At 71.9% G+C, this 57,671-nt stretch carries 44 protein-coding genes, 1 tRNA gene and 1 pseudogene (2 of these 46 cut by a window edge); 22 read left to right on the top strand and 24 right to left on the bottom strand.

Going from position 1 to position 57,671, the window contains the following annotated elements; genetic code table 11:
• The 4 genes from GR130_RS41670 to GR130_RS28075 form a co-directional block, all read left to right on the top strand.
• A protein-coding gene (locus GR130_RS41670) for a glyoxalase superfamily protein (protein ID WP_328707570.1) crosses the window boundary here: on the top strand, positions 1 to 22 show its 3' portion. Its footprint begins 941 nt before the window's first position; only the last 22 of its 963 coding nucleotides appear in the window; its start codon lies off the left edge, out of view; its stop codon occupies positions 20 to 22.
• Between the two features lie 120 nt (positions 23 to 142).
• Positions 143 to 1,048, top strand: a complete 906-nt coding sequence (locus GR130_RS28085) for an arginase family protein (protein ID WP_159507293.1) — start codon at positions 143 to 145, stop codon at positions 1,046 to 1,048.
• Positions 1,049 to 1,156: 108 nt separating this feature from the next.
• Positions 1,157 to 3,193, top strand: a complete 2,037-nt coding sequence (locus tag GR130_RS28080; RefSeq protein WP_159507292.1) for a DUF5107 domain-containing protein — start codon at positions 1,157 to 1,159, stop codon at positions 3,191 to 3,193.
• A gap of 89 nt (positions 3,194 to 3,282) precedes the next feature.
• Entirely contained in the window at positions 3,283 to 4,203 is a 921-nt protein-coding gene (locus GR130_RS28075; protein WP_159507291.1) for an NADP-dependent oxidoreductase, read from the top strand.
• 93 nt (positions 4,204 to 4,296) lie between these two features.
• Here the strand turns inward: GR130_RS28075 and GR130_RS28070 are convergent, their stop codons facing one another.
• On the bottom strand, positions 4,297 to 4,650 hold the full coding sequence (locus tag GR130_RS28070; RefSeq protein ID WP_159507290.1) for a VOC family protein: 354 nt from the start codon (positions 4,648 to 4,650) through the stop codon (positions 4,297 to 4,299).
• A gap of 112 nt (positions 4,651 to 4,762) precedes the next feature.
• Positions 4,763 to 5,578 (bottom strand): methyltransferase domain-containing protein, encoded by an 816-nt coding sequence (locus GR130_RS28065; RefSeq protein WP_159507289.1) that lies wholly within the window; start codon positions 5,576 to 5,578, stop codon positions 4,763 to 4,765.
• A 195-nt stretch (positions 5,579 to 5,773) separates the two neighbouring features.
• On the opposite strand from GR130_RS28065, the gene GR130_RS28060 reads away from it, so the two are divergent.
• The 5 genes from GR130_RS28060 to GR130_RS28040 all read left to right on the top strand — a co-directional run bounded on the left by GR130_RS28060 (position 5,774) and on the right by GR130_RS28040 (position 11,672).
• Complete coding sequence (locus GR130_RS28060) at positions 5,774 to 6,289, top strand: GNAT family N-acetyltransferase (protein ID WP_159507288.1); 516 nt, start codon at positions 5,774 to 5,776, stop codon at positions 6,287 to 6,289.
• A gap of 187 nt (positions 6,290 to 6,476) precedes the next feature.
• A complete protein-coding gene (locus tag GR130_RS28055) occupies positions 6,477 to 7,775 on the top strand; it encodes an aminotransferase class I/II-fold pyridoxal phosphate-dependent enzyme (RefSeq protein ID WP_159507287.1) in 1,299 nt (432 codons plus the stop codon).
• A 276-nt stretch (positions 7,776 to 8,051) separates the two neighbouring features.
• A complete protein-coding gene (locus GR130_RS28050) occupies positions 8,052 to 9,257 on the top strand; it encodes an MBL fold metallo-hydrolase (RefSeq protein ID WP_236573585.1) in 1,206 nt (401 codons plus the stop codon).
• A gap of 482 nt (positions 9,258 to 9,739) precedes the next feature.
• Positions 9,740 to 11,098: an amino acid permease gene (locus GR130_RS28045; protein WP_159510268.1), complete on the top strand. Its 1,359-nt coding sequence runs from the start codon at positions 9,740 to 9,742 to the stop codon at positions 11,096 to 11,098.
• A gap of 160 nt (positions 11,099 to 11,258) precedes the next feature.
• Positions 11,259 to 11,672 carry a nuclear transport factor 2 family protein gene (locus tag GR130_RS28040; protein WP_159507286.1) on the top strand — a complete coding sequence of 138 codons (414 nt, stop codon included), beginning with the start codon at positions 11,259 to 11,261 and terminating at the stop codon, positions 11,670 to 11,672.
• Between the two features lie 54 nt (positions 11,673 to 11,726).
• On the opposite strand, the gene GR130_RS28035 is transcribed toward GR130_RS28040, so the two are convergent.
• Positions 11,727 to 12,536: a helix-turn-helix domain-containing protein gene (locus GR130_RS28035; protein ID WP_159507285.1), complete on the bottom strand. Its 810-nt coding sequence runs from the start codon at positions 12,534 to 12,536 to the stop codon at positions 11,727 to 11,729.
• A 126-nt stretch (positions 12,537 to 12,662) separates the two neighbouring features.
• On the opposite strand from GR130_RS28035, the gene GR130_RS28030 reads away from it, so the two are divergent.
• Positions 12,663 to 12,974, top strand: coding sequence for a 4a-hydroxytetrahydrobiopterin dehydratase (locus tag GR130_RS28030; protein ID WP_159507284.1), 312 nt, complete (start codon positions 12,663 to 12,665; stop codon positions 12,972 to 12,974).
• Positions 12,975 to 12,986: 12 nt separating this feature from the next.
• Here GR130_RS28030 and GR130_RS28025 read toward each other — a convergent pair whose 3' ends face one another.
• Both GR130_RS28025 and GR130_RS28020 read right to left on the bottom strand, forming a co-directional pair.
• On the bottom strand, positions 12,987 to 13,973 hold the full coding sequence (locus GR130_RS28025) for a YihY/virulence factor BrkB family protein (protein WP_426799060.1): 987 nt from the start codon (positions 13,971 to 13,973) through the stop codon (positions 12,987 to 12,989).
• Between the two features lie 89 nt (positions 13,974 to 14,062).
• Positions 14,063 to 15,106 carry a DUF1266 domain-containing protein gene (locus GR130_RS28020; protein ID WP_159507283.1) on the bottom strand — a complete coding sequence of 348 codons (1,044 nt, stop codon included), beginning with the start codon at positions 15,104 to 15,106 and terminating at the stop codon, positions 14,063 to 14,065.
• Positions 15,107 to 15,236: 130 nt separating this feature from the next.
• On the opposite strand from GR130_RS28020, the gene GR130_RS28015 reads away from it, so the two are divergent.
• Positions 15,237 to 16,154 (top strand): class I SAM-dependent methyltransferase, encoded by a 918-nt coding sequence (locus GR130_RS28015; RefSeq protein WP_159507282.1) that lies wholly within the window; start codon positions 15,237 to 15,239, stop codon positions 16,152 to 16,154.
• 143 nt (positions 16,155 to 16,297) lie between these two features.
• On the opposite strand, the gene GR130_RS28010 is transcribed toward GR130_RS28015, so the two are convergent.
• The 4 genes from GR130_RS28010 to GR130_RS27995 all read right to left on the bottom strand — a co-directional run bounded on the left by GR130_RS28010 (position 16,298) and on the right by GR130_RS27995 (position 21,258).
• Complete coding sequence (locus GR130_RS28010) at positions 16,298 to 17,089, bottom strand: VOC family protein (protein WP_159507281.1); 792 nt, start codon at positions 17,087 to 17,089, stop codon at positions 16,298 to 16,300.
• Positions 17,090 to 17,245: 156 nt separating this feature from the next.
• Complete coding sequence (locus GR130_RS28005) at positions 17,246 to 18,079, bottom strand: aldo/keto reductase (protein WP_159507280.1); 834 nt, start codon at positions 18,077 to 18,079, stop codon at positions 17,246 to 17,248.
• A 155-nt stretch (positions 18,080 to 18,234) separates the two neighbouring features.
• Positions 18,235 to 20,061 (bottom strand): AMP-dependent synthetase/ligase, encoded by a 1,827-nt coding sequence (locus GR130_RS28000; RefSeq protein ID WP_201305021.1) that lies wholly within the window; start codon positions 20,059 to 20,061, stop codon positions 18,235 to 18,237.
• A gap of 321 nt (positions 20,062 to 20,382) precedes the next feature.
• Positions 20,383 to 21,258, bottom strand: coding sequence for a LysR family transcriptional regulator (locus GR130_RS27995; protein ID WP_159507279.1), 876 nt, complete (start codon positions 21,256 to 21,258; stop codon positions 20,383 to 20,385).
• 160 nt (positions 21,259 to 21,418) lie between these two features.
• Between GR130_RS27995 and GR130_RS40995 the strand changes: the two genes are divergently transcribed.
• Positions 21,419 to 22,576 carry a bile acid:sodium symporter family protein gene (locus GR130_RS40995; RefSeq protein WP_159507278.1) on the top strand — a complete coding sequence of 386 codons (1,158 nt, stop codon included), beginning with the start codon at positions 21,419 to 21,421 and terminating at the stop codon, positions 22,574 to 22,576.
• Here the strand turns inward: GR130_RS40995 and GR130_RS27985 are convergent.
• A pseudogene (locus tag GR130_RS27985) lies at positions 22,468 to 24,408 on the bottom strand (exo-alpha-sialidase); the annotation flags it as partial. The gene GR130_RS40995 and the pseudogene GR130_RS27985 overlap by 109 nt on opposite strands.
• Positions 24,409 to 24,624: 216 nt before the next feature.
• Entirely contained in the window at positions 24,625 to 25,566 is a 942-nt protein-coding gene (locus GR130_RS27980; protein ID WP_159507276.1) for a quinone oxidoreductase family protein, read from the bottom strand.
• Positions 25,567 to 25,714: 148 nt separating this feature from the next.
• Here GR130_RS27980 and GR130_RS27975 point away from each other — a divergent pair, with 148 nt between their 5' ends.
• Complete coding sequence (locus tag GR130_RS27975; protein WP_159507275.1) at positions 25,715 to 26,158, top strand: MarR family winged helix-turn-helix transcriptional regulator; 444 nt, start codon at positions 25,715 to 25,717, stop codon at positions 26,156 to 26,158.
• A gap of 14 nt (positions 26,159 to 26,172) precedes the next feature.
• Here the strand turns inward: GR130_RS27975 and fdhD are convergent, their stop codons facing one another.
• Positions 26,173 to 27,027, bottom strand: coding sequence for a formate dehydrogenase accessory sulfurtransferase FdhD (gene fdhD / locus GR130_RS27970; protein WP_159510265.1), 855 nt, complete (start codon positions 27,025 to 27,027; stop codon positions 26,173 to 26,175).
• A gap of 278 nt (positions 27,028 to 27,305) precedes the next feature.
• On the opposite strand from fdhD, the gene GR130_RS27965 reads away from it, so the two are divergent.
• Complete coding sequence (locus GR130_RS27965; protein WP_159507274.1) at positions 27,306 to 27,989, top strand: GntR family transcriptional regulator; 684 nt, start codon at positions 27,306 to 27,308, stop codon at positions 27,987 to 27,989.
• A 145-nt stretch (positions 27,990 to 28,134) separates the two neighbouring features.
• On the top strand, positions 28,135 to 28,503 hold the full coding sequence (locus tag GR130_RS27960) for a chorismate mutase (protein WP_159507273.1): 369 nt from the start codon (positions 28,135 to 28,137) through the stop codon (positions 28,501 to 28,503).
• Positions 28,504 to 28,613: 110 nt separating this feature from the next.
• On the opposite strand, the gene GR130_RS27955 is transcribed toward GR130_RS27960, so the two are convergent.
• The 3 genes from GR130_RS27955 to GR130_RS27945 all read right to left on the bottom strand — a co-directional run bounded on the left by GR130_RS27955 (position 28,614) and on the right by GR130_RS27945 (position 33,012).
• A complete protein-coding gene (locus tag GR130_RS27955; RefSeq protein WP_159507272.1) occupies positions 28,614 to 30,017 on the bottom strand; it encodes an OFA family MFS transporter in 1,404 nt (467 codons plus the stop codon).
• 69 nt (positions 30,018 to 30,086) lie between these two features.
• On the bottom strand, positions 30,087 to 31,316 hold the full coding sequence (gene frc, locus GR130_RS27950) for a formyl-CoA transferase (RefSeq protein WP_159507271.1): 1,230 nt from the start codon (positions 31,314 to 31,316) through the stop codon (positions 30,087 to 30,089).
• Between the two features lie 13 nt (positions 31,317 to 31,329).
• A complete protein-coding gene (locus GR130_RS27945; protein ID WP_159510264.1) occupies positions 31,330 to 33,012 on the bottom strand; it encodes a thiamine pyrophosphate-binding protein in 1,683 nt (560 codons plus the stop codon).
• A 515-nt stretch (positions 33,013 to 33,527) separates the two neighbouring features.
• Between GR130_RS27945 and GR130_RS27940 the strand changes: the two genes are divergently transcribed.
• Positions 33,528 to 35,087 carry an aldehyde dehydrogenase family protein gene (locus GR130_RS27940; RefSeq protein ID WP_159507270.1) on the top strand — a complete coding sequence of 520 codons (1,560 nt, stop codon included), beginning with the start codon at positions 33,528 to 33,530 and terminating at the stop codon, positions 35,085 to 35,087.
• Positions 35,088 to 35,123: 36 nt separating this feature from the next.
• Here the strand turns inward: GR130_RS27940 and GR130_RS27935 are convergent, their stop codons facing one another.
• Positions 35,124 to 36,440: a DUF2254 domain-containing protein gene (locus GR130_RS27935; protein ID WP_159507269.1), complete on the bottom strand. Its 1,317-nt coding sequence runs from the start codon at positions 36,438 to 36,440 to the stop codon at positions 35,124 to 35,126.
• A gap of 104 nt (positions 36,441 to 36,544) precedes the next feature.
• On the opposite strand from GR130_RS27935, the gene GR130_RS27930 reads away from it, so the two are divergent.
• A tRNA-Leu gene (locus GR130_RS27930) sits at positions 36,545 to 36,629 on the top strand.
• Here the strand turns inward: GR130_RS27930 and GR130_RS27925 are convergent.
• The 4 genes from GR130_RS27925 to GR130_RS27910 all read right to left on the bottom strand — a co-directional run bounded on the left by GR130_RS27925 (position 36,594) and on the right by GR130_RS27910 (position 40,911).
• Complete coding sequence (locus tag GR130_RS27925; RefSeq protein ID WP_159507268.1) at positions 36,594 to 38,273, bottom strand: recombinase family protein; 1,680 nt, start codon at positions 38,271 to 38,273, stop codon at positions 36,594 to 36,596. The two genes, GR130_RS27930 and GR130_RS27925, sit on opposite strands and share 36 nt — an antisense overlap.
• A 367-nt stretch (positions 38,274 to 38,640) precedes the next feature.
• On the bottom strand, positions 38,641 to 39,582 hold the full coding sequence (locus GR130_RS27920; protein WP_159507267.1) for a TRM11 family SAM-dependent methyltransferase: 942 nt from the start codon (positions 39,580 to 39,582) through the stop codon (positions 38,641 to 38,643).
• 17 nt (positions 39,583 to 39,599) lie between these two features.
• A complete protein-coding gene (locus tag GR130_RS27915) occupies positions 39,600 to 40,196 on the bottom strand; it encodes a hypothetical protein (protein ID WP_236573575.1) in 597 nt (198 codons plus the stop codon).
• 514 nt (positions 40,197 to 40,710) lie between these two features.
• Entirely contained in the window at positions 40,711 to 40,911 is a 201-nt protein-coding gene (locus GR130_RS27910; RefSeq protein ID WP_159507265.1) for a hypothetical protein, read from the bottom strand.
• Positions 40,912 to 41,030: 119 nt separating this feature from the next.
• On the opposite strand from GR130_RS27910, the gene GR130_RS27905 reads away from it, so the two are divergent.
• A complete protein-coding gene (locus GR130_RS27905; protein WP_159507264.1) occupies positions 41,031 to 41,240 on the top strand; it encodes a hypothetical protein in 210 nt (69 codons plus the stop codon).
• On the opposite strand, the gene GR130_RS27900 is transcribed toward GR130_RS27905, so the two are convergent.
• Positions 41,227 to 42,129: an IS5 family transposase gene (locus GR130_RS27900; protein WP_268977942.1), complete on the bottom strand. Its 903-nt coding sequence runs from the start codon at positions 42,127 to 42,129 to the stop codon at positions 41,227 to 41,229. The genes GR130_RS27905 and GR130_RS27900 overlap by 14 nt on opposite strands.
• Before the next feature lie 871 nt (positions 42,130 to 43,000).
• On the opposite strand from GR130_RS27900, the gene GR130_RS27895 reads away from it, so the two are divergent.
• The 4 genes from GR130_RS27895 (at position 43,001) to GR130_RS27880 (ending at position 50,129) form a co-directional block, all read left to right on the top strand.
• Positions 43,001 to 45,442 carry a toll/interleukin-1 receptor domain-containing protein gene (locus tag GR130_RS27895; RefSeq protein WP_159507262.1) on the top strand — a complete coding sequence of 814 codons (2,442 nt, stop codon included), beginning with the start codon at positions 43,001 to 43,003 and terminating at the stop codon, positions 45,440 to 45,442.
• Between the two features lie 53 nt (positions 45,443 to 45,495).
• Positions 45,496 to 45,882, top strand: coding sequence for a hypothetical protein (locus tag GR130_RS27890; RefSeq protein WP_159507261.1), 387 nt, complete (start codon positions 45,496 to 45,498; stop codon positions 45,880 to 45,882).
• A gap of 242 nt (positions 45,883 to 46,124) precedes the next feature.
• A complete protein-coding gene (locus tag GR130_RS27885; RefSeq protein WP_159507260.1) occupies positions 46,125 to 47,777 on the top strand; it encodes a hypothetical protein in 1,653 nt (550 codons plus the stop codon).
• 210 nt (positions 47,778 to 47,987) lie between these two features.
• Positions 47,988 to 50,129 (top strand): ATP-binding protein, encoded by a 2,142-nt coding sequence (locus GR130_RS27880; protein WP_328707569.1) that lies wholly within the window; start codon positions 47,988 to 47,990, stop codon positions 50,127 to 50,129.
• A gap of 1,128 nt (positions 50,130 to 51,257) precedes the next feature.
• On the opposite strand, the gene GR130_RS27875 is transcribed toward GR130_RS27880, so the two are convergent.
• The 3 genes in view from GR130_RS27875 to GR130_RS27865 are tightly spaced (each overlapping or abutting the next) and all read right to left on the bottom strand, a layout consistent with a single transcriptional unit that may run on beyond the window.
• Positions 51,258 to 53,213, bottom strand: coding sequence for a hypothetical protein (locus GR130_RS27875; RefSeq protein ID WP_159507258.1), 1,956 nt, complete (start codon positions 53,211 to 53,213; stop codon positions 51,258 to 51,260).
• On the bottom strand, positions 53,210 to 55,321 hold the full coding sequence (locus GR130_RS27870; protein ID WP_236573574.1) for a hypothetical protein: 2,112 nt from the start codon (positions 55,319 to 55,321) through the stop codon (positions 53,210 to 53,212). The genes GR130_RS27875 and GR130_RS27870 overlap by 4 nt, the downstream gene beginning before the upstream one ends.
• Positions 55,318 to 57,671: the 3' portion of a hypothetical protein gene (locus GR130_RS27865; protein WP_159507257.1), read on the bottom strand. 250 nt of this gene lie beyond the right edge of the window; 2,354 of the gene's 2,604 nt are visible here — the last part of the coding sequence; its start codon lies beyond the right edge, outside the window — the gene reads right to left on this strand; it ends in the stop codon at positions 55,318 to 55,320. Before GR130_RS27865 ends, GR130_RS27870 begins: the two co-directional genes overlap by 4 nt.

Raw genomic sequence — 57,671 nt, 5'->3', positions numbered from 1 at the left:
CGGGAGCGCCGAGACGGGCTGAGCGGGTCCGGCGGGGGCGGGGGCCGTCCGTCGGTCCGGGGCCGGGGCCGCGGCCCGCGGGACTCCCGTGCAACCCCCTGCAACCAACGGCCGTCCCCATGGCGGCGGTTACGATCCCCTTATGCGCCGGAACGTACTGATCGACGCCCCGTCCAATCTGGGGCTGCGGCCCCCCGCGCCCGGCGCCGTGCCCGGCTGCTCCAAGCTGGCCGGGGCGCTGCGGGAGCAGGGGCTGCTGCGTCGGCTCGGGGCGCTGGAGGGCGGGGTCGTGGTGCCGCCCCGCTACGCCCTGGGGGAGTGGCGGGAGGGGGACGGGGTCTTCCACGCCGAGGCCATCGCCGGGTACAGCGTGCGGCTGGCGCGGCGGGTGGCGGGACACGTACGGAGCGGCGACTTCCCGGTCGTCCTCGGTGGCGACTGCAGCATCCTCCTGGGCGCCGTGCTCGCGCTGCGGCGGCTGGGCCGGTACGGCGTGGCCTATCTGGACGGGCACGGCGACTTCCGGCACCCGGGGAACACGGACGTGTCGGGGCCGGTCGGTGCCGCCGCGGGGGAGGGCGTCGCGCAGATCACCGGACGCGGGCAGTCCGACCTGACGGACATCGACGGCCTGCGGCCGTACGTCCGCGACGAGGACGTGCGGCTCCTGGGGGTACGTGACGCGGACGAGGACCAGCCGGAGCTGAGCCGGCTCGGCATCAGCTGCACCAACGTCGGCGAGATCCGGCGACGCGGCCCGGAGGCGGTGGCGCGGGCCGCGCTCGGGCACCTCCAGAACTCCCCGCTGGACGGGTTCTGGATCCATCTGGACGCCGATGTGCTGGACCCGGCCGTGATGCCGGCGGTGGACAGCCCCGACCCCGGCGGGCTGTCCGCGGCCGAACTCCGGGCGCTGCTCGCACCGTTGGCGGCCTCGCCGCGCTGTGTGGGGGTCGACGTGACGATCTACGACCCGGACCGCGACCCCACGGGAGCCGGGGCGGTGCTCCTCGCCGGCCTCCTGGAGGGCGTCTTCGCGCAACCCTGACCGCACCTGTCCGCAAGACGCCCTGTTCAGACCGGCGATCACGCTGTTCCATGGTCAACAGAGGGCCGCCGCAGCCGGGGTGGCCCCGCCCGATCCTGCGAGGCAGCCGTGGCCACGAGTGTCCGACGCACCACCCTGACCCTCCCCGTGGCCCCCCTGGGCCCGGACAACCCGCTCCCCGCCCTGCGCGCCGCCGGCGACCCGCACCGCGTCGAGATCCCCCAAGGCGAGCGTCTCCCGGCGGACATGGCGCGCCAGCTCGGCTACCAGCCACTGCGCTCGATCCTGCCCACCCGGATGCGCGACGGTTACGGCCGCGACCGCCGGGCCACCGACCTGGCGGCGCTGGTCATCGAGAACGACCGGCTGCGCGCCACCGTCCTGCCCGGCCTCGGAGGCCGGGTGCACTCCCTGCACCACAAGCCCACCGGCCGGGAACTCCTCTACCGCAACCCGGTGGTGCAGCCCGCCGCGTTCGCGCTCAACGGCGCCTGGTTCTCCGGCGGCATCGAATGGAACATCGGCGCCACGGGCCATACGACCCTCTCGTGCGCGCCGATGCACGCGGCCCGGGTCCCGGCGCCCGACGGCGGCGAGATGCTGCGGCTGTGGGAGTGGGAGCGGCTGCGCGATCTGCCCTTCCAGGTGGACCTCTGGCTCCCCGAGGACTCGGACTTCCTCTGCGTGGGCGTACGGATCCGGAATCCGCACCACCACACCGTCCCGGTGTACTGGTGGTCCAACATCGCCGTCCCGGAGGACGAGCGCACCCGGGTGCTGGCGCCGGCCGACGAGGCGTGGCACTTCGGCTACGAGCGCACGCTGCGGCGCGTGCCGGTTCCGGAATCCGGCGGGGCCGACCGGAGTTACCCGCTCCGCAGCGAGTTCCCGGCGGACTACTTCTACGAGGTCCCCGACGGCGCCCGCCGCTGGATCGCCTCCCTGGACGGCGACGGCCGCGGTCTGGTGCAGACCTCCACCGACACGCTGCGTGGCCGCAAGCTGTTCCTCTGGGGTGCGGGCCGGGCCGGGCGGCGCTGGCAGCGCTGGCTCACCGAGCCCGGCACCGGCGGCTACGCGGAGATCCAGGCGGGGCTGGCGCGTACGCAGCTGGAGCAGGTACCGCTCGAAGCGGACGGGGAGTTGGCCTGGCTGGAGGCGTACGGGCCGCTGGCCGCCGATCCCGCCACCGTGCACGGCGCGGACTGGTCGGCGGCCCGCGACGAGGTCGCCGCCCGGCTGGCCGCGGTACTGCCGCGGGCCGATGTCGACGCCGCCCACGCCGCCTGGCTCCCGTACGCCGACCGGGAACCGAAGGAGGTGCTGGCCACCGGTTCCGGGTGGGGCGCGCTCGAAGCCGCCCGGGCGGGGCTGGACCTGCCCGGAACGCCGTTCGACGCGGCCACGCTGGGGGAGGAGCAGGAGCCCTGGCTGACGCTGATCCGGACCGGCGCGCTGCCGGCCGGCAGCCCCGGTCCCGGGCCGGCGCCGGTGGCCCCGGCCTGGCGCGAGCTGCTGGAGGCCGCGCGGCCGGGCCCGGCGACGGAATACCACCTCGGCCTCGCCCAGTGGCACGCCGGTGACCGCGCCCAGGCGGTCCGCAGCTGGGAGCGCGCGCTGGCGCACGGCGCCGGCTGCCTGCCCCTGTACTGCCTGGCCGTCGCGGAGTCCGTGGCCGGCGAGACGGCGCATGCCGCCGACCGGTTCGCCGAGGCGTTCGCCCGCGCCCGGGCGTCGGCCGCCGAGGACGACCCGGCCGTGGCACGGGCCTGTCGGGCGATGCTGCCCGCACTCGCCCGCGAGGCGGTTCCCGCGCTGCTCGCGGCCGGCCGGGCCGAAGAGGCCGCCGCGATGCTGGCGGCGCTGCGCCCGGCCGAACTCGCCGCGGGCCGCTTCCGGTTGCTGCGGGCCCGGGTCCTGCTCGCCCGGGGCCGGCCGGTCGCGGCCCGCGAGATCTTCGACGAGGGCTTCGAGATCGCCGATCTGAGAGAGGGGGACGAGACGCTCAGCGACACCTGGTACGCGATCGCCGAGCGGATCGTGGCGGGGGACGGTCCGGTCACCGAGGACGTCGCCGCCAGGGCGCGCCGGGAGCACCCGCTGCCGGAGCGGTACGAGTACCGGATGCGGCCGGTGCGGGGCTGAGCCTTCCCGCGCGCGGGACTGGCATATGCCAATCGGAAGTCGGTCGCGTGACGCGGAATCGCCTACCGCCGTCACGCGTTGTAGCGACCATGAAGGCAATCAACACGAATAGTTACGGCGGCCCCGAGGTTCTCACGCTCTCCGAGTACCCCGATCCCAAGGTCGCGCCCGACTCGGTGCTGGTGCGGGTCAAGGCGGCCGGGGTCAACCCGGTGGACTGGAAGATCGTCGCGGGCTATCTCGACGGGATCATGGACGTCCACTTCCCGCTGATCCCCGGCTGGGATGTGGCGGGCGTCGTCGAGGCGGTCGGCGCGGACGCCACGGAGTACGCGATCGGCGACGAGGTGATCGGCTATGTCCGCAAGGACGCGGTGCAGCGCGGCACGTTCGCCGAGCTGGTCGCCGCCCCGGTGCGGACCCTGGCGCGCAAGCCCGCCGCGCTCGACTGGTATCAGGCGGCCGGACTTCCGCTGGCCGGTCTGACGGCCTATCAGTCGATCGAACGGGTCGGGGTGAAGGCGGGTGAGGTGGTGCTGGTGCACGCCGCGGCCGGCGGGGTGGGTTCGCTCGGCGTGCAGATCGCGCTCGCGCGGGGCGCCCGCGTCATCGGGACGGCCGGCGAGCGCAACCACGACTTCCTCCGCTCCCTCGGCGCGGAGCCGGTGACCTACGGGGACGGACTGGCGGACCGGGTGCGGGTGCTGGCCCCCGAAGGCGTCGATGCGGCCCTGGACTTCGTCGGCGGCGGGGCCGTGGAGGTCTCGCAGCAGGTGCTGAAGGATCGCGGCCGGGTGGTGTCGATCGCCGATGGCGAAGTCGGGGCGAAGGGCGGCCACATGGTGTGGGTGAGACCCGACTCCGCCGATCTGGCCGCGCTGGGCGCTCTCGCGGACGCCGGGAAGCTGACGGTGCCGGTCGAGGCGGTGTTCCCGCTGGCGGAGGCGGCCGAGGCGTTCCGCCTCAGTATGGCGGGGCGGGCCCGCGGCAAGATCATCCTGGAGGTGTGAGGCGCACGACCCGCACGCCGCCCGGCAGCCGAGGGGAGCGGCCGGGCGGCTCCGCGGACACGGTGCACGCCGATGGGGGTTCCTGGCCCGTGCCTAGGTGCCCTGGGCGCGGTCGACGTACTCGAAGACCGAGCCGTCGGGGTGACGGGCGATCAGGTTGCGGCCGATCGGGGTGGGCAGCGGGCCGGCGATGATGTCGGCGCCGACGGCCGTCAGATCGGCCGCCGCGTCGTCCACGTTCTTGACGGCGATGGTCGCGGTGATCTTCCGCAGGACCGACAGCTCCGCCTCGGGGCCGCTCATGAGGAAGAAGCAGCCGACGGCCGCGACCGCCAGGCGGCCGCGTTGGAAGCGGAACGCCTCCGCGCCGGTCAGTCGTTCGTACACGGTGATCGCGGCATCGAGATCGCCGACGCACACCCGCAGTGAGGTCCCGAGAATGTCCATATGAACCAGCCTAGTTGGACCGGCCGAGGGTGCGCGATACCTGCCCCCGGCGTGCTCCGGGGTGAGGGTGCGGGTCCGTAACTGATCATTCGTCAGGTCGGCTGGTCGTGCGTCAGACCCGGCACAGGACTTCGCCGTGCAGCATGGCGAACCACCCGTCCTCGCGGGCGCCCCACTCCCGCCAGGCCGCGGCGATCCGGGCGAGGTCGTCCGGCGTGGCGTGGCCGCCGTCCACCGCGTTCCGGGCGTAGGAGGAGGCGACGGTGCGGTCCGCCCACAGTTCGGACCACCAGGTCCGTTCCTCGGGGGTCTGGTAGCACCAGGCGCTCGCGGTGGCGGTGATGTCGTCCTGGGTGAACCCGGCCTCCAGCGCCCAGGCGTGCAGTCGGCGTCCCCCGTCCGGCATCCCCCCGTTGGCGCGGGCCACCCGGCTGTACAGGTCCAGCCAGTCCGCCATGCCCTCGACCTCCGGGTACCAGGTCATGGTCGCGTAGTCCGCATCACGGACGGCGACGATGCCGCCGGGCCTGGTGACGCGGCGCATCTCGCGCAGCGCGTGAACGGGATCGCCTACGTGCTGCAGGACTTGATGCGCGTGGGTCACGCAGAAGGTGTCGTCGGGGAAGTCCAGCGCGTGGACATCGCCGACCGTGAAGTCGATGTTCCCGACTCCGCGGGCGGCGGCCGTGGCGCGGGCCTGGTCCAGGACGTCCGGTGCGTGCTCCAGGCCGGTGACCCGGCCGTCGGGCACCAGCGCCGCCAGGTCGGCGGTGATGGTGCCCGGACCGCAGCCGATGTCCAGGATCCGCATGTGGGGCTTCAGCGAATCCAGCAGGTATCCCGCCGAGTTGGCGGCGGTGCGCCAGGTGTGGGAGCGCAGTACGGACTCGTGGTGGCCGTGGGTGTAGACGGCGGATTCCTGCGGCATGGCCGGCTCCTTCGCGTAGGTCGGGGTGGACGCACGGGGGCGTGGCCCCCGATGCGGACACCCGTCGGCGTGGTGTGCCCACCGTACGCCTGTGTCTCGTATAGCGAGAGTAGCGTCTCGTTATATGGTCGGCCGAAGGGGAGGGGGAGGGGGCAACGGGCTGACGGCTGCGGGGGGTTGTGGTTGTCTGCGCGGATGATCAGACGACGGAACGACGCCGACCTCGACGCCTGTGTGGCCGTGCTCGCCGAGGTGCACACCCGCAGCGGCTATCCGCATCACTGGCCCGCCGACCCGGCGCGCTGGCTGACCCCCGACGGGCTGGTGGCCGCCTGGGTCGCGGAGGTGGACGGTGCGGTGGCCGGCCATGCCGCGCTGTGCGGCAACGAGGTCAGCCGGCTCTATGTGGCGCCCGGTGCGCACGGCAGCGGCCTGGGCGCGCGGCTGCTGGCGACGGTCGAGGCGGACGCGGCGGCCCGCGGGCTGCGGCTCGTGCTGGAGGTCAAGACCACGAACACCGCGGCGGTCGCGCTGTACGAGCGCCGGGGCTGGGTGCGGCGCGGCACCGAGCGGCAGGAGTGGGCGGTGGGCGGGGCGGCCGGTGTGGCGAAGGCGGTCGAGGCGGTCGAGGTGCATCGGTACGAGGCGCCGGCGCGCGGTACCGGCCGGGTAGTGCCCGCCCGCTCCGGAGCCGGTACGTCGTACACATGAGCGAACCGGTGCCCCGTCCGGCACCGTGTGCCGCAAGCCCCGTGTGCGCCGCCTCCCACCCGGGCCAGCGCCCCCCTCCGCTGACGTGTCGTCCCCCGCCGCCCCGCCGGTGATCTGCGAAGGTGGTCGGGGCCGCCCATCATGTGATGGGCCCACGATCGACCGGCCGTGTGGAGTGGAGGTACGGATGCAGCGGACCGCCCCGGATCCGCAGCGGGAGCCGGACCCGGACCCGGACCCGCCGGTGGGCCTGCCGGTCCTCCCGGAGCTCGCCGCGTACCTCTCCGCGGCCGCCGGCCGCACCGCACCCGAACCCCCCGGCGGCTCCGCGCCGCTGCGCGCCGCCGCCTGCGGCTACTGGGAGCGCCGCGGCCTGTTCACCCCGGCCGACCGGGTGCTCGCCGCCCCCGGTGCGGCGCTGCTGCTCGCCCTGTACGCCGCCGCGGACGGCGCGGTGGTGCTGCCGCGCCCCTGCTCCGAGTGGTACGCGCCGCCCGCCCGGCTGCTGGGGCGGCCGGTGCATCTGGCGCCCGTGCCGGCGGAGTCGGGCGGGGTGCCGGACCCGTTCGCGCTGCTGGAAACCGTACGGCGGGCCCGTATGCACGGCGACACCCCGAGGGTTCTGGTCCTCTCCGTCGCCGACGACCCGACCGGTACCTGCCCGCCGCCGGAGCAGCTGCACGAGGTGTGCGAGGCCGCGGCCGAGGAGGGGCTGTGGGTCATCAGCGACGAGTCGTGCCGCGATCTGCTGCACGACCCGCATGACACGGTGGTGCTCAGCCCCGCCGAGATGCTGCCCGGTGAGGTCGTGGTGCTGACCGATCTGCGGGCCGCGCTGGTGCCGGCCTGCTGGCCGGTCGCGCTGGCCCGTTTTCCCGGCACCCGGCGGGGTGAGGTCCTCCGGGACGCGACCCGCACCGTGCTCGCCGGGCTGCACATCCCGCTTCCCGGGCCGCTCGCCTGCGCGGTCACCCATGCGCTCGGCGAGCCCGACGAGGTCCGGGACCGCATCGCGACCGCCGCCCGGGTGTACGGGGTGCTCGCCAAGGCGCTGCACCGCACCCTCACGGAGGCCGGTGCGCTCTGCCGGCCGCCGCACTCGGGGAGCCACCTCTACGCCGACCTGGAGCCGCTGCGGCGACCGCTCGCCGCCCGCGGGATCACCGCATCAGCCGCTCTGGAAAGGGAGTTGGCGCCGTGGTCGGCCCGTGGCGGGCACCGCTTCGGCGACGCTCCGGAGGCCCTGCGGGTGCGGCTGGGGGTGGACGTGCTGCTCGGTGCGGACACGGCGTCCCGGCAGCGCGTGCTGGACGCCGCGGATCCGCTGCAACTGCCGCATGTGCGAGCGGAGTTGGCGGCGCTCGCGCGGCTGCTGGAGGGGCTGGGGGGAGTGGCCGGGGTGGGCGCGGCGAGTGGGATGCCGGGTCCGGAGGGGGAGGCGTATGCGGACGGGGGCCCGTACGGGGACGGGGGCGGGGACAGCTGAGCCACCGGTCCTTCCGGGTGCCGCGGCACCCGTGCCCTCCGCTGCCCCCGCTGCCCGCGGTTCCGCAGATGCCGCGCAAGCCGCCGACGCCGCTGCCGCTTCGGCGGCCGGGGGCCGCGCCGACTCCTGAGCGTCCCTCCGACTCGCACGCCCCGGACGGCCCGGCCCGGGTCCCCACCGGGGCCCCGGACCCGGTCGCCGCCCCCCGTCGCCGACCGCTCCAGTCCGCTCCCGTCCGCTCCCGCCTTGGTTCCGCCCACCGAATGGAGCCCCTCGATGACCGAACAGACCGAGCGCTCCCTCGCCGAGCCGTCCCGCACCGAGCAGCTCCCGTACGCCGACCGTAACGCCGTTACAGGGCCCGCTGTCGGCGGTGCCGGGGACGCGGTGACGGCCGTGACCGGCCCCGCCGTCGTGGAGACCGTCACCGCCCTCGGCGCGGCCCCGTCCCCGGCCCTCCCGGACACCGCCCCGCCGCCGCCCGCCGAGCCGCGCCCGCTGGGGGAACCCCGCACCTGGCCGCGGGACTTCACCGACCGGCTGACCGCACCGCTGCCCGGTGTCCGGGCGCTGGCCCGGATCGCCCGGGAGGGCAAGCTGCGGCCGCCCCCCGAGGCGCTGCTGGAGATCCAGCAACTCCCCTTCGCGCCCGGCCCGATGCCCGACGCGACGCCCGCGACCATGGCGCTGACCTGGGCCGGGCACGCCAGTTGGGTCATCCGGATCGGCGGGCTGACCGTCCTGACCGACCCGGTCTGGTCCCGCAAGATCCTCGGCACGCCGGCCCGGGTCACCCCCGTAGGAGTTCGCTGGGAGGATCTGCCGCCGGTCGACGCCGTCGTGATCAGCCACAACCACTACGACCATCTGGACGCGCCGACCCTCAAGCGGCTGCCCCGCGACACCCCGCTGCTGCTCCCCGCGGGGCTCGCGCCCTGGGCCCGCAGGCGTGGCTTCACACAGGTCACCGACCTGGACTGGTGGGAGGCGGTCGAACTGCCCGCGCCCGGCGGGTCCGTACGCTTCGACTTCGTCCCCGCGCACCACTGGAGCAAGCGGACGCTGACCGACACCTGTCGCTCCCTCTGGGGCGGTTGGCTGCTCACCGCGCCCGACGGGAGGCGGATCCACTTCGCGGGGGACACCGGTTACGGCCACTGGTTCGAGGAGATCGGCCGCCGCCATCCGGGCATCGATCTCGCGCTGCTGCCCATCGGGGCGTACGACCCGCGCTGGATGCTGCGTCCGGTGCACACCGACCCGGAGGAGGCGGTACGGGCCTGCCGGGACCTGGGGGCGCGGTGCCTGGTCCCGATGCACTGGTCCACGTTCCTGCTGTCCGCGGAGCCGCCGTTGGAGCCGCTGCGCCGGGTCCGCGCCGCCTGGGCCGCGGCCGGGCTCGCGCGCGAGGACCTGTGGGACCTGCCGGTGGGGTCGTCGCGCGTCCTGGACGAGGTCGCCTCGGGCGCCGGCCGGACCTGAGCCGGCGGTACGCGGTACGCGGCGGGGCGTCGGCAGTGACCCGCCGCCGTTCGGCGCCGGGGCGGCCGACGCGGTGCGCCGTACCGACCGCTTCCCGCATGTCGCCGACCTCATGATCAACTCCGGGCCGGGGCCGGGCCGGATCCATCGGACTCCGGCCGGGCCGCGGGTACGGGAACGGGCCGCGCGGGCGAAATCGATGCGGCGCGCAGGAACCCCGGTCGTCCTGCCGGCAGGTGGTGAGACCGAAGATATTCGCCTGGTAGACGGGTCGGGCAGGAGGATTCGCGGCGATTTTGAGCCGTGCGGGCGTCCGGTGACCATAGGCCCCGCCGGCACCCCGGCGAGTCAGCACGACGAGAGACGCGTCACACACCATGCACCGCGATCCTGCCGTAGAGGTCACCCCTACCGCCTCTGACCTGGACGTTCCACCGAACCGTCCGTTCCGGTTGAACCTGGTCACCGCCACCGCCCTGGTGATGGGCAACATCATCGGCGGCGGCATCTTCCTGCTGCCGGCCTCGGTAGCGCCCTTCGGGACCATCAGCCTGGTCGCCTTCGGCGTCCTCACGCTCGGCGCGATCTGCCTCGCGCTGGTCTTCGGGCGGCTCGCGCAGCGCCATCCGGACACCGGCGGCCCCTACGTCTACGCGCGCGAGGCGTTCGGCGACTTCGCCGGGTTCCTCTCCGCCTGGTCGTACTGGACCATGACCTGGGTCAGCAACGCGGCGCTGGCGGTGGCCGCCGTCGGCTATGTGCACGTCCTCTTCCCGGGGCACGCGTCCAAGGGCGTCGATCTCGCGGTGGCCCTGGGCGCGCTGTGGCTGCCGGCGCTCGCCAACTTCGCGGGCACCCGCTACGTCGGCGCGGTCCAACTGGTCTCCACCGTCCTCAAGTTCGTTCCGCTGCTGTTCATCGCGATCGTCGGGATGTTCTTCTTCGACCCGCACAAGCTCGGGTCGTTCCACGAGGGCGGCGGCAGCACCCTCGGCGGGCTGTCCGCGGCGGCGGCGATCCTCCTCTACAGCTACGTCGGCGTGGAGTCCGCCGCGATGAGCGCCGGCGAGGTCCGCGACCCGGAGCGCAACGTCGGCCGGGCCACCGTCCTCGGCACCATCGGTGCCGCCGTGGTCTACCTGCTCGGCACCCTCGCGGTCTTCGGCACCGTCTCCCACGACAAGCTGGTGAAGTCCCAGGCGCCGTTCTCGGACGCGGTGGACGCGATGTTCGGCGGCCACTGGGGCGGTACGGTCATCGCCGCGGCGGCCGTGATCTCCATCGTCGGCGCGCTCAACGGCTGGACCCTGATGAGCGCCCAGTCCCCGTACGCCGCCGCCAAGGACGGCCTCTTCCCGGCCGCGTTCCTCAAGAAGCAGCGCGGGGTGCCCACCTTCGGCGTGCTGGCCGCCGCCGTGCTGGCCAGCGCCCTCACGGTGATCAACTACTTCCTCGGCACCGGCGGCGTCTTCGAGATCCTGGTGCTGATCACCACCTTCTCGGCCACCGTCCCCTACCTCCTGGCGGCCGGCGCCCAGATCTACTTCCTGCTCAGCGGCCGGCGCGACAAGGTCCGCCCCGGCCGCTTCGCCCGCGATCTGACGCTCGCGGTGCTCGCGTTCGGCTTCACCTTCTGGCTCGTCGCCGGGGCCGGCTACGCGGCGATCTACCAGGGCGTGCTGTTCCTCTTCGCCGGCATCCTGGTCTACGCGCTGATGGCCGCCCGGCGCTCGGACCGCGCGGAGCGCCGGGACGAGCCCGAGCACCCACAGGAGGCACGGGAGGCCGCGCCGTCCCTGGTGGGCGCCGCGGCGTCGAGCGGCAGCGGCCCGGACGCGTAGCCGCCGGCCGAGTCCCGGTGCGTACCGGGGGATTACTTCGCAGGTAATCGACCCTCCAGGGCGGCACCGGCAGAGTGAGGGCATCGGTTCACGGGCCGGCGCACTCCGGCCCGTGAAGCGATGCCGATACGTCTCTTCCGGATATCACCAGGAGTTCGCCATGTCGCAGCAGCAGCCGCAGCACGAGCAGCAGGGCACCGCCGGTCAGGGCGTCGACCACGCCGCCGCCGGCGCGCGGTACATCGAGGCGTGGAACGCCACTGAGGAGGGCGCGCGGGCCAAGGCGGTCGCCGCGGCGTTCACCGAGGACGCCACCTACACCGACCCGCTGGCCGACGTCGCGGGCCACGAGGGGCTGGCGGCGGCGATCGCCGGCGCGCACCAGCAGTTCCCGGGGTTCGTCTTCCGGCTGCTGGGGGCGGTGGACGGTCACCACGACATCGCGCGGTTCGGCTGGGAGCTGGTCGCGCCGGACGGGTCGGCGCCGGTCGCAGGGTTCGACGTGGTGCGGCTGGCGGAGGACGGCCGGATCCGCTCGGTGCTCGGATTCCTGGACCGCGTCCCGGCGATGTGAGGAGCCCGGCGCACGCGGCGTGACGTCAGGCGGGGGCGGCGGCCGCCGCTCGCGTCACGCCGGGTTCCGCAGGAAGGCGGCCGTTTCGGGGTCGGCGGGCAGGAGGGTCTCCACCGCCAGTTCCGAAACGGTCACATCCATCGGGGTGTTGAAGGTGGCGATCGTCGAGATGAAGGACAGCACCCGGCCGCCGTGCTCGATCACCATCGGCAGGGCGAAGGGCGGGTGCTCGCCGAACGCCGCGGTCTCCCGCCCGCCCGCGGGCAGCGGGTAGCCGCTCACCTCGTCGTACAGCTCGCGCAGCGGCGAGGACCGCAGCAGCGCCAACTGCCGCTCCATCTGGTCGAGAAGATGCCCGCGCCACTCCAGGAAGTTGCGGATCCGGGGGGCCAGGCCGCCGGGGTGGAGGGTGATCCGCATGGCGTTCAGCGGCGGTTCGAGCAGCGCCGGGTCGATGCCGTCGAGCAGCAGGGCCATGCCGTTGTTCGCCGCCTGCACGTGGTACGTCCCGTCCACCACCAGGGCGGGGTACGGCTCGTAGCCGGTCAGCATCCGTTCCAGGCCCGCCCGCAGCGCGGTCATCGACGGGTCGTCCAGCGGGGTCTCAGGGAAGCTCGGGGCGTAACCGGCCGCGATCAGCAGGGCGTTGCGCTCCCGTACGGGGACGTCGAGATGCTCGGCCAGCCGCAGCACCATCTCCTGGCTGGGCCGGGCGCGGCCGGTCTCGATGAAGCTGATGTGGCGGGCGGAGGAGTCGGCGCGCAGCGCCAGCTCCAGCTGGCTTATCCGGCGCCGGTCGCGCCATTCCCGCAAGAGGGTGCCCACACCCGTGGATTCCGGAGCGAGCGCGGTGGCAGTCGTCATGGGGGGAAGGTAGCCGACACCGTTGGTGTTACCGGAGGTAACACCAACGGTGTCGGCTACGGGCGTGACAGGCTGGAGGTGCCGCACCCGGAGGGCGGCACCGGCACACTGCGGGAGGCGAGTGCGATGGCAGCTCAGGTGGAACCGCTCAGTGACACGGAGATCCAGGACCGGCTCGCGAAGCTGCCCGGCTGGACCGTCGACGGCACCCTGCTGTGCCGGCGCTACCACTTCCGCGGCCACCTCCCGGCGGCCGTGATGGTGATGCACATCGCCCGGATCCAGGAGGAGTTGGGCCACCACGCGGATCTGACGCTGGGGTACAACCGGCTGGCCGTCGCGGTCAACACGCACAGCATCGGCGGCCGGATCACCGCGCTCGACTTCGGTCTGGCCCACCGGATCGAGGAGATCGCCGCGGCGCACGGCGCCGACTGACCGGCCCGGCCGTCAGCTCGGCGCGCGCGGCTTGATGATCCGGCCGGCGCGCGCCAGCTCCACGTTGAACTGGGCGCCGGACAGCAGCGACAGATTCGAGAACCACAGCCAGATCAGGAACACGACGGGTCCGGCGAGCGAACCGTAGAGCCGGTTGAAGGTGCCCACGTACGAGGCGTAGAACGCGAAACCCGCCGACGACACCAGCCACAGCAGCACCGCCAGCACCCCGCCCGGCCCCGCCCGCCGCACCCCGCGCGAATGCGGCGGCCCGGACCGGAACAGCACCATCGCCAGCACGGTCGCCAAGAGCAGCAGCAGCGGCCACTGGAGCACGTTCCAGGTCGTCTCGCCCGCCTCCCCGAGACCCAGCCCCCGGCCCAGTGCCGTCGCCACCGGACCGCTCACCAGCAGCGCCACCGCACTGCTGATCAGCAGCGCCATCAGCAGCAGCGCCGTCACGATGATCCGCGGCGCCTTCCGCCACGGCGGCCGGTCGTCCTTCGTGCGGTGCATGGCGTGCAGCGCCCGCCGGAACACCGCGAGATAGCTGCACGACGACCACAGCGCGCTGGCCAGCGCACCGCCGACCACCACCCACGCGGCCGTGCGCTGGTGCGCCATGACGACCAGCGCATGGCGGACCGTCGCGCCCGACTCGGCCGGCGCGATCGAACTGAGCCGGTTGATCAGCTGCTCGGTGCCCGCCGGATCGGCGAGCCCGATCAGCGAGATGGTGACGATCGCCGACGGCAGCAGCGCCAGCACCGAGTAGTACGTCAGGCTCGCCGCCCAGTCCGTCACATCGCCGTGCCACACGGACAGCGGCGTACGGCGCAGCGCGGTGCGGTACCGCTTCCAGGCGGGGCGGCGGGCCGGGCGCCCGGCGGCGGCCGGAGCCGGGGCCGGGGCCCCGGGCGGTGCGGCGTCGGCCGCCGGGGCCGGCTCCGCCGTCGTGGCCCACCGGCGCGCCCCGCCGCGCATACCGCTTCCGCCCATGTCGTTTCCGTCCTCTGTGCCGTACTGATCCTGCATCATCCCGGTTCCCCGCCGCCCCTGTCAGGCGAACGGTGCCGCGTACCGCCCCGTCAGGGGAACGGCAGAGAACGCCACGGCGAGGCCGGATCCTGGGTCAGCACCCGGTGGATGTGCGCCGCCTCGGTGTACGGCGGCCCGAACCAGCCGTTGTCGAACGCCAGCAGCCGGCCCAGCGCATAGCCCGCGGCGAACTCCTCCCAGGAGCCGTAGACCTCACGGGCGCGCGCGGCCACCCGCGTCACGGCCTGCTCGGCCTGCGGCGGTGCGCACAGCCGCGCGCCCAGACCCCACCGCACCAGGCCGACGGCGTGCACGAGGTCGAGCGCGGTCAGCGACACCACCCGGCCGCCGGCCGGCAGCAGCCCGTCCGCCCGGAACCGCTCCTCGTACCGCCCCACCAGTTCGGGCACCGCGGGCGCGTCCCCGGACGGGGCCTCGGCCTCCTCGGTACCGCCGTGCCGGGCGCGCAGCGCCGCCTCCGTGTCGGCCGGTACGAACTGCCCGCCGAGCAGCTGGTCGAAGCGCTGCTGCCAGCCGGCCGGGTCGGTCACCGACCACTGCTCGCGCAGCGTCTGCGCGTCCGCGGCGTAGTCCAGGAACGCGGTGCCCAGCTCGTTCCACGGGACGCTGTGGTGCACCGCGAGCGGCGCGCCGCAGGCCAGTCCCTGGGCGACCGGGCCGTGCTGCGGAGCGCCCTGGTGCGTGGCGAGCAGCCCGCCGGGCCGCACCCCGTACTGCGTCCGGACCCGCAGCCAGCCGGCCCGGTGGGCCGGTGTCGCCGCGAGGTACGCGGCGAACGGCGTGCCCGGGTTGACCGCCAGCCGCCACCGGTCGTTGGGCCAGTCCTGCGCCAGCTCCTCGACCGACACCCGGTCGAAAAACTGCTGTGGCTGCCAGGGCGGCAGCATGCCGCGCGTCAGTACGGGAATGCACTTACCGCCCGCCGCCGGGTCGTCGTAGACGGGGAGCGGGTCCTGACCCTGCTGCGGCACCGCCATATACAGATCCTCGCCGGCGATCGCCGCGACCTGTCCGTCCCAGTCACCACGCGCCGTCGCTTCGTACAGCCGCCGCTCGGTTTCCGTCGGCGGCATCCATCCCGGAGTACCCACAGGTCCCGACCCTACGGTGGTCCGCCGCCGGCCCGTAACCAGGGCCTTGGCGGGGACCTCCGGGCCGGACGGCGGTTTGCCCCGCAACGACCCGTAACGGAGGCTCGATGTCATGAGCAGTCACGACCGCCCCGTACCCGGGCACCCGCAGGACGGCGTCGCCATCGACTGGGCGCGGCTCGGCCCGCTCCTCGAACGGGGCGCCGCCCTCCAGACCCCGCTGTACGAGCAGGCGGCGGGGTGGCTGCGGGACCTGCTGGTCCCTGATGTCGCGTCAGGCACCGGTGCCGGGCAGGACACCGTCGGCCGGATCCTGGACGTCGGCAGCGGACCGGGCGTCGTCAGCTGCCTCCTGGCCGGCGCCTTCCCGGCCGCCGAAGTGTGCGCGGTGGACGCGAACGAGGCACTCCTGGAGCGTGCCCGGGACCGCGCCGCACGCCTCGGCCTCGGCGACCGGATCCACACCCACCTCGCCGAAGTCCCGTACGGCCTGGACGCACTCGGCGGCGCCGACGTCATCTGGTCGAGCCGGGCGCTGCACCACGTCGGCGACCAGCGCGGCGCGGTCGCCGCCCTCGCCGGCCACCTGCGGCCCGGTGGGCTGCTCGCCGTCTCCGAGGGCGGCCTGGCGCCGCGCTTCCTGCCGCGCGACATCGGCATCGGCCGGCCCGGACTCCTGTCGCGCCTGGACGCGGCGGCCGAGGACTGGTTCACCGAGATGCGCGCGGCGCTCCCCGGCACCGCCGGCGCCATCGAGGACTGGCCCGCCTTCCTGGCCGACGCCGGCCTGCGCACCCCCCGGACCCGAAGCTTCCTGCTGGACCTGCCGGCACCCCTCTCCGCCGACGCCCGCCACTACATCCAGGCCAATCTCACCCGCGCCATGGAGCTCTACGGCGACCAGCTGGATCCGGACGACCTGAGCACCCTCGCCCGTCTCGCGGACCCCTACGACCCCGCCGGCATCACCCGCCGCCCGGACGCCTTCCTGCTCGCCGCGCAGACGGTGCACACGGCGCGCGCACACTGACCGGCGCTCCGGTCCCGGTCAACTCCCGCTCACCCGGGCCGGTTTCGCGCACCGCAACCGGGAGTTCGCCGCCCACGGCGCCGCGTCGGTCTCCGGTGCGCCGGACCGCCCGCCGGTCACCCGGTCACGCCGTCCGGCGGCCGTCAGCCCTGTGCCATCGGCTTCGGGTGGATCACGGCGAAGACCGCGCCCTGCGGGTCGGCCACGACGGCCATCCGGCCGGCGATCATGTCGAAGGGCTCCATGATCGCGCTGCCGCCGGCCGCGGTCACCTTGGCGACCGCCGCGTCGGCGTCCGCCACCGCGAAGTACGTCAGCCAGTGCGACGGGGTGTCGGCGGGCAGATGCTCCGGCATCGGCTGCATACCGCCCACGGGGCGCCCGTTCACGTTCAGTGAGTAGTAGTGCGGGGCGCCTTCCATCTCGGCGGTCTCGATGCCGAGGGCGGCCTGGTAGAAGGCGGAGGCGGCGGAGCGGTCGCTGGTGTTGAGCTCGTTCCAGATCAGCGCGCCGCTCTCGTTGACCACGCCGGCGCCGGGGAAGTCGACCGGCTGCCAGACGCCGAAGACCGCGCCGGTGGGGTCGGCGGCGATGCACATCCGGCCGAGGGTCATCACGTCCATGACGGGCGTCAGCACGGCGCCGCCGGCGGACTCCACCGACCGCGCGGTGGCGTCCGCGTCGGCGGAGGACAGATACGTGGTCCAGACGGTCGGCGGCGCGGGCTGGTCGCCCATGGGGACCGCGGCCATGATGCCGGCGACCGGTTTCCCGTTCAGCAGGCACACGGCATAACCGCCGGTCTCCGCCGGGCCGATCTCGCCGGTCCAGCCGAGGACACCGGCGTAGAAGTCGATGGCGGCCTGCTGGTCCGGGGCCGCGAGGTCGACCCAGCAGGGTGTCCCGGGAGCGTAGGGAGTGGTGGCGTCGGGCATCGGTGCCTCCTCGGAGCGGAGTGGTGGCCGGCCAGTGGCAACCGGCCCGGACGGCCGGCCCGCTGGGAGCGCCCCCCTTTCCACACTTCCCGCCGCCCGGCGACCCCGCCACTCGGCGCCGTAGGGCATCGTCGGCCGTGCGGCGGCCTCAGGGCTTCACGCCATGTCGAACGTGGCCGGGTCCGGGCCGAGGCGGTTGCCCGAGTCCAGGCCGGCGACGGCTGCCAGGTCCGCGTCGTCCAGCGCGAACCCGAAGACGTCGAAGTTCTCCCGGATCCGCGACGGGGTGGCGGACTTGGGGATGACGATGTTGCCGACCTGGAGGTGCCAGCGCAGGACCACCTGGGCGGGGGTCCTGCCGTGCTTCTCGGCGATCTTGGCGATGGTCGGGTCGGCCAGGAGGCTCTTGCCCTGGCCGAGCGGCGACCAGGCCTCGGTGGCGATGCCGTGCTCGGCGTGGAACGCGCGGGACTCGGCCTGCTGGAGCTGCGGGTGCAGCTCGATCTGGTTGACGGCCGGGACGACCGAGGTCTCGCCCAGCAGCCGCTCCAGGTGGGCGGGCTGGAAGTTGGAGACGCCGATGGCCTTGGCGCGGCCGTCCGCGTAGATCTTCTCGAACGCCTTGTACGTGTCGACGTACGTGTCCCGGGCCGGGAGCGGCCAGTGGATCAGGTACAGGTCGACGTACTCCAGGCCGAGCTTGGCCAGTGAGGCGTCGAAGGCGCGGAGGGTGGAGTCGTAGCCCTGCTCCGAATTCCAGAGCTTGGTCGTGACGAAGAGCTCCTCGCGGGCGATGCCCGAGGCGGCGAGAGCCTTTCCGGTGCCCTCTTCGTTGCCGTAGATCGCCGCGGTGTCGATGCTGCGGTACCCGGCCTCCAGGGCGCGCCCGACGGCCGTGAACGCGTCGTCGTCGGGGATCTGCCAGACGCCGTAACCGAGCTGGGGCATCGCGAGGTCGTTGTTGAGCGTGATGGACGGAACCGTGCTCACGGGGGAATCGATCCTTACGTCGGCTTTCGTGTACTGCGGTCTCAACGATCATCCGTCCCCGGACATTCCCGCGCATGCCGACAAGCTCCGGAAATCCGGGTCATCCCGTAAGGGCCCCTCCCGGCGGCCGGCGGCCCCGCTCCGTGCCCCGCCCCTCACCCCCGGTACAGCGCGTCGACCTCCACCGAGTAGGCCGTCTCGATGGCCTTGCGCTTGAGCTTGAGGGACGGCGTCAGCAGGCCGTGCTCCTCGGTGAACTGGTTGGCCAGTATCCGGAACGTGCGGATCGACTCGGCCTGGGAGACCGAGGTGTTCGCGGCGACGACGGCGCGCCGGATCTCGGTCTCCAGATCCGGGTCGCGCACCAGGTCGCTCGCCGGCATCTCCGGCTTGCCGCGCATGGCCAGCCAGTGCGCGACCGCCTCGGGGTCCAGCGTCACCAGCGCGGCGATGAACGGCCGGTCGTTTCCGACGACGATGCACTGGGCGACCAGCGGATGCGCCCGTACGCGCTCCTCCAGGGACACCGGCGAGACCGACTTGCCGCCCGAGGTGACGAGGATTTCCTTCTTGCGGCCGGTGATCGTCAGATAGCCGTCCTCGTCCAGGGCGCCGAGGTCGCCGGTGGAGAACCAGCCGTCGTGCAGCACGGCGTCGGTCGCCTTGGGGTTGTTGTGGTAGCCCTGGAAGATCTGGCCTCCGTAGAGCCAGATCTCGCCGTCCTCGGCGATATGGACGGTGGTGCCGGGGACGGGCGTGCCGACGGTGCCGAAGCGGGTCCGCTCCGGCGGGTTCGCGGTGGCGGCGGCGGTGCTCTCCGTCAGGCCGTAGCCCTCGAAGATCCGTACGCCGGCGCCGGCGAAGAACAGCCCCAGCCGCCGCTCCATGGCCGAACCACCGGACATCGCGTGCCGCACCCGGCCGCCCATCGCCTCGCGGACCTTGCCGTAGACCAGCTTGTCGAAGATCTGGTGCTGCATCCGCAGCGAGGCGCCCGGACCGGAGCCGGTGCCGAACGCCTTGTGCTCCATCGCCGCCGCGTAGCGCACCGCGATGTCGACGGCCTTGTCGAACGGGCCGACCTTGCCGTCCGCCTCCGCCCGCCGCCGGGCCGCGGCGAAGACCTTCTCGAAGATGTACGGCACGGCCAGGATGAAGGTGGGGCGGAACGTCTGGAGGTCCGGGATCAGGGCGCGGGCGGCGAGTTCGGGCTGGTGGCCCAGCTTGACCCGGCCGCGGATCGCGGCGACCTGCACCATCCGCCCGAAGACGTGCGCCAGCGGCAGGAAGAGCAGGGTCGCGGCCTCGTCGCCGGGCTTCGAGCGGAAGACCTTGTCGTAGCGCAGCACGATGTTGTCGGCCTCGGCCATGAAGTTGGCGTGCGTGATGACGCAGCCCTTGGGGCGGCCGGTGGTGCCGGAGGTGTAGATGATCGTCGCGGTGGCTTCCGGGGTGACGGCCATCCGGTGGCGGTGCACCACCTCGTCGTCGATGTGCGCACCGGCCGCGGTCAGTTCGGCCACCGGATCGCGGTCCAGCTGCCAGAGCTTGCGCAGTTGGGGGAGTCGGTCGATGACCGAGCCGACGGTCATCGCGTGGTCCTCGTGCTCGACGAGCGCGGCCGAGACGTCGGCGTTGTGCAGCATCCAGAAGACCTGCTCGGCCGACGACGTCGGGTACAGCGGCACGGACTGGGCGCCGACGGACCACAGCGCGTAGTCGAAGAGCGTCCACTCGTAGCGCGTACGGGACATGATGCCGACCCGGTCGCCGAACCGGACGCCCTGCGCGAGCAGGCCCTTGGCCAGTGCCATGACCTCGTCCCGGAACTGTGCGGCGGTGACGATCTCCCACTGCCCCGCGGCGTCCTTACGCGCCAGAGCGGTCCGGTCGGGGTCGGATGCGGCATTGTCGTAGACGGAGTCGGCCAGCCCGCCGACCCGGGGCGCGGTCGCCAAAGGCGGGACGGTGAACTCGCGCAATTGCCCAGCTCCTCGTGGTGCTTCTCACAAGGCCGCGACCGTACCCCACGGCGGCGGCGGGCGGGAGTGCGGTACCACGTCGCGAACGCTCCGCCGCGGGAACCGGCCAAGCGGCGAAATTGGGTTACTTCGGGTAACCACGGACATTGTCCGGCTGTTTCGCCGCCGGACGATCACGCTGCCGGGACCGGATCTGCACCAAATCTCTGCACCCACCGCGGTGCTGGCGCGCCCCCTGAGAGGAGTGCGGCGCTCCGCCGGAGATCCGAAGGAGATCTTCGGGAGATCCGCGGAATATGCCACCGGCCCATCGGGCAGGCCCTACGGCAGCCCCTGGGGGAGGTGCAGCCGGTCGCCGCCCGCCAGGATCGCCTCGGCCAGGGCCTCCGCCGGACCGCGGGCGGCGCCGGCGCGCTGCCCGTGCAGCAGGACGAAGTCCACCCCGCCCAGCTCCGGCAGCCCCGCGCGCGGCGGTATCCGGACCAGGCCGGGCGGGAGCATCCCCAGGGAGTGCGCCATGACGCCCAGGCCCGCCCGGGTCGCCGCGATCAGTCCGTTCAGGCTGCCGCTGGTGCAGGTGATCCGCCACTCCCGGCCGTGGCGCTCCAGCGCCTCCAGCGCACGGGTCCGGGTCACCGCGGGTGGCGGGAAAACGACCAGCGGGACCGGCTGCTGCGGATCCAGCCGCAGCCGGTCGGTGCCCACCCACACCAGCCGGTCCCGCCACACCAGCCGCCCGCGCGACTCCTCCGGCCGGCGCTTGGCCAGTACGAGGTCCAGCCGACCGGCCGCCAGCAGCTCGTGCAGCGTGCCGGACAGCTCCACGGTCAGCTCCAGATCGACCTCGGGGTGGTCGCGCCGGAACCCTTCGAGCACCTCCGGCAGGCGCGTCAGCACGAAGTCCTCGGAGGCGCCGAAGCGGAGCCGCCCGCGCAGCCGGGTCCCGGCGAAGAAGCTCGTGGCCCGCTCGTTGGCCTCCAGAATGGTGCGCGCGAAGCCGAGCATCGCCTCGCCGTCCTCGGTGAGTTCCACGGCATGGGTATCCCGGGCGAACAGCCGCCGCCCGGCGGCCTCCTCCAGCTTCCGCACGTGCTGGCTCACCGTCGACTGCCGCAGCCCGAGTCGGTGCGCGGCCTGGGTGAAGCTCAGCGTCTGCGCCACGGCGAGGAAGGTGCGCAGCTGCGCGGGCTCGAACACGGGAACCTCCAGGGTCGGGCCGGACGGCGTGGGGCCCGCTCATCTCGATTCATGATGACAGTCACCACAGTAAGAGGGGTTCCCGATCGCCGCGGCGACCGGCAGTCTGGGGAGGGCACCGTCCCCGCCGCCCGAGAGCCGCCGACCCCGAAGAGAGACCATGCGCCGCCCTGTGTTCCGCCTCCCCTCCCGGCTCCCCGTGGACGGTTACATCCTGGCGCTGCTCGGGACCGTCGCCCTGGCGGCCCTGCTGCCCGCCCGCGGCCCCGCCGCCACCGTCGCCGACGGCGCCTCCACGGGCGCCGTCGCGCTGCTCTTCTTCCTCTACGGGGCGCGGCTCTCCACCCGGGAGGCGATGGACGGGCTGCGTCACTGGCGCCTCCATCTGACCACCCTGGCCTGCACCTTCGTGGTCTTCCCGGTGCTCGGCCTGGCCGCCCGCGGCCTGGTCCCGTACGTCCTGCCGCCGAACCTCTACACCGGCCTGCTGTTCCTGTGCCTGGTGCCGTCGACGGTCCAGTCGTCGATCGCGTTCACCTCCATAGCGCGCGGCAATGTGGCGGCGGCGATCTGCGCCGGGTCGTTCTCCAGCATCGTCGGGATCGTCGTCACGCCGCTGCTGGCCGCACTGGTGCTGCACGGCAACGGCGGCGGCTTCTCCGCGCACTCGCTCGTCTCGATCGTCTGCCAGCTGCTGCTGCCGTTCCTCGCGGGGCAGTTACTGCGGCGCTGGATGGCCGGGTTCCTCGTCCGCCGCAAGAAGGTCCTCGGTTTCGTGGACCGCGGTTCGATCCTGCTGGTCGTCTACGCCGCGTTCAGCGCCGGGATGGTCCAGGGCATCTGGCACCAGGTCTCCCCGCTGCGGCTGCTGTGCCTCCTGGGCGTGGAGGCGGTCCTGCTGGCGGCCATGCTGACCGTCACCTCGTACGGCTCGAAGCGGCTGGGCTTCCCGCGGGCGGACCGGATCGCGATCACCTTCGCCGGTTCGAAGAAGAGCCTGGCCGCCGGGCTCCCGATGGCCAGTGTCCTCTTCGGCGCCCAGGCCGGGCTGGCGGTGCTGCCGCTGATGCTGTTCCACCAGATGCAGTTGATGGTGTGCGCGGTGCTCGCGAAGCGGTATGCGGCAAGGGCGGATGCGGCAGATGCGGCGGAAGCGGAAGGGGGGGAGGCGCCGGACGCCGCCGGCGCCGGGCGGGGTCAGTCCGGTCCGCCCCCGGTCACCCGGTCCAGCGGGAGCCCGAGGACCAGCGGGCCGGCGACCGGGGCGTCGGTGCCCCGGACCCGGGAGAGCTCGGAGTCGGTCAGGGCCCGCCGGTAGACGCGTACCTCGGCGAGGGCGCCGGTGAACTGGGCGCGGCCGTCGGGCCGCTGGCCCAGGTGGACGCCGAAGACCGAGGTGCGGCTGACCGACCCGGGGACGTCGGTGGCGGTGGTGGTCGCGGTGCCGTCCACCGTGAGCAGCAGCCGGCCGCGGGTGCGGCGCAGCGCGAGGTGGTGCCAGCCCCCGTCGTTGTGGGCGCCGTCGGACGACACCTGGGCGGTGGCGGGGGGCCGGGCCCCGTCGACGGCCGTCAGACGGGCGGTGATCCGGCGGTGCGCGGGGTCGCCGACCACCGCGACCTGCGGGGAGGTGCCGCCCACCCCGCCCATCCACAGCAGCGGTTGCTCCCCGCGCGTGGCCCGGTAGCGGAACCACAGGGTGCAGGTGAAGTCGTCGCTGTCCAGGGGGAGCGAGGGGCGGAAGGGGAGGCGGACGGCGGCGTCCCTGCCGTCGAAGGACAGCGCGCGGCCGAACGGGCCGGTGGTGGGGCGGGCGCCGCCCAGGACCAGCGCCGGGCGGGCGCCGCGGGCGGTGTCGGGCGTGGTCGGGTCCGGGGCGCGGCGCGGCCCGAGCCAGTCCTCGGTGAAGCGGGCGAAGCGGATCTCGTCGCGGGCGTCGGCGGTGCCGCCCTCGTAGAGCAGGCCGGTGACGTGGGGGGAGATGGCGACCAGGTCCGAGTAGCCGGACCAGTCGGCGGTGACCCGGGCGCCGCGGTCGACGCCTTCCCAGGTGCGGCCCTCGTCGTAGGAGGACCGGATGGTCATGGTGCGCCGGCGGTCGGGGTCGGCGGGCGCGGCGAGCAGGGTGCGGCTGCGGCCCCCGGCGGCGGACGAGTGCGGCAGGAGCAGCGACGAGGCCTGCACCATCGGGGTGTAGAGGTCGGGGATGGCGCGGAACGGGGCCGTGAAGGAGTCGCCGCCGTCGCGACTGACCGCCGCGGTGCGGTTGCCCAGGTCGGTGCCGTCCTGCTCCCGCCCGTTGACATAGACGGAGCCGTCGGAGCGTTCCAGGAGGGTCATTTCGGAGGGCTTCTGGCGGAAGGTGCCGTCCGCGGCGATCGGCCAGGTGTCGACTGCGCCGATCCTCCAGGTGGCGCCCCCGTCGTCGCTGTGGATCAGGGCGGCGTGGTTGGCGGTTATCCGGTGGCCCGCGTAGCTCTCGGCGTTGACGCCGAACAGCAGGCGGCCCGCGTACCGGCCCCTGGTGAGCTGGATGCCGTGCACGGGCCCGGTGGCGTACCAGGAGTTCCACTGCCGGGGGCGGATGCGCGGGGTGAGGTCCCGGGGCGCGGACCAGGTGGTGCCGTCGTCGTCGCTGTACTGGAGGTGCGGGGTGCGGTCGCAGGGGACGTCGCAACTGAGGCCGTCGGTGCGGCCCTTGTTGTAGGTCTCGGCGATGACGACGCGGCCGGTGCGGCGGTCCACGATGGGCGTCGGGTTGCCGTGGGTGTCGCCGTTGCCGTGGTTGACGACCCGCAGCGGGCCCCAGGTCCGGCCGCCGTCGGTGGAGCGCTTGAGGACGAGGTCGATGTCGCCCGCGTCACCGCAGTCGTGCACCCGGCCCTCGGCGAACGCGAGGAGGGTGCCGCGGGGGGTCCGCACGACGGTGGGCACCCGGAAGCAGAAGTACCCCTTCTCCCGGGCCGCCTTGAAGAGGACCTGCTGGTCGAAGCCGCCCGAGGGGGCGTCCTGCGCGCCCTGGGCGGGGGCGGTCGCCAGGGCGGTGAGGGCGGTGGCGGTCAGCGCGGCGAGGGCGGCGAGGGGGGCCGGTGTGCGGTGGCGCCGGGGTCTGCTGCGGAGGCGGGGGTGTGCGCGGAGAACTGACGTCATGGTCCGGCCTGCCCTTCGAGGCATCGGGTCGGGTCATCAGGACATCCAACGTCCTATGTGCAGGTGCGACGGAAGCTACTGCCGCGTGCGGACCGCGACAAGGAGCCTGCGTCGGTTCTCCGCGCGGGGGCCGGAATTCACTCTCCCGGAACGGGAGCGATGCGCCGTGTGCGCCGCCCGGGGTGCGCGGGGGCGCGGCGGCGGGTACCGGACGGGTCACGGCCGGAGGACCACCTTGCCGAGATTGGCCCTGGCCTCGATGATCTCGTGCGCCTTCGCCGCCTCCGCCAGCGGCAGTTCGGCGTGCACCGCGGCCCGCAGCCGGCCGGATCCGGCCAGTTCCCACAGCTGCTCGCGGTGCTGTGCGTACAGCTGCCGATGGACGGTCGAGAAGCGCCGCATGGTCAGTCCGGTGATGGTCTTCGCACCCGCCAGCAGTTCGTACGCCGGGACCGTGCCGCCGCCGGAGTTGAAGAACACCAGCCGCCCGCCGGGCGCGAGCGCCGCCAGCGCGCGCGGCAGCAGGTCGCCGCCGACGCCGTCCAGCACGATGTCGGCCGGCTCGCCCCAGGAGTCCTGGTCGTAGGTCACCACCTCGTCGGCGCCCAGCCCGTACAGGAACTCCGCCTTGGCCGGGGAACCGACCGCGGCCACCACCCGCGGCACCCCCTGGAGCTTGGCGAGTTGGACGGCGAGGTGCCCGGTGGCGCTGGCCGCGCCGGTGATCAGTACGGACTCGCCGGCGGCCGGTGCGGCGGTGCTGAGCGCGGCGAGCGCGACATGCCCGCTGCGGACCAGCGCCACCGCCTGCACCGCGCTCGCGCCGTCGGGGATGCGGCTGGCCAGGAAGGCGGGCGCGAGGGCGAGTTCGCCGTACGAGCCGGTGAGGGTGAGCGAGGTGACGCGGTCGCCCACGGCGAAGCCGCTGACGTCCGGCCCGACCGCGATGACCGCTCCCGCGATCTCCCCGCCGAGCACCCCGGGCAGCGGCACCCCGCCACCCTTCCCGTCGCCGCGCACCTGCCGCACCGACGGCAGGGTGACGCCGATCGCCTCCGTGCGCACCAGGAGGTCGCCGGGGCCGGGTACCGGCTCCTCGGTCTCCTCCATGCGCAGGACCTCGGGGCCGCCGTAGGCATGGAATCGGACGCGGCGCATGGGCCGTCACCTCCACGGGAGTCGGTCGCACTCCGACCGGTTTCATTGGGTGCCCCAACGATAACCACAAACCATTGGGGCTGCCAATGGTTTTCGTTGGGAATCCCTATGTTGGTGCCTCCCATGAAATTCTCGGTACGGTGGCCCCATGGCCGACACCCCCTACGCCCCCAGCCGTATCCGCGCCCTCCCCAGCTGGCTGCTGGGCCGTGCCGCCGCCCGCGGCCACCGGCTCGTCGCCGAGGCGCTCGCCACCGAAGGCATGCGGATGATGCATCACGCCGTGCTGTCCGCGGTCGCCGAACTCGGCCCGGTCTCCCAGGCGGAGCTGGGCCGGACGGTGGGCATCGACCCCAAGGACATGGTCGCGATCGTCAACGACCTCCAGCGCGACGGGCTGGTCACCCGTACCCCCGACCCCAAGGACCGGCGGAAGAACGCCGTGGAGATCTCGGCGGAGGGGGAGCGGCGGCTGCGCCGTACGCAGCGGCTCGGCGACACGGCCAACGCCGAGCTGACCGCCGCGCTGAGCGAGGAGGAACGGGCGCAGCTGGTCGCGCTGCTGACCCGGATCGTATCCCCGGGGGAATGACCGGCCGGGCGGTCTCAGCCCGTGGTGGCCGCCGTCCCCAGGGCGAGCCGGTGCTCGCCCGCGTACACGTTCATAGAGGCGCCGCGCAGGAACCCGACCAGCGTCAGCCCGGTCTCGGCGGCCAGGTCGACGGCCAGCGACGATGGGGCGGAGACCGCGGCCAGGACGGGGATGCCGGCCATCACGGCCTTCTGCGCCAGCTCGAACGACGCCCGCCCGGAGACCATCAGCACACACGACGACAGCGGCAGCCGGCCGTCCTGGAGCGCCCGCCCGACGATCTTGTCCACCGCGTTGTGCCGCCCCACGTCCTCCCGTATGTCCAGCAGTTCGCCGTCCGCGGTGAACAGCGCGGCGGCATGCAGGCCCCCGGTCCGCTCGAAGACGCGCTGCGCGGCCCGCAGCCGGTCGGGCAGGGCCGCCAGCGTCGCCGGGTCGATACGGACCGGGTCGCCGGAGGGGGAGTCCAGCGGCCAGCGCGCGATGGTGCGGACCGCGTCCAGGCTGGCCTTGCCGCACAGACCGCAGGACGACGTCGTGTAGACGTTCCGCTCCAGCGTGATGTCCGGGAGGGGTACCCCCTCGGCCAGCCGGACGTCCACGACGTTGTAGGTGTTCCTACCGTCTTCCGTGGCCCCCGCGCAGTAGACGATGTTGGCCAGCTCGTCGGCGCGCGCGAGCACGCCCTCGCTGACGAGGAAGCCCGCGGCCAGTGCGAAGTCGTCGCCGGGGGTCCGCATGGTGATCGCCAGCGGCTTGCCGCCCAGGCGTATCTCCAGCGGCTCCTCGGTGACCAGGGTGTCCGGACGGGTGCTCACGGCACCGTCGCGGATGCGGATGACGCGGCGTCGCTCAGTGACCCGTCCCATGTCTGACCAGTCCCACTCGTCGGATTCGGTGCTGCTGTCGTGCGGGTGGCCGAAGCGACCCTTGATACGGAGGGTGCCGCGGGCCACCGGGTCGTCGTGCGCTGCGGCGACCTCGGCGATCTCATTGTCCTGCACCGGGAGCGTGCGGTGGCGGCCTGCTCCGCGGCGGGCAGGTGCCCGATCGGCTCGGCGGGAGGTGCGGCGGGCGGCTCGGACCGGGGGGCGCGGGCCGTGCTCAGTAGACTGTAGACGATAACCAATTGCGGAGGGGGACCTCGATGCTGTCCACAGGGCTACCGCAGGGAACCGTGCCGAAGCTCGAACGCCCCGGCCCGCTCCGCGAGCGCGTCTACGAGGCGCTGCTCGAACTCATCACCACCCGCGCGCTGCGACCCGGCCAGCACCTGGTCGAGAGCGAACTCGCGGGCCATCTCGGGGTCTCCCGGCAGCCGGTCCGCGAGGCGCTCCAGCGGCTGAACACCGACGGCTGGGTCGATCTGCGGCCCGCGCAGGGCGCCTTCGTCCACGAGCCCACCGAGGAGGAGGCCGACCAGCTGCTGACGGTCCGTACGCTGCTGGAGGCGGAGGCCGCCCGGCTCGCCGCGGCGCATGCGGACGCGTCCGGGGTCGCGGAGCTGGCGGGTCTGTGCGAGCGGGGCGAGCGCGCCGTCCGCGACGACGACGTGGATGCCGCGGTGGTGTGCAACGCGCAATTCCACGCCAAGGTCATGGAGTTGGCCGGCAACGCGGTGCTCGCGGAGCTGGCCGAACAGGTCGGTCGGCGGGTGCGCTGGTACTACACTCCGGTGGCCCGGCAGCGCGGCAAGCAGTCCTGGACCGAGCACCGCGAGCTGATCGCGGCGATCGCCGACGGCGACGAGGCGCGCGCCACCGCCGTGATGCGCGCGCACACCGAGCACACCCGGCGTACGTACCACGAGCGCAGGCGCGACGGCGCCTGACGCACGGGCCGGACGGCTTCCGCGCCCCGTCCGATCCGCGAGACCGGCACGAATCACTCGCCGCGGTCCGGGTAATGTGCAGACGATCACGCGGTACCGCATCGCGGACACAGCCCCACAACCGACCAGAGACGGCGAGACGCACATGAGCGAAGGGACAGCACCGGCGGTCGGCGACGCCACCTCCGTCGCCGACCAGGCGGCCCGCGAGCAGCTGCTCTACCTGCGCGGCAGCATCGACAACCTCGACGCGGCGCTGGTGCACCTGCTCGCCGAACGCTTCAAGTGCACCCAGCAGGTCGGCGAGCTCAAGGCCCGGCACAGCCTGCCGCCCGCCGACCCGGCCCGCGAGGCCGCCCAGATCGAACGCCTCCGCCGCCTGGCCGAGGACGCCCGCCTCGACCCCGCCTTCGCCGAGAAGTTCCTCAACTTCATCATCGACGAGGTCGTCCGCCACCACCGCGCCATCGCCGACCGCACCAACGGGGAAGAGACCGCGCACGACGCGGTCTGAAGGGTCTCGGTCTGAGGGGTCTCGGTCTGAGGGGTCTCGCAGGGCCGGGCGCCCCGCCGGGAGTCCTCCCGGTGCCGGGCGCCCGGCCCGACGCGTTCCCGGGTCGCCGTTCAGATCGTCTCCCGGCCGATCGGGCGGGGATCGGGCGTGACGTCGCGGACGCCGGTGCCTCCCGGCGGGTGGAGCAGGAGGGCGAAGACCGCCGCCACCATGGAGACGCCGCCGGCCAGGGCGTAGGCGCCGTCGTAGCCCCAGGCGGTGACGACCAGGGAGCCGAGGCCGCCGCCGAACAGGCCGCTGACGAGCTTTCCGCTGTAGACCAGGCCGTAGGTGGTGGCGTTGTGGTTCTCGCCGAAGTAGTCGGGGGTCAGGGCCGCGAAGAGCGGGTAGAAGGCGCCGCCCCCGAAGCCGGAGAGAAAGGCGAAGGCCAGGAACAGCCCTTCGCTGTGGATGTCACCGGCCCAGATCACGCCGAACTGCGCCAGGCCCAGGGCGACGATGACGAACACCAGCGTGGACTTCCGGCCCCAGAGGTCCGAGAGCCAGCCGACCACGGCCCGTCCGACGCCGTTGACGACGGACATCAGGCCCATGGACGAGGCCGCCACCAGCGGGCCGAATCCCACCTCCCTGGCGAAGTCCACCTGGAAGGAGATCCCGAAGACGGAGACGCCGGCGGTCAGGACGACGCTGACCCATATCAACGGAAGCATTCCGCTGCGGACGGCCTCGCCGGGCGTGAACTGCCGTGCCGCCGGCGGGTTCTTGACCGGGCCCGCCGCGCTTCTCGCGTTGCCGCCGCAGTGCGGCGGGTCGATGTCCGGGGGCCACCAGTTCTTCGGCGGGTCCTTGAAGAACCAGGCGCAGCCCGCCACGACGATCAGCACATAGACCCCGATGAGGTCCAGCACCTCGTGGAAGTCGCCGGTGTCGAAGGCGTAGTTGAAGAGGAAGATGAACGGCAGCGCGCCGTAGGCGAATCCGCCGTTGACGAATCCGGTCCGGGCGCCCCGGCGCTCCGGAAACCACTTTCCCACCATGTTGATGCAGGTGGCGTAGACGAGTCCGGAGCCGATCCCGCCGAGGACGCCGAAGCCGCAGATCACCGGCAGGACGCCGCCCAGATGCGAGAGGGCGACGAAGCCGAGCAGGCTCAGGGCCGCACCGAGGAACATCGCCCGCCGGGCGGTGAGGACTCCGCGCTCCCGCAGCCAGCCCGCCGGAAAGGCGATCCCGGCCTGGAAGAACACCCAGACGCTCAGGACCCAGAAGGCATCACCCTGTGCCCAGTGGTGGGCGTGCGAGAGGGTGTCCTCGGCGGATCCGTAGGCGTACTCGGACACGCTGATGGCCATCATCGCGAGCCACGGCAGATACACCATCAGTTTCCGGGAGCGGCCGCCGAGCAGTTCGCGGTCGGTCTCGCCGACCCGGTAGACCCGGCCCCTGCCGTCGGTGATCTCCCGGTAGTTGAGGCTGCCGCCTGGTGTGCCGTCCGGCGCGAGGTCGGTCACGTCGTTCCCCTCGGATTCCCCTTGGATCGAAAGAACCCGGTCAGCGCGCCCCCGGTGCCCGAAGCCCCATCAGATCACCCCGCTCGCCCTCAGCAGTCGCAGCTCCTCGTCGTCCAGCCCCAGCTCGCCCCCGTAGACCTCTTCGTTGTGCTCGCCCAGCAGCGGGGAACGGCTGATCTCGACGGGGGAGTCGGACAGTTTCAGCGGTGAGCCGACGGTGGTGAACGGGCCGCGCTCGGGGTGCTCGACCCGGACGACCATCTCGTCGGCGGCCAGCGAGGCGTCCTCGACGATCTCCTTGGTCGACAGGATCGGCCCGCAGGGGATGCCGTGCGCGTTCAGCCGCTCCAGCACCTCCCACTTGGGCAGGGTGCCGCTCCACTCCTCGATCAGCTGGAACATCTTCGCCAGCCGGGGCAGCCGGGCCTGCGGCGTCGCCCAGTCCGGGTCCTCGGCCAGCTCGGGCCGCCCGATCAGCTCGGTGAGCGGTCGCCAGCCGACCGGCTGCACGATCACGTAGACGTAGTCGTTGGGCCCGCCCGGTGCGCACCGCACCGCCCACCCCGGCTGCCCGCCGCCGCTGGCATTGCCGCTGCGCGGCACCTCGTCGCCGAAGCTGTCGTTCGGGTACTCCGTCAACGGCCCGTGTTCCAGGCGCTGTTGGTCGCGGATCTTGACGCGGCAGAGGTTGAGCACGGCATGCTGCATGGCGACCCTGACCCGCTGTCCGCGGCCGGTCGAGGTCCGCTGGTAGAGCGCGGCGAGGATCCCGGCCACGCAGTGCACACCGGTCCCCGAGTCGCCGATCTGCGCCCCGGTCGCCAGCGGCGGCCCGTCCGCGAAGCCGGTGGTGGCCATCGAACCGCCCATCGCCTGGGCCACCACCTCGTACGCCTTGAAGTCGGTGTACGGGCCCTCGCCGAAGCCCTTGATGCTGGCGTAGACGATCCGCGGGTTGATCTCCCGGATCCGTTCCCAGGTGAAGCCCATGCGGTCCACCGCGCCCGGACCGAAGTTCTCCACGAGGACGTCGCTGCGGCGGATCAGCTCGGTCAGCAGCTCCTTGCCGCGGGCGGTCCTGGTGTCGAGGGTGATGCTGCGCTTGTTGCAGTTGAGCATCGTGAAGTAGAGGGAGTCCACGTCCGGGATGTCGCGCAGCTGGCCGCGCGTGATGTCACCGGTGGTGGCCTCCAGCTTGACGACGTCCGCACCGAGCCAGGCGAGCAACTGCGTTGCGGACGGCCCGGACTGAACATGCGTCATGTCGAGGACGCGAATACCGTCGAGGGCCTTGGTCACGACGGGCTCCCTCCTACTTGTACATGGTCTGGTTCACGGTTCCTGGGGCGTAGGCGTCCGGGTCCACCCATACGTTGATCAGCGAGGGCTTCCCGGACTCCCGCGCCCGGCGGAGCGCCGGCCCGATGTCCGCCGGGTCGCGGACCTCCTCGCCGTAACCGCCAAGCATCTGGGCGAACTTGTCGTAGGGCACATCGCCGAGGGTGTTGCCGACCCGCTCGCGCGACGCGCCGTACCTGGCCTTCTGGCCGTAACGGATCTGGTTCATCGAGGAGTTGTTGCCGACGACGCCGACGAACGGGAGGTCGTAGCGGACCAGGGTCTCGAAGTCCCAGCCGGTCAGGCTGAACGCACCGTCGCCGAACAGCGCGACCACCTCCTTGTCCGGCCGGGCCTGCTTGGCGGCGAGGACGAAGGGGATCCCGACGCCGAGGGTGCCCAGCGGGCCCGGGTCCATCCAGTGGCCGGGCGACCTGGGCTGCACCACCTGCCCGGAGAAGGTGACGATGTCGCCGCCGTCGCCGATGTAGATCGAGTCCTCGGTCAGGAAGTCGTTGATCTCGCTGACCAGCCGGTAGGGATGGATGGGGGAGGCGCCGGACCGCAGCTGCGGCAACCGCCGGTCCAGTGCGGCCTGTTCGACGGCCCGCAGCTCGTCGAGCCACTCCTTGCGGCGGGCCGCGCCGCCGTCGATCCGGCCCGACGCGGCGGCGGCGACCGACGCCAGAACCAGCCCCGCGTCCCCGACGATCCCGAGGTCGATGTCGCGGTTCCGGCCCACCGTCCGGTAGTCCAGATCGATCTGCACCACCGCCGCGTCCGGCGACAGCCGCCTGCCGTACCCCATCCGGAAGTCGAAGGGCGTGCCCACGACGACCAGGACGTCGGCGTGGCCGAACGCGTACCGGCGCGACAGCTGGAAGTGGTGCGGATCCCCGGGCGGCAGCGTGCCGCGCCCGGCGCCGTTCATGTACGCCGGGATGTTCAGGGTCCGGACGAGGTCGATGGCGGCGGCGGTGCCGCGCGTCGTCCACACCTGGCTGCCGAGCAGGATCGCCGGCTTCTCGGCGTGCACCAGCAGGTCGGCCAGCCGCGCCACGGCCTCGGGGTCGCCGGCCGAGCGGGTCGAGGCCCGATAGCGCCCGGCCTGCGGGATCCGGGCCTGCGCGACGGGCACCTCGGCGTCCAGCACATCGCGCGGGATCTCCAGGAAGGAGGGGCCGGGCGCGCCGTGGTAGCACTCGCGGAACGCCATCGAGACCATGTCGGCGACGCGCGCGGTGTCCGGGACGGTGGCGGCGAACTTGGTGATCGGCGTCATCATCTCGACATGCGGGAGGTCCTGGAGCGAGCCCATCTTGTGCTGGGTGCGGGCGCCCTGACCACCGATCAGCAGCATCGGCGACTCGGCCCGGAAGGCGTTGGCGACTCCGGTGACCGCGTCGGTGGTGCCGGGACCCGCGGTGACCACCGCGCAGCCGGGCCGCCCGGTGAGCCGGGCACGGCCGTCCGCGGCATGCGCGGCGACCTGCTCATGGCGTACGTCCACCACGTCGATGCCCTCGTCGACGCAGCCGTCGTAGATGTCGATGATGTGGCCGCCGCAGAGGGTGTAGATGACGTCGACCCCCTCCGCCTTGAGCGCCTTGGCGACCAAGTGCCCGCCGGAGACGAGGTCCTGGGCGTCCTCGGGCATGTGCATCGCTTCCCTTCCTCGGGTCGTGCGGGCGCCATCGACCGGCACTCCCGGCAGATTGCATACAGTCGACGAATACTGTATGAAACCGTTATCTCTCATCGGGTCGCCGATGTCCAGAGGGGCACACGGTGAGCGGCGGCCGGTTCGCCGACACGGCCCGGACCGGGATCGGCGCTCAGAGCGGAATGGGCGACGCCGGCCTCGGCCCCTGCCCGACGCGGCCCAACTCAACGCCCTCATCGGCGCGATCGGCGGGCGCCGCGGAGAGGTGCGCCGCCCGCCCCGTAGGCGAGCCTCTGGCAGCCACCACCCCGTACGGGAACGCCGTGCCCACCGGTCGCCGCCCCCGGGTGGTCCCGCCAACCGCCCCGAGTGACACTCGCCATACCCGACGCCGCAACGGCCCGCGCGCCACCACACACCGCTACCGTCCAGTAACACGGCTCTTCCCAGGAGCCGCCGAGCGCCACCACCCTGCCCCTCCGGCCGTGCACCGAGAGCGGAGACACCCGATGGCACCCACCCCCGCAACCACCCCGACACCCACCCTCAAACCCGGCACCTCCTGGCAGGACGCCTGGCAGCGCAGCCGGGCCGCCGCCCCCGAGGCGTTCCGCGACGACCGGGTACGCAACCTCTGGGCCGGCACCTGGCACGCCGACGGCGACCCGCTGCCCGCCGTCAGCCCCGTCGACGGCACCGCCATCGCCGGCCCGCCCCGCCTCGACGCGGACGCCGCGCTGGGCGCCGTCCGCGCCTCCCTCGACCAGCACCGCGCCTGGCGCCGGATCCCGCTCGCCGAACGCAAGGCCCGCATCTCCGCCACCCTCGACGCCCTCACCGAGCACCGCGACCTGCTCGCACTGCTCCTCGTCTGGGAGATCGGCAAGCCCTGGAAGGCGGCCCGGGCCGACGTCGACCGCGCCATCGACGGCGTCCGCTGGTACGTCACCGAGATCGACCGGATCCTCACCGACCGGTCCCCGCTGCCCGGCCCGGTCAGCAACATCGCCAGCTGGAACTACCCCATGTCGGTCCTGATCCACGCGATGCTGGTCCAGGCCCTGGCCGGCAACGCGGTGATCGCAAAGACCCCCACCGACGGCGGCCTGGTCTGCCTCACCCTCGCCTGCGCCCTGGCCGCCCGCGAAGGCGTCCCGGCCACCCTGGTCAGCGGCAGCGGCAGCGCCCTCTCGCCGGCCCTCGTACGCTCACCGGAGATCGGCTGCGTCTCCTTCGTCGGCGGACGCGACACCGGCGCCCGGGTCGCCACCGCCGTCGCCGACCTCGGCAAGCGCCACATCCTCGAACAGGAGGGCCTCAACACCTGGGCCATCTGGAACTTCACCGACTGGCCGTCCCTCACCCCCCAGCTCCGCAAGACCTTCGACTACGCCAAGCAGCGCTGCACCGCCTACCCCCGATTCGTCGTCCAGCGCGAGGCGTTCGCGGACTTCCTCGCCGCCTACCTCCCGGCCGTCCGCGGCGTCCGCTTCGGCCACCCGCTGGCCGTCCCCGACCCCGCCGCCCCCCTCCCCGACCTCGACTTCGGCCCCCTGATCAACGCCGCCAAGGCCAAGGAACTCGCCGACCTCGTCACCGAGGCGATCTCCCGCGGCGCCGTCCCCCTGCACCGCGGCACCCTCACCGACGGCCACTTCCTGCCCTCCCAGGACACCTCCGCCTACCTCCCGCCCACCACCCTCCTGTCCCCACCCCCGTCCTCCCCGCTCCACCACGCCGAGCCCTTCGGCCCCGTCGACACCATCGTCCTCGTCGACACCGAGGCGGAACTCCTCGCCGCCATGAACGCCAGCAACGGCGCCCTGGTCGCCACCCTCTCCTGCGACTGCGACGAGACCTACGACCGCCTGGCCCCGCAGATCCGCGCCTTCAAGGTCGGCCGCAACAAGCCCCGCTCCCGCGGCGACCGCGACGAACTCTTCGGCGGCTTCGGCAACTCCTGGCGCGGCGCCTTCGTGGGCGGCGACCTCCTCGTCCGCGCCGTGACCGAGGGTCCCGCGGACGAGCGACTCCCCGGCAACTTCCCGGAGTACCACCTGATGCCGTAGGACCCGCCCGCGGTGCGGCGGCGCTCCACGGCATCCCTACCCGATCCCCTGCCGGTCGGGGGAGAGGGCGAACCGCCGGTCCGCCGCGGCCGGCACCGCACCCTCCACCGACTGCACCAGGAGGGTGCGGTGCCGTACCAGCGGCTCCTGCCGCTCCTCCGGCGCGAGCAGCAGCAGATCGTCGATCCCGGCCAGCATCCGGCGCGTCACCTGCGGACTCCCCACCGCGGCCCCCCGGATCTCGGTCAGCCCCAGGTCCACCAGATCCGCCCACCCCGGAACGCTCTGCGCCAGCCGCACGGCCCCCCGCCGGTCCCGGTGGTGCACGGTCCCCAGCGGCCGCTCCGCCACCGCCGCCAGAATCTGCACGATCCGGTCCAGGCACTGCACCGCGGTCGTCGGATCGTTCACCGCCGGCGACAGCGCCCGCAACGCGATGTCCGACAACTGCCGCAGCCCCAGCCCCAGATCCTGGTGAAACGTCCGCTCCACCCCCACCGACACCGTGTACCGCAACGCCCGCCGGGACGGCGCCGGTCCGCCGTGCACCGCCAGTACCGGCGTCCCCGGCATCACGAAGTCCCCGATCCTCGGAATCAGCCGCAGCACCACCCCCTGCCGCCGCGCCGCCCCCACCAGCCGCGCCACGTTCACATCCCGCACCACCCCGGCGGCCCCCTCGTACACCACCCGCCCCGTCTCCCCGGGCAGCGGCACCGCACCGCCCTCCCCACCCACCTCCAGCCGCGCCAGCATCCGCCCCGTCTCCTTCGCGATCCGGTCCACCACCGGCCCCACCTGCATCAACCGCAGCGTGGCGGACACATACGCGATGAACAGCAGCAGACTCAGCACCACCAGCACAACGGTCAGCAGACTCTGCACCACCGGTACGGACTCGACCTCCCGCGCCGGCGTCTCGCTCTCGTACGAGGTGAGCACCAGCAGCGAGAACAGGAACGTCGCCAGAAACACCGCCAGCGTCGCCTTGCTGATCCGGCTCCGTACGAAGATCCGCACCACCCGCGGAGTCAGCTGCCCGCTCGCCATCTGCACCGCGACCAGCGAGATGCTGAACACCACGCCGATGAAGGTCATCATCGCCGAGCTGACCGTGGTCACGATCGTCCGCGCGTCCTCCGCGATGGACATCAGATCCTCGACCTCGCCGTACGCCCCCCGCCCCTGCAGATACGCCACGATCTCCGTATCCGCCGCCATGGCCGCCAGCCACAGCACCACGGCCCCCGTCAGCCCGACCGTCGGCGCGAACCAGAACGTGTCCCGCAAGTGCTCCCGCAACGGCGAAAGCGCCCGCGGCCGACGCGGCCCCACCTGTCCCTCATCACCCATAAACGGACCTTATGTCCCGCACGGATACGCAGGTGAAAGGCACTCCGAAACCTTGGTATTGTTGTCCATGTCGCCGCGGGCAAGCCCCGCGAAGATCACACCTAGTCCGGGTGGCGGAATGGCAGACGCGCTAGCTTGAGGTGCTAGTGCCCTTTATCGGGCGTGGGGGTTCAAGTCCCCCCTCGGACACGCAATTACGCGCATGTCAGCGGGTTGTGACCTTACGGTCACAACCCGCTGATTTGCGTGGTACTCCAGTTCAAGGCCGAAGTCGACGTAAAGCGGAGCCTTGTCCTCCGGGGCCGCGGCTTGGAGCCGGTCGGTCATGTTGCCGAGGGTCTTGATCATGTGGTGGATCTGGTCGTCGGTGAGGATTGCCTGCTTCGTGCGTGACGCCGTGGCGAGCTGTTGTCGAGCTGCAGTCTGTTCGGTTTGAGCTTCGGTGATCCATCCGGCGACGAGGGTGGGGTCTGCTCCGGCGTCGAGGGCGGCCCGGTACCGGGTGATGCGCTGCTGGGAGTGTGCGATGACGCGCCGCGCTGCTTCCAGAGCCGGGGCGGGAGCAGATCGCTGCCGCTGGCTGTCGCGCATGGCCTGGAGGGTTCGGCTGAGGTGGCCGGGGGCGAAGACGCGGGCGATCCAGCCGTCGAGCAGGGGCAGGATCGCGCTCTGGCGCACGTAGACGGTCAGCGGATGGTTGAGGGACTCGCTCTTCGCGTACTCAGATGGATAGCGGCAGCGGTAATAGGGCTGGCCATTGTTGTAGTTGCCCTGCATCTTGCGGCGACAGATCCCACAGCGCAGCCGCCCGCGGAGCGGGTAGGCGCGGGTGGTGGTGCGAGGGCTGCGCTCGGATCCCGCCGATCGGCGGGATGGCATCGTGGCTTGCGCGCGGGTGAAGGTCTCCGTGCTGATCAGCGGTTCGTGGACTGGCTGGGCCGACCAGATCCACTCGTCGGGGGTGTTCCAGGTGAGTTTGGTGCGGTGGCCGAGGGTGACATCGTCGATGTCGAGGAGGACTTCGTCCTTGTGCTGCTTGTTCCACACTTCGTGGCCGGTGTAGCGGGGGTTGCGCAAAATGGCGCGCACGGCGCTCTTGGACCAGGCGTGGCCGTTGCGATGCGGGTTGCGGGCGCGGTCGTGGGCGGAGGGGCAGGGGATGCCGTCGCGGCTCAGCCCTTCGGCGATGGCATAGAGGCCCCTGCCACGGATGTATTCGGTGAAGATGCAGACGACAACCCAGGCGGTCTCGGGATCGGGTTCCAGACGGCGGAGGCGTTTGCCGTCGGCGGCCTTGGCCGGGTTGGGATGCGGCCCGGCGTCGACGAGTCGGTAGCCGTAGGGCGGGCGCCCGCCGAGGTAGCGGCCTTCGATCTGTGCTTGGGAGGCCATTGCGGTGCGCACCCGGATCTTGATGCGGGTGCGTTCGCCCTTGCTCATGCCGCCGAAGACGGACATAACCAGGTCGTGGGCCTCGTTGTCGGGGTCGATGGGCCCGCCGACCTCGGGGACCCACAGCGGTACGCCGAAGTGGACGAAGAGGGGAAAAGTGTTGCCGAACTGGTTGCCGTAGAAGGTGCGCTGGGGCTCGCCGATGACGACGGCGTCGAAGCCTCGGTCCGGGTTGCGGAGGGCGTCGAGGAGGGCTGCTGCTCGGGGGCGACGTTTCCAGGGCAGAGCGCGGGAGTGGCCGGTGTCGAAGTACTCGGTGACGATTTCGCCGCCGGCGGGTTCGATGAGGGCGCGGGCACGGGTGAGCTGCCAGTTGCGGGAGGTCTCGGGGTCTTGGAGGTCCTCGGTGGAGCAGCGTCCGGCGAAAGCGAAGTGGACCATAGGTCGTTGGCTCTCTCGGTTTGGTGTGCGGCGGGCACGGCGGATGACGGCGATCCGTGGTACCTCCTGCTCTGCGAAGAGGGCCAGTCGTCCGCCGTGCCCACGCTTCCTACGGGTTTGTGTGAACCGGCGGCACGTCCACCAGCCGGTGGTACTCCTCACGGACGAAGCGCAGCAGGGCTGCTGCCGCCGTCTCGGAGAGATGCGGGGGCTCTTCGGGCAGACGCACTGTCAGCTCGGGAGACGGGGCCGCAGGAGGTGTCCGCGATGTGTCCTCGGGGGCCATCGAGCCGTTTGACGGGTTGGCCGTCATCACTCACCCCGCCGCCATCGGGCAGCCGACGGCACCAGATCGGCCCCAGCGTCCTCAGTCGACACGGGGCTTGCTTCTCGCGGCGCAGGTCCGGGAGCGGAAGCCAGCTGCAGAAGCCGGGGTGCTGCTCTTGGAACACGGCGTCCCGTTGCCTCTTCCTGGGCGGGTGAAGATCAGAACGTCTTCGTGCTGCACCACTGAGAGGGGGATGCCTTGGCGGCGGGCGTCGCGGACATTCTTCATCTGGAAGAACGACGGGCGAGTGACGAGCTGGCTGTTGCGGATGCCGGTGAGGAGGGCGACGCACCGTTCGGACGGTGTGAGGCCGGCGGCTTTGCCGGCGGCGAGAACAGCGGAGGGCAGGTCGATGAGTTCCCCGCGTTCACGCCAGGGGCGGGTGGTGACGACGACCGTACCGCCGGGGCGCAGCATGGTGCGGCACTGGGCGAGGATTTCGGTGAACGCCTCCAGGAGGTGGGCGGTGGGGACGTGGGCGAGATTGGCGCGGTCGTGGCCGTAGCGGAAGTTTTTCTTGACTACCCCGGGTTCGCCGGTCTCCCGGGAGGAGCGGACCTGTCCGTGGACGCTGGGACCGTAGGGAGGTGAGGTGACCACGAGATCCACCTCGCCGCGGCCATCAGCGGGGGCGAGGTCGGTGAGGCGTCGGGCGTCGCCGCAGCGGACGATGCCGGTGCCCGCGCCGCTTTCTTGTGCGGCGGCGCGTGCGTTGAGGGAGGCGAGGGTTGCCCACTTCGGTTCGTATTCGATGCCGAGGGCGTTGCGGCCGAGGTGGAGGGCTTCGACGAGGGTGGTGCCGATGCCGCACATGGGGTCGAGGACCAGATCACCGGGCTGGGTGTAGGTGGTGATGGCGTGGGCGGCGATGCCGGGGTGCATCTTGGCTGGGTGCGCTGCCGAGCCGGGTACGTAGCGGCCTTTGCGTTGGGCGGGGGCGGAGGTGGGGGCGGTGTTCCACACCGAGGAGGAGCGTGTCACAAGGGAATCTCCTTAGTTCAGGCGTGGATGGCGGAGAGGGGGATCAGGTCGCTGTGGGCCACCCCGGGGCTGACGTCGACGGGTGGGGTGGGGATGAGGCGGTCGTCGGCGGGGTGGGCATGCGCGACGATGACGTGCTGGAGGTACCGGAAGCCGGCGGTGCGGGCGCAGGCGATGAGCGAGCCGAGCGGGTCGGTGAGGATGCCCTCGTCCCGTCGCTGGCGGGTGGCCAGCAACAGCAGCCCGCTGGCGGGCAGGAGCCGGTGCGCACGATGGAAGAAGCCCGGCCAGCCGTCCTCCATGGCCCCCGGCATCTCGCTGACCGCACATACCGGCAGCTCTGTGGGTTCCGGGAGAGCGTCGGGGTGGAGTTCGGCGAGCAGCAGCGACAACCTGCTGGGCACGCCATCGCTATAGGTGATCGCTGGCGTGCGGGCGTCCATGCCCGGCACGGTGTCCTGGACAGAGATCTTGAGCAGAGGCGCGGGCAGTTGACCGGCCCGGGTGGTGAACACGGTCCGGATGCGCTCGATGGCCCAGTCGGGCAGCACGGTGCCCGGGGATGGTGCGGCGTGAGGCTGGTCGGGGGCGGGGAGCCAGATGGTCGTCGGCAAGGGACGTGCGATACGAGGACGGGCTGTGCCCGTGCGGTGCGGGGTGGTGGGCATCGACAGGTGGCGCCCGGTAGCGGGACCGAATCCGTCTGGTGCTGACGTGAAGTAATAGGGACGCAGGACGGCGGGATTGCCATCGTTGCCCTGGGTGTTCGAACCGGTGGCCTGGCAGGAAGCCGCACCTGCCCTTGAGGACTGGTCGGTCGTTGCTCCGCGGGCTTTCCCCAGCTCAGCCACACAGGCCGACCGGGCCAGCTAGTTTGGACTTCAGCCGTGCCTGCCGAGTCTCGCTAGGAGGCACTGATTGGCTTTGTTCACGAGTTGGTCTGGCGCCCTGGCAACGGACAGGCATCGCCCGTGACGTCGGCGCGTTCCCGCTGTGGGTGCGCTTCGCTATGCGCCGGCATGCCCAGTACGCGCCGTGCGGCCGAAGCACAGGTTCACTGGCTGCCTGTTGTGCTATCGGTGGCTTCGGTGTAATCGCACGGTGCGGTGCACCGGGCCTGACGAGGGTTCAGGAGATGAACTGGGCGAGGGCTCCGGTCAGGGCGGCCGCGAGGGTGAGGACGGCGGCGAATGCGGTGGCGGCTCGCATGAGGGCGGCGGGGTAGGTGGCGCCGTCGAGACGGGTGAGAGCGCCTGCTGCGACGGCGACCAACAGCGCGAACACGACGACCAGCGCGGTGGTGAGCAGGACAACGGCGAGGCGGGTCACGACAGACTCCCTGTAGACGGTGGGGTGTTGACGTGATCGAAGGTCGCGGAAACGGTGTTCGCCGGGGTCCGTCCGGACGAAGATGAACACCAGCGAACACACAGAGCTGGGCGGGACGGGTGCACGATGAACACGGCGAGTGCGAGGCGGCGCTCACCGAGCTTCGCGAGAAACTGACCGACGGGCTGGCCCGCGCCCGGCTGACAAAGACCCAGCTCGCCGTCCAAACAGGACTGGGCCGCACCACCGTTCAGGAGGCATTCCGGGCCGGCGCGCCCGCTCCGTCGGCTGAGAGCCTGTCGGGTGGCTGGTTGATCACGCTGCGATGAGGCCCTCGACGCTCGTGGAGCGGGCGGTTTTCCGTTCGTCATCGTGGCTCCAGCGCGATGACTGCCCCGCCAGGCGGACGAGCATCAGCCGGATCATCGCTACCTTGATCATGGCCTCCGAGGTAGCGGTGAGCCGTTCATAGTCGCGGGCCAGACGGCGGTTGCGGACCAGCCAGCCGAACGTCCGCTCGACAACCCAACGGCGGGGCAGCACCTTGAAGCCTTTGACATCGTCGGTCCGCTTCACGATCTCCACGACGATGTTCAACGCGTCACGGGCCCAGGAAAGGGGCCTGGAATCAACGGAGTTGGCATAGCCACCGTCAGCCCAGACCAATGCAACGGTGCAGAAGCCCTGGGCGAGCCGGGCCAGAACCGTGCGCCCTCCGGCGCGGTCCTGGACGGAGGCGGAGGTGACCGCGACGACCAGCAGGAGCCCCATCGTGTCCACGATCAAGTGCCTCTTCCTGCCCGCCGTTCGCTTCCCAGCGTCGAATCCTCGCGCTTGGCCGCCCTCGCTGCACTTGACCGACTGGGCGTCGATCACCGCGGCCGACGGGGCAGGATCCCGCCCCGCCTCCTCCCGTACCCGTCGGCGCAACGCGTCGTGGATGCCGTCCCACGTGCCGTCCCTGCGCCATTTGGTGAACCAGCGGTGCGCTGCATCCCAAGGCATCAGGTCATGCGGGAGCATCCGCCACTGGCAGCCCGACCGCAGCACGTAGAAGATCGAGTCGAGGACCAGCCGGTCCCCGTACTTGCGCACGCCACCGCCTTTACGCAGGTCGCGTACCGGAAGCAGAGGCTGGACAACCTCCCACATCGCATCGGTCAGACTGGACGGATAACATGAGCCGCTGACGGCCCCGGAGTTATCGCACTGGCACACACCACGTGATCATTCCGGGGCCTTCGCCATGCCCCTGGGTAGCGATCACACACCGCTTACGACCAGCCACCCGACAGGCTCTGAGCCGAGATGTACCGAGCCGCTGGCTGGCCTGCGGACACCCCGGCGTATCTGCTCTACGCCTACCCGACCCTGCTCGACCGCGCGGGCGACCTTGAGCGGCTGGCCGCGCTCGTCCTTGACCCCCACCGCCAACTCGCCCTCGTGAGACGCTCGTCTGCCGATGCCGGGCTCAGCCAGGTTGAACTGACACACCGAAGAATCATGCAAAACCGCGCAGCTGATCTTGGCACTCTGGCGGCGCTCGGAGTCTCCCGGGACATGCTCATCGAAGGCGCTCACGCTCTGCCGCCGAGCTTGGCGGAGGCGCTCGCCCGGCTGAGCCACGCGCAGGGGGCGATGGAGATCGCACGCGCCGCCGCTCAAGCCGCCGCCATGCACGGCAGGCTCGCCGTAGTGGCCCGCGTCTTGGCAGAAGCCGATCACACGCACGCGGTCCAGGCGGCCGAGGAGGCTGCGGAGGTGGCACGCCGGGCCCGCAACGAATCGGACACCCAAGTCGCCCAGAGAAGGGCGGCCCCGGCGAAAGCCGCTTTAGCAAACCATGCACCTTTCCGTCAAGGTACTAATGGGCCAGGGAGCCGGGCGGGGCGCACCGTTGGGCCACGGTGGGTTACCGCCGTGTCACCACCGACGGGCATAATCGGGTAACAGTGCTGGACAGCAGCGTGCGCCTGCATTCCTCCGGAATCGGGAGGTTGCGCCACACCGTCCGGTGACCGGGCGGCATGGCGGACCCCTCGTGCGGCACGCGACCATCATGGTCGTGAGTAAGGGAGTTGCGGTCGGCATGCGCGCGACGGAAGCCTGGAACGCGCATATCTATGGGGGAATGGTGGAGAGCGGAGCCCTTCGGCAAGCACCGACCCACGACGCGTTCATCAGCTACAACGCCAGGGATCTGGCTGTGGTGCACCGCCTCGCCGAGATGCTGCGCGAGGAGGGATTTCACATCTTCCTCGACGACTGGTGCCTGGTGGCGGGCGAGCCATGGCAGGAGCGCCAGAACGAGGCATTGGCCAACAGCGCCTCCTGCCTCGCGATGTGCGGCGCGCACGGACTGGGGCCGTGGCAGAACGAAGAGGTACGGCTCGCAATCAACCGCCGTGTCAGCGGCCGCTCCATGCGGGTGATACCCGTGCTGCTCCCGGAGGCGTCGGAGTCTGCCCTGGAACATCTGGACTTCCTGGACCGGTTCACCTATTGCGACTTCCGCGGCGGGCTGGATCAGCCCCGTTCGTTCTCCCGGCTCCGTGCCGGAATCCGCGGCGAGGCACCCGGACCGCCGGAACCCTTAGTTCCGGCGTTACCGGGCGGATCGCACCATGCGGATTACCGGTCGAGCTTCAACGCGCCCGTCAGCGGTTGGCGAAGGGGCTCCGCTGTGGCGGCGGCTCGCGCCGCAGTAACGGTGGGTGAGGCACCGGTCGTGCTGTGCGGACTGGCCGGCATCGGCAAGACACATGTGCTGTGCGACACGGCTGACGATCTCCGCGTTGGCCGGACCGTCCTCGCCCTGTCTGCGGGAGGTACCACGGCCGCCGAGCCTCGCTATCTTGTGGACGAGGTCAACGGCTGGCTGGACCGGACATTCGGCCGTGGGCTGGCCGGTGAGGACCTCTACCTGCGTGACTGGCCGGACGCGCTCGCGGCCCTGCTGGCACGCGTCGTGGACGAGCCGCTTCTGGTGCTGTTGGACGACTTGGACGCGGGCCGCGTCGGAAGCACCATTCTGCGTGCCTTCGACGGTCTCCGTGACTGCCTGGTCCTGGCCACTGCCCAGGAGCATTTAGCGGACACCACTGAAGCCCGGCACCTACTGGTGCCGCCGATGTCCCGTGCCGAAGGCACCGACTTCATCATGCATATGGCACAGAGCACGAACCTTCCGGTGGATCCGGAGGAACTCGCGAAGCAACTGCCAGGTGATGTGCTCTCACACCCCCTTGCGCTGTGTACCTTTCTGGCGCACACCGCCTACGTTCCCGCGGCTCTGCTCATACGCCCCGGCCTCCCCACCGACGTACTCTCCGCACGGAAACTCGTGGCCACCGCGGTTGGCCGACTGCCAGCCGTGTACCGCAAGGCTCTCGCCTACGCCGCGGTACTCGACCGGGTACCGCTGGCGGATCTCCTCACGGCCGGGATGGCCCTCCCGCCGTGGTTCACCGCCTCGTTGCCCGATCTGGTGCTGCGCTGCCTCGTCGTCCAGGTGGCCAGCGGTGTCGAGGTGCCCCAGCTTGTAGTCCAGGCTCTGGACGATGTGGACCCGCCCGCCCGCCGGGCCGCTCTGCACGACATCCTCGCCGAACTGGCGGGTCTGGCGGCCGAGGCGGAGAGCGAGGCGCTGGCATCGCTCTCGGGTGTGCTGGCACCGGTGGCACTGGTGGCGGTGGAAACCGGTGAATGGCGGGCACTTCTGGACGCAGTCCCTGACCGGTTGTTGGACCGGCTCAACACACGTGGCTTCTGGAAGGAGTACATCCTGCTCACTAAGGCACTCATCGAGGCGGCCGACCCTCTCGGGGATGAAGCGGACCGGGTCCGCCTGCGGGTCCGCCTGTCTCGCAAGATCGCCCAACTCGGCGACACCCGGTCCGCTTGGCAGTTGGCGCGCGAGTGCGAGTCGATTCCGGGAGCTGCCAGCTACCCTGCTTTGCGCGCCGAGCTAGCGGGGCAGCGGGCCTTCCTCTCCTATCTGCAGGAGGATGACCGCTCGACGCTGCACGAGCTGGGTATCTGCCTTGCCCTGCGGGCCCGTGTGGGCGATACCGCGGGCTTACTGATCGCTCACAAACTGGAGGGCAACGTCCATCTGCGCCGTGGAAGGTACGAGGAGGCTGCTACAGCCTATCGCAGCGCTCTGGACGTGGGAGGCGACGTGGCCGACGCCCGGCACCGGCTGGATACCGAGACTAGCCTGGCCATGTGCGAGGCGCGCCTCGGCTCAACTGAAGCAGCGGTGCGGCGTCTAGAGCGCGCGGTGCGCGAGATGCGCGCTCTGTCCTTGACCATCGATCTGCCCCGTGCGCTACACGGGCTCGCCCTCGTGTACGAGCGACAGGGGCTGCCAGCCCGGGCGCTCGAGCTGGTCCGGCAGGCCGCCGCAACGCCGGCCCGGGACCCTGCGGTACGCAAGGCGGTCGATCGTATGCTGTGGCGGTTGGAGAACCTTCAGCAGGTGACCCGGTTCGCGGCCGACGGTGGGAAGGCAAAGGGCGACCCGCGGTGATGGGACGAAAGAGGCCCGTACGGGTGATGAGGTCGGCGCTCCGTGCCACTGGTATGCCCGACTATCTGCGAAAGGCGTTCGTACAGGCCGTCCCCAAGCGGATGAGCAAGCGGACGGGGGTGCTATTGCGCGGCCATCTGCGGCTGCTGGTGTACTCCTCACGGTCGACCGATTCGCTGCTGGACGTCGAGGAGGCCTTCGCCGAACTGCGCAGCCACTGGGCCGCCGAGGGTGGGAACACTGGGGACCTGCTAAAGCTCGTCAGAATGGTGAGCTACCGCGCCCAGACGCTACACACGCCCGTGGCTAGCGAGCCGGCGGAGGAGGCAAGCCCCGCCGCGCTCGCCCAATTCTGGGCCTCCAGCGGCCATGACATCGATGAGCTGTCCACGTTCATGGCCGATGTCGATCAAGAAGCCGCAGATTGGCTACCAGGGTGAACGGAACGATGGTGTCTACGGCGCTCGCCGAACTGCTGGAGTACTCTCGCCGACATGTCCCCCACTACCAGTCGCTGGTTCCGCCAGGCCCAGTGACCGGAGAGAACGCGGTCGCAACGCTTCGGCGGATACCGTTGCTGCACCGTGGAGACGTCCGGAGTGAGCGTCCACGCCTGTGGTCGGCCGAGGGGGACACACGCCGGTGGAGGCGGGTGCACACCACCGGAACGACCGGTGCACCTGTGGAGATCGTTGTCGACGATGCGGCGCAGCATGCGGAACTCTCTGCCTTGGTCCGGCATGTTCGGCGCCACGTCGGCAAACAGGCCGGTCTGGCGATCGCGCATCTGACGCTGCATCTGGCTTCGACCTCCAGAGCGTCGGTCTCACCGGATCTGCCCGGCGTCGGGCTGGTCAAGTGGAACCTAAGCCGTGCATGGCAGTTGCCGGACGACGAATTCCGTTCCGCCGTCCGGGATATGCACGGGAAGGTAATCACCGTGATGCCCAGCGTGATGGCTGCCTTGTGCGATCGCCTCGGCCCATCGAGCGGGGTCGGTCCGCGGCTGGTCGTCCTGTCCGGTGAGCAGTTCACTCCCAGCTTGCGGGAACGCATCCAGGTGACGTTCGACTGCCCGGTCACCGCGCTCTACACGCTGGCCGAAGCTGGCATCGTCGCGCACGAGTGTGGGGAGAGCGGGACCTACCACGTCGAGGAGACGGATGCCTTCGTGGAGGTGGTGGGAGACCGAGGGGACCCGCTGCCGCCCGGGGGCGTCGGTGACATCGCGGTGACCCCGCTGGTGAACCGCGCCATGCCGCTCCTGCGCTATGTCAACGGGGACAAGGGAGCCTGGGTCGACGGCCCTTGTGGCTGTCGACGGCCCGGCCCGCGGCTGCGGCTTCTGGCTGCGCGTACCCAGCACGCTCTGGTGGCTGGTCCGAACGGGCGGGGGGTACGGAAGATCGATCTGGCCAAGCTCTGCAGGCAACTCGACCTCAGCGTCTCGCGGATCGTCCAGAACAGCGATGAGGTCGTGGTGGAACATCATGACTCGCACCCCGCCACGGACTTTCAGCGAACCGCGATCGCCGCGGCTGTACGTTCATTGATGGGAGCCGACCTGACCGTCCGGATGCTTCGGACGGCTCGCGAGCGCGCCGCGGGTGCCCCAGCGGCCGATCCCGGCCAGGTCCTGCCCGCGTTCCTGCCGTCAGCGGACATCGCGGCCTGGGCACACGACGTGCTGCGCCGGCAGGGCGTCCTGGCCGCCGTCCTTACCGGGTCGGCGCTCGATCCGGCGGCTGTCAGCCGCTTCAGCGACATCGACGTGACGGTCGTCATCGACGACGACCCTTGTCAGGAGCGCTGGTACGCATTGGCTGCGGCCATGAACCAGCACCTCGCCACCCTGCGCGTGAACGTCACCGAGGTGGCCGGGCTGGTACGGGCCCCGCTAGTCACCTGTCGTCTTTTGACAGAACGCCATCCCGTGATGGGAACACTGGAGGAGGCTGGGGTCACCTGGCCATCCGTCCAGGACCTGACGGCCGAGGCCAGGTTCTGGACACAAAACGCCGAGAGCGTGCTGTGGACCCGGCTGACAGCAGCCGACAGACAGCGCACGGACCCGGTGCGGGACGCCTGGCTCGCCTCGCGCTTCTGTCTCGACGCGCTGCGCTACCGGCTGTTGCGCGAAGGAGTCCGGGTGACCGCTGCCCGTCACGTTCTCCAAAGGGCACCGGAGTTCGGTGTACCGGACGCGACAGACATCCGGCACGTCTTCGCCGTAAGCCGGGAGCACCGGCCACCGCCCACTCCCGGATCACCCGAGGCGGACGGGTTCCTCCGTGTTGCTTTGGCCTGCGTGCGGTGGCTAGGCCGATCCTTGTGAGCCCGTTCGGCGGCGGGTGGGTGTCATATGGCTCAGGATGTCGGACCATTGAGGAGTGGGCATCTATCCGATGGCCCTTCGGCAAAGGATCACACACTGTTCCGTTGATTCGGTCGAGAGCGAGGCCGGTCAGCAGGGGATGGGTATGAGGTGAGCGCGAGCGCAACCAGCGGTGCCCATCAAGACCCCCGCTGAGAGGAGCCAGGTTCGATGTCTCATGCCCCACCGGGACTAGGAGAAGCGCACAATGCCGTCTCGGGCGGGGTCTTCTACGGCCCGGTGATCCAGGGCGGACTTGTAACTGTCACGACCACACAGCAGCCTGCAGGTTTGCCGTCCGGCGGACTTCCGCCTCCAGCCTCGGTCCACGTCGGCCATGAGGCAGAACTGGCCTCCCTGGTGGCCACACTCGATCCGCGCGGCAGACCGGCTGCCCCCGCCGTCTGCTTGGTGGCTGGGCCGGGCGGGGTGGGCAAGAGTGAGCTGCTGATCCAGGCCGCCCACGCCGTCCTCCGGCAGCGGCGGTTCCCCGGCGGTGTTCTCTTCGTCGACCTGCACGGACACAGGTCAGGTGTCTCCCCGCTCTCACCAGGGGAGGCACTCGGGCACCTGCTCCACCAACTGGGCGTCCCGGAGCCGGCGATCCCCGTCCACGCCGAGGACCGGGCCGCCGCCTACCGCCGTCATCTGGCAGAGCGGCCCACGCTTGTCGTGCTGGACGACGCGCACAACAGTGATCAAGTGCATCCGATGCTGCCGCCGCCCGGCGGGAGCAGGGCACTGGTGTCGAGCAGACGGCTGCTCCCCGCGGTGGACGACGCCCACCGCATCGCCCTTGACGTGCTGCCGCACGAGGCCGCCGTCCGGCTGCTGCTGGAAGTGTCAGGATGCCTTGGCGCCAGGGCAGTTGGTCCAGCCGCCGAGGAGCTGGTTCATCACGCCTCGCGGATCGCCGAGCGATGCGGAGGACTGCCGTTGGCGCTGCGCATCTCAGCCGCTCGGGTACGGGGAAAGCAGCCGGCCGCCTTCGCCGACCTGGCCGCGTGGCTGGCGGACGAGCAGAGCAGACTGTACGAACTCGATGACGGGGAGCGCCAGATGACCTCGGTGCTGGCGGTGTCGTACCGCGAGCTCGACCAGGACCAACGGCGCCTGTTCGCGCTGTGTGGCATCAGCCCGGGCCCCAGGTTGGGCATTCACGCTGCCGCCGCTCTCACAGGCGTCCCCCTCGCCCGGGTCCGCCGCCTCCTGGAAGGGCTGTGCGGCGCCCACATGGTGCAGGAGGAGGACCGAGGGCGCTATCGGCTGCACGAACTGGTTCACGACTATGCCCGGGAGAGGGCCAGGGAGGACCTGGCACGATCGGAGCGGGAAGCCGCCGCTGATCGATTGGTCGATCACTACCTTGCCACCGCCGACCGCGCCGACCGTGTGCTGTCGCCCTGCCGTTACCGGCTCCAGGACGAATGGGGACGTCCACCCGGGATCACCCCGGAGATCTCCTCCCATCATGCCGCTGTGTCCTGGCTGTCTGCCGAACTTGACAACTTTGCGGGCATCTGCCGGGCCGCTGCCGAGTCCTCGGCGCCGGCACGCAGCTGGCTACTCGCCGACGCGCTGCGCGGATACTTCTTCCTCGCCAAGACCTGGAAACCGTGGGAGGACACACATCGGGTGGCGCTCGCCGCCGCTGAGCAGGCCGGTGCACATCGCGAGCAGGGCATCCTACACAACAGCCTGGGGCTGTCGCTGTTGGAAAGACGTGACCTGACCGGTGCGTCCGCTCACTACACGGCTGCCGCACACCACTTCGAGGCGGCGGGCGACGAGCACGGTAGCGCCAACGCGGTCGAGAATCATGCGTGGGTGCGGCACTACTCCGGGGATTACGTCGGGGCTCTGGACGACCATCTGCGGGCGCTGCGGGGGTACGAGCTGCTAGGGGCGGAGCGAAACCGCGCCATCACCCTGCGGGGGATGTCGCTGGCCGAGATGGAGCTGGGACGCACCACGGACGCGATCGGCCATCTACGAGAGGCTGGGCGGATCTTCGTGGAACGGGATCTACACCTCGACGCGGCGATGACGCTCAACGGGCTGGGCGAAGCCTACGCCAAGGCAGGTGACCGGCGGTCAGCCCGGCTGCATCTGCTGCGGGCACTGCGCCTGAGCCGGTCCTGCGGCAGCAGGTACGAGGAGGCCCGGGCGCGCCGTGGCCTGGGCTCAGTCAGCCGGGACGACACGCAGCGGCTCGCCTTGCACCACTGGGAGCGCGCCCTGCACCACTACACCGAGCTGGGTTCGCCCGAGGCAGAGACGGTACGCGCCTTGATTGCAGAGCTGCGTGCGTAGCGTCTTTCTCCGCGCGAGCGGAGGAACCGTGGGCTGAAATCCATCGGCAGGCCAGCAGTGTGCTCCCCGAGGCCCACCCGGCAGGGAAAGCTGCTCTCTGGGCACATGGTGCCCCAGTGGGAGCACCCAACACGCGCCTTCGGCAGACGTAGTTCATCCTGATAACCAGTGCTTCTCCGCAGGCTACATGGGGGGCTGACACGAGCAGCCCTTGTCTGCGACTCCTGCCAGGGATTCCAATCTGCGACTACGACGGAGCCAGCTCCAGTTCGACGGTCAGCGGCGTGATCCGTGGGGTATTGGTCCAACTCCCCCCTCGGACACTCACCCCAGAGTGCCTGGTCGGCTAGTTGACCAGGCACTCTGCATAGGCGTTCGATCGGGTGATTGAAGTGGGAGGGGTGAACTCCCCATAGAGCGGCGCGCTGACCTGGGGTTTCTCCTGGGGCATTCCGTGGGGGTTCGTGTCGGGTTCATGCGGAGCTGTGTGCGTTGAGACGTGCTTCTCTGCGGTGTTAGGGCCCTGACCTGCGCTGTTGTCAGCGTGTGTCGTGGGGGTTCATGTCGGTCTTGAGGGTTCGTGAGTCGAGGTCCGTCCTGCTGTTGGGCGTGGTCGGTGTAATGCACGACCTCTGCCGGGAGGCATCCGGGGTTGAGCAGTGACGGGGCGAGAAACTGGGATGGACATTCCCTTCCGAACTCGTTCTCTGACTCCCTGGCCTTGGAGCCCGACTCCGTCGATCTCCTAGTAGTGCTTGGCCAGGTTCACTTGTTGGTGACGTACCCGTTTGTTCGCGTGTGCTGTTGACCAGGTGTGCTGGGTGGGGTGTTGACCGCAGTACGGTGTGATCTGAAGGACTTCGCGGCGCAGATGTTCGAGCCATTTGCGCGCGTGGATCAGCGTCGACGCGGCGGCGTGTACCCTTCGCCTGCCTGAAGGACCCCCGCGGCATCCGCTTCCTGCGCATTTCCCTGTCCCTGATGGGCTGACTGGCCCGCGCAGCTGGAGTGCCCGGCTACGGCCATCAGTGCCCGTGCCCCCGCCCGCCATGCCCCCGCCGGTCCCGGACCATACGACGGTCCGGGACCGGCTCTGGGATCAGGAAGTCCCGTGCTCTCTGGGCAGGTTCACAGCGAGATCAGCACGAGCGAGAGGAGGAGCAGGGCGATCACTCCGGCGCCGGTCCCCACCACGCAGCCCAGGCTGTTCGTCAGCTCGGAGAGCCGGGATGGGGAGGTGCGTGGTCCCGGGCCGAGGTCGGTGGGCTCGGGGGATGAGGTGTACGCCGGGGTGGCGAGGGGTTCGTGGGAAGTGGTGGACTGTGCGGGGCTCTGGCCGATCACGTCCCGCAGGATCTGCTGCCACAGGATCGGCGGCAGTTCGGGGGCCCGCCCGTTCCTGGGCGCGATGATGGCCTCCCGGAGCCAGTTGCCCGCGGCGGGGTGGCGGTCCCGGCACATGCGATGCAGGAGTTCTTGTAGATCGCGCAGATAGCGTTCGTCGCCGGCGAGGGGGGCGACGGCCCAGGTGAAGAGGTCGGCCGCCCGGCCGGCCAGGGCCGTCCGCGAAGCAGGTTCCGTGCCCGGCTCGTTCGGCGCGAGGTACAGGCCGTTGCGTAGCACCTCCGCGCACAGCGCGTGCCGCATCTCCATCCCGCGTTTCCGGACACGGTCGTCGTCCCCGAGCGCGTTCAGCAGCAGTTCCACGGACTCCGGCGGCAGCCCGCCGGAGCGCAGCTCGCGCAGGAGCAGATCGTCAGGCAGGGTGCGGAGGCGGTCGGCCAATTTGCCACGCTGCGCGGCGTTCCTGCGACGGAGCACATGCAAGTCCTCCAAGACCTCGTGGAGCGGGGTCGGTTCGGTGTCGGCTGCGGGATAGCCGGTGGCGGGTGCCGTGGGACGGGGGGCGGGCGCGCGGCCGGGGCGCGGAGGTGTCGTCGGGGGTGAGGAGGGTGACGGTGAGGGGGTGGAGACGGACGCGGGGGCTGAGGTAGGCGTCGGGGTGAGAGGGGCGGGATCCGGCTGGAGGGCCGGGGGCGGGGCGGTCGCAGCAAGGTCCGGTTCCCGGTCCGGGAGGCGGGGCGGAGTGGCCGGGTGGGGGGCGGTCAGGCGGTCGGCGTCCAGGATGTCCTCAAGCAGGGCGCGCCGTCGCGGCCAGTCCAGCGCCGCGCCGCCGCCGAGCCCGTCGACCAGCTGCGGCACCCCGGGACGGTCCGCCGGGTGCCCCAGGAGGTAAGCCACGAGCTGGGCCGCCGCCCTGTGCTCGAACCGGGGATGGGCCGGTGGGCGGCACATGACCCGGGCCAGCGGACCGGAACCGCCTGTGTCCGGCTCCCAGCGTGGGACGCTCATCAGCCGCAGCGGGTGGGTGTCGACCATGTCGTATGTGGCGAACGTCCACTCCTGACCCAGCCAGGGACCGAAGAGCATGAACAGCCCCAGATACACCAGCGGCGCGGCGTCCTGGCCGGGCCAGCCGGGCAGCTCCTCCTCGCCCGTGAGCAAGGACACCCGCTGCGTCGGATCGCGCAGCCACTCCGCGGTGACCAGGGTCAGCGCATGCTTGACCGTCGGCAGCAACTCCCGCATTCCCGGGAGTCGTTCCCGCGCCAATTTGTCGAGTGCCGCGCACTCCACCACGTGCTGCCGCCCGGTGGCCTGCTCGGCGGACTCCCGTTTGCCCCAGCCGCCGTGCGCGAGCCCGAGGCACTGACGGGTCTTCAGGGTCTGCGGCTCACCGACGAGGACATGGCTGACCGTGCTGGGCCGGCCACCCCGGTCGGTGGTGGGCCAGCGCTGGACGAGCATGACCTCACCGTCGCGGGACAGGGTGCGTACGACGCTCTGTCGCGGGGCCGGCGCGCCGGACACCCACAGCAACGGGCCTAGTTCCCTGCCCAGTTCCTCGGCGCGCTCGGCCGAGCAGGAGTGGGCGACGGCCTTCATGCCGGTGCCCTGGCGTCCCTGGTTGCCGTCCCATCGGAAGACCACCTGGTGTACCGAGCCCGCGGTACCGCTGCTGCCCTGCCCGGCCGTGCCAGCCGATGCCCGGAGAGCCGGTCTCCGGTCCTGGAAGTCGTTCACCGTTCTTCCTCTCCCACAGTTCCTCTGGCTTCCGGCGACGGCACGGCTTGCCTCGCGTCCGGCCCTCCGACGGCGAACGCCTCGGCACCGCCCGGCACTTCGATCAGCCCGTGCATCGCCAGTAGCGACAGCAGCGGCTCCAGCACCCGCCGGGGCCCCGCCCCGGCCGGATAGCGGCCGTTGTCCTCCTGACCGCCGGTGGCCGACGCTACGTGCAGGGTGCACCGCCGGATCGCGTCGAACGGGCGCAGCCACGCCTGGCCGGCATGGTGGCGCAGCAGCCCGTAGACGTCCCGGCTCTCCTCGCGCATCAGCGCGGGGTCGAGCGAGGTGGGCGCCGCCTCGCCCAGCCACCGGTCGACGGGTGGCTGGAACCGCAGGAGGTCCGCCTTGCCAAGCACCATCGCGGCCGCCACGTCGAGGTACGGGCCGTTCTTGGGCAGCCGGTCCAGGACGGTGCCGAAGGCGAGATCGCCGTCCCGGTTCACCTCAAGACCCCAGCGTTCCCTGGCGTGGTCCAGATGCGGCAGTGGGAGAGCCAGCGCCGGGTCCACGACGAAGAGCATGGCGTCGACCCCGAGCAGGAAGCGGAGCGCGGCATCGGTCCGTACGAGGTCCTCGCCGCCGAGGTCGAAGAAGGCGACCGGACGTACCCGCCCGCGGGCGTCGGTGATCAGGAGGGACTCCACGAATCGGGCGAAGCCGTCCAGGCCGAGGGCGCCGGTGTGGTCGAGGACCTTGCCGTTGCGCAGCGGCTGCACCCGTTCCCGTACGAAGCGCGCGTGCTGCTCCGGGTTGACGGACTGCCACTTCAGTCCGAACGGCTCCAGGCCGCCGTCGGTGATCTCGGCGATCATCTGGGTCAGCAGATGGCTCTTGCCGGTGGAGGACTGGCCGACCATCGCGACGGTCAGCGGCCGGCCGTGGGTGAGGTAGGGCACCGGGATGAAGTGCTCGGGGAAGTCCGGGTCCGCTGTGCACTTCTGGACGGCGCCGCGCATGATGTCCTCGCGCCGCAGGGGGTTGCCGACGCCGGAGACGTCCAGCGGCTGGTACTGCATCCTGCTGTCGGTGACGAACAGTGACCTGAGGTCGAGCTGGATGGCCTCCAGGCAGTATGGGCAGAGGACTTCTCCGTTGCTCCGCCCGGGCGGCGTCCCGGACCCGTCGTGGGGTTCGGGGGCGGGTGCCAGCCGCTTGAGGTCGAGCGCTTGGTCGAACGCCGTGCGGTGCGGGCGCGTCTCGTCGGCGGGAACGCTCAGCGCGACGCGCCGGGCGGTGCCCGGGGTCAGGAGGTCGAGCAGCCGCCCGGGGGTCGGCCGGTCGGCTGCCTGCGGAGCGAAGGCGTCGCGCAGCGTCTCGGCGAGCACCCGGTGCTCGGCGAGATCGGCGGGTGCCCGATCGGATGGACCGGGCCGGCCGGTCACCAGCTGGTAGAGCACCTGGGCCGCGCTCCAGACCGCGTCCCGGGGGTCGACGCGGCCCTCGCCCCGGCGCTGTTCGGGCGAGCAGTAGGGCGCTCTGCCCCACCGGGTCCTCGGTCGGCCGGCGCGGGCCGCCCCCTCCAGCCCCCAGAGCTGGACCGAGGTGCCGTCCCAGAGCACCGTGGCCGGCGAGATCCCGCGCAACACCAGGTCCTGGCCGTCGAGCACGCACAGCGCCAGCAGCAGATCACGGGCGAGGACCCGCTGGTCGGTCGCGGACATCACATGGGTGCGCACGGCGGCGATGCCGCGCGGCGCGGCGTACAGCAGGAAGGGCTCGGCGGCGTCCAGTTCGTAGCCGATGATCCGCGGGAAGAGCGCCGCGTACTCCGTGTCGTCGAGCGCCCGGTGCAGACGCAGGGCGGTGCTCGCCTCCACGTCCAGCAGTGCGCGCGCCGCCGGGTTCGCCGCGTCGGCGGCGGTCAGCCGCACCTGGACGCACTGCTGTCCCTCGTCGTCGAGGAGGCCGTTGCGGATCCGCTGGGGCAGCAGCGGATCGCGGCGGGAGGTGCGGCCGAAGCGGACCGGGGCGATGCGGCGCCGCCCCGAGGCGAGGGTGAAGGCGAGGGTGGTCCGATGCGAACTGCCCGGCTCCACCAGGTCGGAGTGCGAGGTGCTGGTCACCAGTGGTCGCCGTCCCTTCGTTCGCACGCGTCCACCGGGTCGGCCCCGGGGCTCTGGCGGGGCCGGACGGTGTCCACGACCCCCATCCGCAGCGGGGTGAGCCGAATCAGACCCGCGTACCGTCCCGACGAGGTCCACAGCGCCTCGTGCGGCTGGGCCGAACCGCTCGTCCGCCAGGTCTTCTCGACCTCGCCGCGCACCGCGTCCGGGGCGAATCTGATCCATACCGCCGCCGCCGGGTCGCGGCTGAGCAGCGTGCCCTGCTCCGGTGAGGACAGCTGCACCACGGCGCGCCGGTCGGCGTCCGCGCCGACCAGTTCGGCCACCCGGTGCGGGTCGGTCCCCAGCAGGTTCGCCGAGGTGGCGCGGGTGCGGTGTCCGGCGACGAACGGAGGCGGGGCCAGCACCCCGTTGCGCCGGAGGTGACAGCGGGCCGTCGACAGCAGGTCGCGGACCAGCTTCTCGGTGCGCCGGACGGCGAGGGCGCCGGCCTGGCCGCGTTCGACGGCACCCCAATAGGACTTCATGGCGACCAGGGCGGCGTCCGTCAGATCACCGGCCAGGGTGGCGACCAGCTCCGGTCCGCCTTCGCCGCTCTCGCGGTCCAGCCAGCGCGGCACCCCGACGGTGCGGTCCTCCCACGGGTCGGCGGCCGGGGCGGAGGTTTCCTCCTCGTCGGGTTCGGCGGGCTCGTCCCCGGAGGGCGCGTCGTCCCAGGCGTACACGCTCGCCCAGTTGCTGTCCGCGTCGTCGGCCGCTGCGAAGGCGTCCGCCTCCAGGGCCGAGGCGCTGGACAGCCAGTCGTCCGCGACGGGCGGCTCAGTGCCGGACGCACCGGCGGCCGCGGGCCGCTCCGGCTCGGGCATCGCCTCGGCGTCCGCGGCGTCCGCCGTCGCCCGCAGCATGCCGGCGACGGACCGGGCCGCATCGGCGCAGTACATGCGCTCCTCGGCGGCCCAGTGCTCGCGGACCGCCTCGGCCAGCAACCCATCGAGCCCCTCCAGGGCCCGGCGCAGCGCGGCGGTCCCGTGGCCCGCGGCCCAGGAGTCGGCCGCCGCACGCCAGAGCCGGCGAGCCGTCTCCACCGCGGCACCGAGGCCCGCCAGCAGACCGGCGGCACTCAGCCAGAGCGGGGGCGTGGCCGCGTACGCCACCACCACCCCGGCTACCGCGCCGCCGGCGGCCGCGATCCGGGGTCCCACAGCCCAGCGGACCGGGCGCTGGGCACCTCGCAGACGGGATGCGCCGAGCAGCGCCACGCCGACGAACACCAGCGGGACGGGGATCGCCAGCGACACGAAGGGCCCCTGCCACAGCGCACCGAGCAGCCCCGCGGTGGCCGCCGCCGGCAGACCCACCACGGGGCTCGGCAGCGGGCCACCCCGCGTCCCGGACCGCTGTGCCGCCGCGTCGGAGACGGGGGTGCCCCCGCGTGAGCCCGTTCGTGCGCCGGAGAGGCCGGCGAGCTTCGGCAGCAGCGCGGAACCGGGCACCGGCTCCACCCGCCCGGCCAGGCCGGTGAAGCGCTGAGCCACCGCGCGCAGGGCCAGCCCCCGCCCCAGCAGCTTCTTGGCGAACTCCCGCAGTCCCTCGCCGATCCGCTCGCCCACGCCCTCGGCCGAGGGCACCCGCAGACCGAGGGCCGCGAGCCGGGCCGCCACCTCGGCGGCGGACGGTGTCGTGCCGGAGCCACCGCTGTGCAGGGCAGTGCCGACGAGGTCCCGGTAGTCGCCGAGCGCCTGGCGCGCCTGGTCGAGGTCGGCCTCGAACGCCTCCCGGCGCGAGCCGCTTAGCAGCCCGGGGAGGGCCCGCAGTCCGGCCAGCGCGTCCTCGGCGTCGTCCAGGGCGTACGCGCACGCGCGGTAGGCACTGTCCGCCACCCCGCCCGGCTCCCGGTGCCGCTGGTCGCGGCCGCCCCGGCCCGCCACCAACCCCCGCAGCGGCTCGGGCAGTTCGGCCGTGGACCAGGCGGTCACCGGCAGATCCGGGGCGGGTTCAGTGTCCTCGCCCGCGAACCGGGTGAGCGCGTCGCGCCAGGCCCGGTCGCGGACCTCCGGCGGCAGGTCCTGCTCCAACAGCCGCACCCCGGGCGCGGCGACCGCGTCGGGCAGCGATCCGACGTCGTCGAGCACCCTCAGGAAGACGTCCGGGACCGACAGCACATCCACCAGGACCGCCAGCGCCTCCGGTTCGTCCGGCGCGGGCTGCTCCAGTGCCGTGCGTGCGGAGCGCAGATCGCCCGCCCACAGCAGGCCGGTGCCGGAGGCCCGCAGCACCGCGGGCCGCACCAGCCGCCGGTCCGGCGGGAACGCCTCGTCCTCATCGGCGGACGAACCGGGCGCGCTGCCGA

Origin of the sequence: Streptomyces sp. GS7, assembly GCF_009834125.1 — a bacterium.
In the GTDB taxonomy this organism is placed as follows: Bacteria; Actinomycetota; Actinomycetes; order Streptomycetales; family Streptomycetaceae; genus Streptomyces.
This window is presented reverse-complemented; position numbering and strand designations above follow the sequence as displayed.

Excerpts from the sequence above, each read along its gene's own strand:
- GR130_RS27960 (WP_159507273.1), top strand. The coding sequence starts at position 28,135 with ATGAGCGAAGGGACAGCACCGGCGGTCGGCGACGCCACCTCCGTCGCC.
- fdhD (WP_159510265.1), bottom strand. The coding sequence starts at position 27,027 with ATGGGACGGGTCACTGAGCGACGCCGCGTCATCCGCATCCGCGACGGT.
- GR130_RS27945 (WP_159510264.1), bottom strand. The coding sequence starts at position 33,012 with ATGCCCGAGGACGCCCAGGACCTCGTCTCCGGCGGGCACTTGGTCGCC.
- GR130_RS28045 (WP_159510268.1), top strand. The coding sequence starts at position 9,740 with ATGGGCAACATCATCGGCGGCGGCATCTTCCTGCTGCCGGCCTCGGTA.
- GR130_RS27890 (WP_159507261.1), top strand. The coding sequence starts at position 45,496 with ATGCCCGACTATCTGCGAAAGGCGTTCGTACAGGCCGTCCCCAAGCGG.
- GR130_RS28055 (WP_159507287.1), top strand. The coding sequence starts at position 6,477 with ATGCAGCGGACCGCCCCGGATCCGCAGCGGGAGCCGGACCCGGACCCG.
- GR130_RS27980 (WP_159507276.1), bottom strand. The coding sequence starts at position 25,566 with ATGCGCCGCGTCCGATTCCATGCCTACGGCGGCCCCGAGGTCCTGCGC.
- GR130_RS28070 (WP_159507290.1), bottom strand. The coding sequence starts at position 4,650 with ATGGACATTCTCGGGACCTCACTGCGGGTGTGCGTCGGCGATCTCGAT.
- GR130_RS27935 (WP_159507269.1), bottom strand. The coding sequence starts at position 36,440 with ATGGGTGATGAGGGACAGGTGGGGCCGCGTCGGCCGCGGGCGCTTTCG.
- GR130_RS40995 (WP_159507278.1), top strand. The coding sequence starts at position 21,419 with ATGCGCCGCCCTGTGTTCCGCCTCCCCTCCCGGCTCCCCGTGGACGGT.
- GR130_RS28015 (WP_159507282.1), top strand. The coding sequence starts at position 15,237 with ATGAGCAGTCACGACCGCCCCGTACCCGGGCACCCGCAGGACGGCGTC.
- GR130_RS27880 (WP_328707569.1), top strand. The coding sequence starts at position 47,988 with ATGTCTCATGCCCCACCGGGACTAGGAGAAGCGCACAATGCCGTCTCG.
- GR130_RS28085 (WP_159507293.1), top strand. The coding sequence starts at position 143 with ATGCGCCGGAACGTACTGATCGACGCCCCGTCCAATCTGGGGCTGCGG.
- GR130_RS28030 (WP_159507284.1), top strand. The coding sequence starts at position 12,663 with ATGGCAGCTCAGGTGGAACCGCTCAGTGACACGGAGATCCAGGACCGG.
- GR130_RS27895 (WP_159507262.1), top strand. The coding sequence starts at position 43,001 with ATGCGCGCGACGGAAGCCTGGAACGCGCATATCTATGGGGGAATGGTG.
- GR130_RS28065 (WP_159507289.1), bottom strand. The coding sequence starts at position 5,578 with ATGCCGCAGGAATCCGCCGTCTACACCCACGGCCACCACGAGTCCGTA.
- GR130_RS28010 (WP_159507281.1), bottom strand. The coding sequence starts at position 17,089 with ATGCCCGACGCCACCACTCCCTACGCTCCCGGGACACCCTGCTGGGTC.
- GR130_RS27975 (WP_159507275.1), top strand. The coding sequence starts at position 25,715 with ATGGCCGACACCCCCTACGCCCCCAGCCGTATCCGCGCCCTCCCCAGC.
- GR130_RS28050 (WP_236573585.1), top strand. The coding sequence starts at position 8,052 with ATGACCGAACAGACCGAGCGCTCCCTCGCCGAGCCGTCCCGCACCGAG.
- GR130_RS28075 (WP_159507291.1), top strand. The coding sequence starts at position 3,283 with ATGAAGGCAATCAACACGAATAGTTACGGCGGCCCCGAGGTTCTCACG.
- GR130_RS28040 (WP_159507286.1), top strand. The coding sequence starts at position 11,259 with ATGTCGCAGCAGCAGCCGCAGCACGAGCAGCAGGGCACCGCCGGTCAG.
- GR130_RS27925 (WP_159507268.1), bottom strand. The coding sequence starts at position 38,273 with ATGGTCCACTTCGCTTTCGCCGGACGCTGCTCCACCGAGGACCTCCAA.
- GR130_RS28060 (WP_159507288.1), top strand. The coding sequence starts at position 5,774 with ATGATCAGACGACGGAACGACGCCGACCTCGACGCCTGTGTGGCCGTG.
- GR130_RS27940 (WP_159507270.1), top strand. The coding sequence starts at position 33,528 with ATGGCACCCACCCCCGCAACCACCCCGACACCCACCCTCAAACCCGGC.
- GR130_RS28020 (WP_159507283.1), bottom strand. The coding sequence starts at position 15,106 with ATGCCGCCGACGGAAACCGAGCGGCGGCTGTACGAAGCGACGGCGCGT.
- GR130_RS28025 (WP_426799060.1), bottom strand. The coding sequence starts at position 13,973 with ATGGGCGGAAGCGGTATGCGCGGCGGGGCGCGCCGGTGGGCCACGACG.
- GR130_RS28035 (WP_159507285.1), bottom strand. The coding sequence starts at position 12,536 with ATGACGACTGCCACCGCGCTCGCTCCGGAATCCACGGGTGTGGGCACC.
- GR130_RS27965 (WP_159507274.1), top strand. The coding sequence starts at position 27,306 with ATGCTGTCCACAGGGCTACCGCAGGGAACCGTGCCGAAGCTCGAACGC.